The following is a 57279-nucleotide window of genomic DNA, read 5'->3' on the forward strand; positions in this document are numbered from 1 at the left end:
CGGGCCTGAAGCCTGCGGGCGGCGCCGGACGGAGCCTCAGGAGCTCCAGAGCATGTTGCTGAGCTCGGCGTCGAGATCCATGAAGTCGGTCTCACGGCCCGCGGGGACCAGCTCGTAGGTCCGGTGCAGGAACTCGGTGAGAGGCGCGAGAGGCACCTCGAACAGAGCCTGCCCGAAGGGCGAGGTGAGACTGATGTGCAGTGTCCGCTCGCCGTCGGCGCGCGCGGGCCACACCTGGACGTCTCCGTCGCCGACCCGTCGCACGATGCCGACGGTCAGCAGTTCACGGGCGAAGATCCACTCGACCGGTTCGTCGTTCCCCACATGGAAGGCCATTCTGATCGCGTAGGGATCATCGGCCGTGTAGCTGAGTCCGGCGAGCAGGGGGACGGTGGTACGGTCGGGGACCACAAGCCGAAGGCCCAGCTCGGCAGAGACGGTGGAGCTGTTCATCGTCAGCCAAACCTTTTTCGTCGTCGGTCCCCTCTGCGGGGCTTTCACTGCTCTGGCGGACTCTTCGTCCCGAGCTATGACGCGGAACAAAGAAACCTGTAGGGAAGATTCCGCCTCCGGGCCCTTCTGTAACGCACATCACAGCGCGACATTTGGGTCTCTACCTGGCTAAACATCACCAACAGGGCCATATTTGCAAGGGTTTTGCGTATCGTTTTGGTCACCGTCGACTCCCCCTGCCGGGGCGTCTCGGGCCATAGAGGTTGAGCCTGGGTCGTACGGTGCTTCTACGGATCAGGACGATGCTATGACACCGTAGCCCCCTGCTGGACGCATCCACGGACCTTTGGTTCGCGTCCGTGTCGCGCCTTCAAGATCGTCTCCTCTCCCGCGTCGCTTCGCCAGTGCTCTCGGATTGCTGTATGGTTTTCCACGTCGGCACCGTCAGGCGCCGACAGGGCGGGCGATTAGCTCAGCGGGAGAGCGCTTCGTTCACACCGAAGAGGTCACTGGTTCGATCCCAGTATCGCCCACGCGAGTAAGACGCAGACATGGGCCCGGAGGTTTACCCGAACCTCCGGGCCTGCTGCTGTCCGGCCCCGGATGCAGACCCTGGAAGGGTCCCCTCCGCCGAAGGCGAGGATCACGACCCGCTCTCCGTCATGGTCGACGGCGGCTCCTCCTTCCCGGCCTGCGGGGAGCCCGTACCCGCCGGACGACATGCTCGGCATGGGAAGGCACTCCGGTTCGAAGGACGGATCGGTGCGGCTTCCGGCGCCCAGTTCGCGGTAGGTCTTCGTGAGGCGCCGTTCGACCGTGCTCGTGGTGACGTAGAGCTTCTTTGAGACCTGCTGGTCGGTGTCGCCACGCGCGGCGAGCACGGCGACCCGGTGCCCGGCCCTGCTCAGCTGGTCGACGGGGAGCCGGGCGTCGAGCCATACCGTGGTCACGGCGATCCGGCGATCCGGCGTTCCGCCGTGACCACGGGGTACGCCTGGCCGGCGAGGCACGCCAACAAAACCCGGGCGCCGTGTGTCCAAGAAGATATGGAATGGAGAAACAGGACACGACGTGGCCCGGCGACCTCCCTGGTGACGGCGGCGGTGCTGGCCGCCGTCACCGCGTGCGCCCCGCCCGCGCTCTCCGGGACGGCCGCCGCACCGGTCCCGGCGCGACCCACCGGCCCCCCGGCGGGCACGGGGACACAGCAGAGCACCGGGACGGCGGTGTTCGAGGGGGCGAGCCTGTCCACCGCGGCCGCCGGGCGCTGCCGTACCGAGGGGCTCAGGGCGGGCGTCGGCCGGGTGGACGCGGGGGCGGGGCAGCGGTACGCGCCGCTGGTGCTCACCAACACCTCGGCGAAGAGCTGCTGGGTCTACGGCTTCGTCGGCCTGGTCATGTTCGACGCCAAGGGGGACGCCCTGCGCACCAGGGTCCGCAGGGAGAACGTCCCGGCGCACCGGGTGACACTGCGCCCCGGGGCCTCGGCGCACGCCAGACTCCACTGGACCACGGTGCCGAGCGGGCGCGAGACCTCGTGCCCGTCCGCGGCACGCCTGATGATCATTCCGCCGGACGAGGTGGCGCACCTGGAGATCCCCTTCGCCGGTGTGGTCTGCGGCGACGGCAGGCTCGACGTCACCCCGATGGTCTCCGGCTCCAGGCTGTGAACGCGCCGGGAGCCGCGTTCTCCGAAAAACGATCAACAGGTGCCTAAACTGGCCGCAGTCACGAGAACGGAGTTCTGTGGTGCGGATCGGACTGTCACTCGGTGAGCCGGCGGGCCCCGGCGAACTGGTGAACCTGCGCAGGCAGATCGAGAGGGCGGCTGACGACGGCTTCTCCTCCGCCTGGCTGTCCAACATCTTCGGCCTCGACGCGCTGACCGCGCTGGCCGTCGCGGGTGGTCAGGTGCCCGGGATCGAACTGGGCACCTCCGTCGTGCCCGCCTATCCGCGCCATCCGGCGGCTCTGGCCCAGCAGGCGCTCACGGTCAACGCCGCCCTCGACGGCAGGCTCGCCCTGGGCGTCGGCCTGTCGCACAAGGTCGTCATCGAGGGCATGTACGGCTACAGCTTCGACCGGCCTGCCAGGTACATGCGGGAGTACCTCTCCGTCCTGGTGCCTCTCCTGCGCGGCGAGCAGGTGGCCTTCGAGGGCGAGACCCTCACCGCGCGGATCGGGCTGACCACCCCCGGCGCCGGGAACCTGCCCGTGCTGGTCGCCGCGCTGGCCCCACGCATGCTCAAGCTGGCGGGAGAGCTGGCCGACGGAACCGTGCTGTGGATGACCGGCCCCAAGACCGTGACCGAGCACATCGCGCCCGCCGTGACCGAGGCCGCGCGGGCGGCGGGACGGCCCGCGCCCAGGATCGTGTGCGTCCTGCCGGTCTGTGTCACCGACGACGCCGAGGCCGCGAGGGCGAAGGCCGCCGAGCTGTTCGCGCTCTACGGTGAGCTGCCGTCCTACCGGGCGGTCCTCGACCGGGAGGGGGCCGCGGGCCCGGCGGACGTCGCGATCATCGGGGACGAGGAGAGCGTCTCCGCCAGGATCGGCGAGCTCGCCAAGGCCGGGGTCACCGACTTCGCCGCCGCGGTGTTCGCCGAGGGCCGCAGGACACGGGAGTTCCTCAAGACCCTCCTGTGACGCCCGCCGTCATGACCGCCCTCCTGTCAGAGGCCGAACGCGGTCAGCGTCACCCACGCGGTGCCGAGCCCGGTCAGCGCCCCGACGGCGACCTGGGGCGGGGTGTGGTGGCCCAGCCGTACCCTGGCCCAGCAGACGACGGCCACGACCAGCGCCCCTGCGGCCAGTGTCGGTACGGCGGGCAGCACCCTGGAGAGCACGACGACGCTCCCCGCGGACACGGCGGCGTGGAAGGAGATCTTCCACCTGAGCGTGACCGGGACCGTCACCGCGAGGGCGGCCAGCATCGCGGTCACCGTGGAGACCAGCAGCGTGGGCGCCCGCAGCAGGACCAGCAGCACCAGCGCGGCCAGCACCGCGCAGACGGCGACCAGCAGCGGCTTCGTCCGGCTCGCGCGGTCGACCAGATGGTGGGAGTCGAGCCGCCCCGAGCGGACCCCGGCCGCGATCACCCCGGCGGGGACCCCGCCGCACAGCGCCGAGGTCCCCAGGCCCCACAGGACGCCCGGCCAGCCGTCGGCCAGCAGCCCGACGACCGGGGGCAGCGCGATGACCAGCACCTGCGGGGCGAAGACGCCGGTGACCAGCCGGGCCGCCGCCGTCCCCGGCTCATCGCGTGCCATCTCCCGACCGTCCATGCCGTCCTCCCCGCCTGTGCCAGGTCCGCCGGGATAACCTTGGCAGGCGGGCGGCCCCGGGGTGACATCCCGCAGGCCGCCGGAGCGCGGTGGGCGTGTGAGGTCAGTCGTTGGCGTGCAGGGCGCTGTTGAGCTCGATGCCCGTGCCGGAGCGCGGCACGACCTCGACGGCCCCGGAGGTGGAGTTACGGCGGAACAGCAGGCCCGGCGAGCCGGAGAGCTCGGCGGCCTTGGCGACCTTCCCGTCGGGCAGGACGACCTTCGTCCCGGCCGTGACGTACAGGCCCGCCTCGACGACGCAGTCGTCGCCCAGCGAGATGCCCACGCCGCTGTTGGCGCCGAGCAGGCAGCGGCTCCCGATGGAGATGACCTGCTTGCCGCCGCCGGACAGGGTGCCCATGATCGAGGCGCCGCCGCCGACGTCGGAGCCGTCGCCGACCACCACGCCCGCCGAGATGCGGCCCTCGACCATGGACGTGCCGAGCGTGCCCGCGTTGAAGTTGACGAACCCCTCGTGCATCACGGTCGTGCCCGCGGCCAGGTGGGCGCCGAGGCGGACCCGGTCGGCGTCGGCGATCCGCACTCCGGAGGGCATCACGTAGTCGGCCATCCGGGGGAACTTGTCCACGCCGTGGACGGTCACCGGGCCACGCGCGCGCAGGCGCAGCCGTACGGCCTCGAAGCCCTCGACGGGGCACGGGCCGTGGCTGGTCCACACCACGTTGGCGAGCAGGCCGAAGATGCCGTCCAGGTTCTGCCCGTGCGGCTGGACGAGCCGGGCGGAGAGCAGGTGGAGACGGAGGTAGACGTCGTGGGTGTCGGCGGGGGCCTCCGACAGCTTGGTGATCCCGGTGAAGACCGCGACCACCTCGACTCCCCTGGCATCGTCCGGTCCGAGAAGCGCGGTGACCTCGGGGCCGAGGGCCTCGGCGGCCTCCTGGGCGGTCAGCCGCCTGGTGCCCGGCGAGGCGGGGTCACCCAGGCGCGGGTCGGGGAACCAGGTGTCGAGCACGGTGCCGTCTGAGGCGATGGTGGCGATGCCGACGCCGTGGGCGCCGGAGGTCTGAGCTGCTGCGTTCACGCCGACCAAGCCTAGTCAAAGCGGGTGCAACGGCCGTACGGCGAGGGTGTGGCCGGCGTGTGCGCAAGCCTCTCCGTCAATAGCCTGGCCGCCATGTTGCCCATGTTGCACGGCATCGACGTGTCGAACTGGCAGGGGGCGGTCGACTGGGGCGGGCACGCCGACAACGGCGTGTCCTTCGCCTTCGCCAAGGCCACCGAGGGGAGCACCTTCACCGACCGGTGGTTCGAGCGCAACTGGACCGGCATGCGGGAGAACTGGATCGTCTGTGGCGCCTATCACTTCGCCAGGCCCGCGGGCGACCCGGAGGACCAGGCGCGCCGCTTCCTCGGGACGGTCGAACGGGCGGGCGGGCTGCGCCACGGAGACCTGGTCGCCCTCGACCTGGAGACCGGTGACCGGCTGCCGCCCAGGAAGGTGGCCCGTTTCGCGCGCGCCTGGTGCGAGGCCGTCGCCGCCCGCGCGAGGGTCAGGCCGGTGATCTACACCTTTCTGGCCTTCGCCGACGCGGGCAACTGCGCCGGGCTTGAGGACCACCCGCTGTGGATCGCCGCCCCCGACCATCCGACGGGCAGGCCGGAGATCCCGCAGCCGTGGCACAGATGGACGATCCACCAGTACTGTCACGAACCGCTGGACCGCAACGTCTTCCGGGGGACCAGGGCGCAGCTCACCTCGCTGGGCTACCGGCCCCGGCGGCGCGCTGGAAAAAGGCGTGGCGGACACCGGTAGCATCGGATCCATAGTCGGGTTTCCCGAGAACCAGCGTCACGCATACCGAGGAGCAACCGTGTCGGCCGTGTCAGAACTGCGCATCACCCTCGCCGGAGCCGAGCGTGTGGTGGCGGGTGGCACGACGTACGGCGACGCCCTCGGGGCGGACGGCCGCTCGGTGGTCGCCGCCAGGGTGAACGGCGAGCTGAGGGACCTCGCGGCCGTGGTGTCCGAGGGCGACCAGGTCGAGCCCGTCGAGGCGGCCAGCGCCGACGGCCGGGCCATCGTGCGCCACTCGACCGCCCACGTCATGGCCCAGGCGGTGCAGGAGATCTTCCCCGAGGCCAGGCTCGGCATCGGCCCGCCGGTCGAGAACGGCTTCTACTACGACTTCGACGTCAAGGACCCCTTCACCCCCGACGACCTCAAGCGCATCGAGAAGCGCATGCGGGAGATCGTCAAGCAGGGGCAGCTCTTCTCCCGCAGGAGGGTCTCCGACGAGGAGGCGCGCGCGGAGCTGGCGGCCGAGCCGTACAAGCTGGAGCTGATCGGGCTCAAGGGCGGCGGTGACGCCGAGGAGAGCGTCGAGGTGGGCGGCGCCGAGCTGACCATCTACGACAACCTCGACCCCAAGTCCGGCGAGCTGTGCTGGAAGGACCTGTGCCGGGGCCCGCACGTGCCCAGCACCCGTTCCATCCCGGCGTTCAAGCTGATGCGCACCGGCGGCGCCTACTGGCGGGGCAGCGAGAAGAACCCGCAGCTGCAGCGCATCTACGGCACCGCGTGGGAGTCCAGGGAGCGGCAGGACGAGTACCTCCACATGCTGGAGGAGGCCGAGAAGCGCGACCACCGCAAGCTGGGCGCCGAACTCGACCTGTTCTCCTTCCCCGAGGAGCTCGGCTCGGGACTGCCGGTCTTCCACCCCAAGGGCGGCGTGATCCGCAGGGTGCTCGAGGACTACTCGCGGCGCAGGCACGAGGAGGCGGACTACTCCTTCGTCAACACCCCGCACATCACCAAGGGCCATCTCTACGAGATCTCCGGTCACCTCGACTGGTACGCCGACGGCATGTTCCCGCCCATGGAGCTTGAGGGGGCCAGTTACTACCTCAAGCCGATGAACTGCCCGATGCACAACCTGATCTTCAGGTCGCGCGGGCGTTCCTACCGTGAGCTGCCGCTGCGGCTGTTCGAGTTCGGCACCGTCTACCGCTACGAGAAGTCGGGCGTGGTCCACGGCCTGACCCGGGTGCGCGGCCTGACCCAGGACGACGCCCACATCTACTGCACCCGCGACCAGATGCGCGACGAGCTGAAGTCGCTGCTGAGGTTCGTCCTCGACCTGCTGCGTGACTACGGCCTCGACGACTTCTACCTTGAGCTGTCCACCAAGGACCCGGAGAAGTTCGTCGGCTCGGACGAGGACTGGGAGGAGGCGACCGCGACACTGCGCGAGGTCGCCGAGTCGGAGAACCTCGACCTCGTCCTCGACCCCGGCGGGGCCGCCTTCTACGGGCCGAAGATCTCCGTGCAGGCGCGCGACGCCATCGGGCGCAGCTGGCAGATGTCGACCATCCAGCTCGACTTCAACCTGCCGAAGCTCTTCGAGCTGGAGTACCAGTCGTCGGACGGCACGCGCCAGCAGCCCATCATGATCCACCGGGCGCTGTTCGGCTCGATCGAGCGCTTCTTCGGCGTCCTGGTCGAGCACTACGCGGGCGCCTTCCCTCCCTGGCTCGCCCCCGTGCAGGTCGTCGGCATCCCGATCGGCGACGCCCACGTCCCCTACCTTCAGGACCTGGCCAAGAAGGCCCGCGAGCGGGGCGTCAGGATCGAGGTCGACGCCTCCGGCGACCGCATGCAGAAGAAGATCCGCAACGCGCAGAAGGCCAAGGTGCCGTTCATGCTCCTGGCCGGTGACGAGGACATCGCCAACGACGCGGTCTCCTTCAGGTTCCGCAACGGCGAGCAGAAGAACGGCGTCCCCGTCGCCCAGGCGATCGACGAGATCGTCGACGCGATCGAGCGGCGCGTCCAGGTCTGATCCCCGCCTCCGGCGCGGCCCGTGCCTCCGACGCGGAGCACGGGCCGCTCACCGGGTCAGACGTCCTCGGCGGAACGGCCGGTGACGGGCTCGCCGGGCAGGCGGACGTCCTCGACGCCCACGTTGACCTCGACGACCCGCATGCCCAGCATCCGGCTGACCGTGCGGGCCACGTTGTTCTTGACCTCGTTGGCCACGTCCATCACGACGTGGCCGTACTCCGCGACGATCGAGACGTCGATAGCGACCGTGCGGTCCTGGACGTGGGCGCTCACACCCCGCCCGCTCCTCCTGGCTCCGGGGGCCACCCGCTCGCCGATCGCCTCAAGCACGCCGGAGGGGTCCTCGCCGAGCCCCACGACACCGGCGACCTCCAGGGTCGCGAGGGCGGCCACCTTCTCGACCACCTCGTCGGCCACCCTGATGCGGCCCTTCACCACCGCGGCGGCCCCGGCGGTTCCCGGGTTCTCGGAGACCGCGGGAGCGGTGGCGAGGGAAGCCGAGAGGTTCAGCGGGAACGGGCGGGCGGCCGGAGCCTCAGCGGGAGAGTCGGTCTCCTCGGTGATCTCTTCGACGGAGACGTCGGTCATGGGTACTCCTCGGCTTTCGGTGGTCATGCTCGCGAGGATTCTGCCGGAAAATAGGCCGCTTTGTCCGCATATACAGGCGGCACCGGCTGGGGACGCCCGAAACCGGTGGGCCTATGCTGCAATGCATGCAGGAGAGCGAGCCGATCGAGCAGGCGGGGGCTGGGGTCCCTGACAACTTCCAGCGACTGTGGACTCCGCACCGGATGGCCTACATCAAGGGGGAGAACAAGCCGGCGGGCTCCGGCCCCGGCGACGGCTGTCCCTTCTGCGAGATCCCCGAACTGAGCGACGAGGACGGCCTGATCGTCGCCAGGGGAACCGCGGTCTTCGCCCTGCTCAACCTCTACCCGTACAACTCCGGCCACCTGATGGTCTGCCCCTACCGACACGTGGCCGACTACGCCGACCTCGACGAGGTGGAAACCGCCGAGCTGGCCGACTTCACCAAACGGGCGCTCACCGCCCTGCGCAAGGCCAGCGGCGCGCAGGGCTTCAACGTGGGCATGAACCTCGGCGACGTCGCCGGAGCGGGCATCGCCGCCCACCTGCACCAGCACGTGGTGCCCCGCTGGGGCGGGGACACCAACTTCATGCCGGTCGTCGGTCACACCAAGGTGCTGCCTCAGCTGCTGCGTGACACCAGGGAACTGCTCGCGGGCTCTTGGCCCGCCTCCGCGTAGGACCCGCTCTCGCCGAGGGCCCTGACCCCGACCGAGAGCACCAGCGGTACGGCCAGCGCCAGGGCCATGGACAGCACGGCGGCGCCGGAGTCGTTGACCAGGGTGCCGACGACCCCGCTGACCAGGGTGCCGATCAGACCGGCGCGCAGCGTGGGGGAGTACTCGAAGGCCGCAGGCAGCACCCCCGCGCTGGCCGCGTCCGGCCGCAGCAGCGCGTAGACCAGGAAGGCGAACGCGGCGATCACGATCGGCATCAGGTTCGGGTTGAGCAGCGTGCCCAGCATCGCGCCGAGCTTGCGGCTGACCACCTCGAAGGCCTCGCCGGTGAAGATCTGGCCGACGAAACGGCCCAGGTGGGTCTGGGAGCCGGGCGGGCGCAGGTGGTCGAGATAGGCGATGGTCATCACGATGACACCGCCCGCCACGCAGAACGCGCCCAGCTTGACGATCGAGACCCGCCTGCCCGCGATCAGCAGCGCCGTCACGGCGATGCCGGGCACGAAGGCGATCACCCCGCCGAAGTCACTGCCGATCCCGGGGAAGCCGCCCAGGATCATCGCGACTCCTCCCAGCGTCGCCACGATCCCGACCGCCGCGTTCTTACGCCCCACGCTCACCAGCCGGTGGGCGATCGAGGTCACCACCAGCAGAACCGAGGTGGCGAACAGCGCGAACGGGATGTTGCCCAGACCCGAGTAACGGGCGCCGACCACGGCGGTGTAGCCCATGACGCTGTTGAACTGCAGGTTCGTCCCGGTCACCAGGTCACCGGCGATGACCGCCGCGGTGACGCCCGTGACGAACACCAGCGGCCCGAGCGGGGAACGGCGCCACGGGCCCGCCAGCGCGGTCACGGCCAGCAGCAGGGTGATCACGACGATCCCGCCGACCACGGCGGCCAGCGGCGTCCCCGTGTGCTCCCAGGCGAGAAGGTTGACCAGGTAGGTCGAGACCGGCAGGCACGCCAGCGTGACCGCGGCCACCCTGACCCCGCCGAGCCCGCGCCTGCGGCGCATCAGCAGGAAGGCGACGACGTAGAACAGCACCTGCAGCGCGGCCACCGAGGTGAAGAAGATCCCGCCCATGTCCCTGATCGCCTGGCCGGCCCCGTCGTCGTCGACCAGTTCGGCCTTGGCCCCCTCGACCCCGCCCGTACGGCTCGCCGCCACCCGCCAGGGCACCCCGATCACCGAGGGCGGTACGGCCACGCCCGTGACCCCGAGCATCGTGGCCGTGATGTCGGGCACGATGGAGACGTCCTCACGGTGGGTCGAGGGCGCCCCGAGGAAACGGCCCGAGGCGTCCTGAGCGCGCATCATGGCCACCCGCAGGTGCGGGACGCCCCCGTGGTCTCCCAGACCCGCCAGCAGCACGACGGCGTCCTGCGGGAGGGCGTTCAGCGCCGCCCCCGTCTTGGCGTCCGCCAGCCGCAGGGCCTGCGCCCGCCGCTCCGGGGTGAGGGCGTCCTCGGCCTCGGGCAGCCGCCCGCCGGTCACGTAGGGCCGGATCAGGTCGTCGACGTCGACCGCGGCCACCCGGCACGCGTCGAACGCGCCGGGGGTCAGCCGTTCCGGGGAGGCGGCGTAGCGGTCGACCCGCCCCGACCGGTCGGCCAGGGCGAGGGCCGCCCCGGGCCCCACCGCGAGCGTGCAGCCGCCCGCTGCGTGCACGGCGTCGCCGAGCGTGCCGGTGCCACGCTGCCCCGCGACCCGGTACAGGTAGTCGTAGCCGGGGATGACGGCGCCCTGTCCCTCGGGGGTGGGCTCGGGCGGCAGGCCGCAGCCGTACCCGACGGCGGACCTGATCCCGGCGGAGACCGTGAGCCAGCCGTCGTAGGGGCAGGTCACGCGGCCGACCGTGCGGACCGAGAGCGACCCGGTCGCGCTCCGGCCCGCCAGGGCCCACAGGTTCGGCGTGCCCTCGGGGGTCAGGTCGCTCCACAGCAGACCGGGGATCCCGATCAGCACCACCCGCGCGGGACCGTCCGCATGGGCCGTGACCCGGACCGCCGGTTGCGCCGCCGCGTGCGCGGCCCCAGGCCACAGCACTCCCAGGACCAGCGCGAACACGGCAAGCGTTCGCCTCACCGGAGACCTCCCTGACTCAGCCGAGTGTCGGCACCGTACGGGAAGGTAGGGGAAGAGCCCGTCCGAGGTCTACCGGAAGGAGAGAATCACCGGTATCAACCGGGTCAAGGTAGGACGATCTTGGCAGTTGGGCTCTCGTTCTGCAGGCGGTCGAGCGCGGTGACGAGGTAGGTCCCGCTCCCGCGCGCGGTGAAACTCTGCCGCGCCTGGTCCGAGGCGGGCACCACGGCGAGAAGGTTGCGGGCGTCCGCGGTCGCGCACGCCCCGGCCTCACCGGAGGCGACCCGGTAGACGGCGTAGGAGCGGGCGTCGGGGGAGGGGTTCCAGCTGATCGTGCCGTCCTGGACCCTCAGGTCCGCGGGCGTGGCCGGGGCCCTGCCGCCGAGACCCTTGATCAGGGGCAGCAGCGCGGGGCGGGTGTAGTACTTGGCGACGACCCGGTCGAGCGCGCCGAGCGGGTTGGTCAGGAGCTGCTTGGCGCTGAAGTAGACGTCGCCGTTGACCTCCTTGTACTTGCGGTTCACCGCCAGGTGGGAGGCCAGCTCACCCGCCTTGGTCCAGGCCGGGGTGTCGGTCGCCCCGACCCGGTAGAGGCCCTGCCCGATGTACAGGTCGACGTCGGTGCCCTTGACCTGGGCGGCCCACCACGGCACCAGCACGTCGTAGTCGGCCGCCTTGAAGCCGCGCGGCCAGTACAGCTGCGGGATGACGTAGTCGACCGTGCCCTTCTTGATCCAGTGGCGGGCGTCGGCGTAGATGGAGTCGTAGGCGGACATGCCGCCGGTGGCCGAGCCCGTCGGGTCCTGCGCCTTGTTGCGCCAGATCCCGAAGGGGCTCACGCCGAACTTGAGGTACGGCTTCACCTGGTGAACCGCCGTGTCGACCTGGGAGATCAGCGCGTTGACGTTGGCACGCCGCCAGTCGGCCCGCTTGGCGCCCTTGCCGTACTTCCTGAAGGCCGCGTCGTCGCCGAACGGCGCGCCCGCGCCGGGATAGGGGTAGAAGTAGTCGTCGAAGTGGACGCCGTCCACGTCGTAGCGCTGGGCCACGTCCTTGACGACCGCGGTGACGTGGTCGCGGACCGCGGGCAGGCCGGGGTTGTAGTAGATCTTGCCCTCGTGCTTGACGATCCACTCCGGGTGCTCACGGGCGGGGTGGCCCGCGGGAAGCCCCTCCGCGCCCCCCTCGAACGCGGCACGGTAGGGGTTGAACCAGGCGTGGAACTCAAGCCCGCGCCGGTGGGCCTCGGCGATCAGGAACGGCAGCGGGTCCCAGCCGGGGTCCTTGCCCGCCGTGCCGGTCAGATACTCCGACCAGGGCTCAAGAGACGACTTGTACAGCGCGTCCGAGGCCGGGCGGACCTGGAAGAACACCGCGTTGAAGCGGCGTTTGACCGCCTGGTCGAGGATCTTGACGTACTCGGCGCGCTGCCTGGCGGGCGAGAGCCCGGTGCGGGAGGGCCAGTCGATGTTCTTCACCGTCGCGATCCAGATGCCGCGCATCTCCCGCTTGGGGTATCTCGCGTCCGTCTCGCAGGCGGCCGTCACGCTGTCCGCCGCCGGTGTGCCCGAAGCCGGTTCGGTCCCGGTCTGTGTGGCGGACTCGGCGGCCTTGGTGGTCTTGGAGGCCTTGGAGTGCTTGGCCGGCTTCGCCGGAGGGGCGTCCGGGCCGAAGGTGTAGGCCGCGCCGGTCGTGAGGACAGCGAGGGCGGTTGCGGCGAGCAAAGGACGTCCGGTTCGCATGGTTCATCAGTCTGTCATCGGGACCGGGGTACTTTGGCCCTGAAAAAAGAAATCATTCCGTGACGCTACTGTTATGTAGTCAATCCTTGGGAGGCGTGGGCGGCGGCGCCCACGCCTCCCTCGGATCAGCTCGCGACCTTGTCCGCCAGGTGGGCGGGCAGCGGCTCGTAGCGCAGGAAGACACGGTGGAACGTCCCCGTGCCGTGCGACATGGACCGCAGGTCGATCGCGTAACGGGTGATCTCAAGCTCGGGCACCTCGGCGCGGACGAGCGTGCGGCCGGTGCCGACCGGCTCGGTGCCCAGGACGCGTCCCCTGCGGGAGGACAGGTCCGACATCACCGAGCCGACGTGGTCGTCGGGAACCAGCACGGTGACCTCGTCGACCGGTTCGAGCAGCAGCGTGGGAACCTTGGCGGCGGCCTCCTTCAGCGCCAGCGCCCCGGCGATCTGGAAGGCCATGTCCGAGGAGTCGACCGAGTGGGCCTTGCCGTCGTACAGCGTCACCCGCACGTCGACCAGCGGGTAGCCGGCCAGCACGCCGCGTTGCATCTGGGTGCGCACCCCCTTCTCGACGGAGGGGATGAACTGACGCGGGACCACACCGCCGACGATCTTGTCGACGAACTCGAAGCCCCCGCCGGAGGGCAGCGGCTCGATCTCCAGATGGCAGATGGCGTACTGGCCGTGCCCGCCGGTCTGCTTGACGTTGCGGCCCAGCGCCTGGCAGCTGCCGCCGAAGGTCTCCCTGAGCGGCACCCGCAGCCCGATCTTCTCGACCTCGACGCCGTGGCGCCTGCTCAGCCGGTCGAGCAGGACGTCCGCGTGGGCCTCGCCCATGCACCACAGCACCAGCTGCCTGGTCTCCGGGTTGTTCTCCAGCCTGAGCGTGGGGTCCTCGGCGACCAGGCGCTGCAGGGCCTGCCCGAGCTTGTCGTCGTCGGCCTTCGACTTCGCCTGGATCGCCACGGGCAGCAGCGGGTCGGGCATGCTCCAGGCGGTCATCAGCAGTGGCCGCTCCTTGTCGGACAGGGTGTCGCCGGTCTCGGCGCGCGACAGCTTCGCCACCGCGGCGATGTCGCCCGCCACACATGCGGCGACCGTGCGCTGGGTCTTGCCCAGGGGGCAGGAGAGCGCGCCGATGCGTTCGTCCACGTCGTGGTCCTCGTGCCCCCGCTCGGCCAGCCCGTGGCCGGAGACGTGCACGGTCATGTCGGGGCGCAGCGTGCCGGAGAACACCCTGACCAGGCTGATGCGGCCGACATAGGGGTCGCTGGTGGTCTTGACGACCTCGGCGACGAGAGGTCCCTCCGGATCACAGGTGACATCGGTGACCGGTTTGCCGTCGATCGTGGTGATCTCGGGCAGCGGGTGCTCAAGCGGGGAGGGGAAGCCCTGGGTGACGAGTTCGAGGATCTCGAAGGCGCCGACCCCCGCCCCGGTGGCGAGCACCGGATAGAAGCCCCCGCGGGCCACCGCCTTCTCCAGGTCGCCGATGAGGGTCTCGGTGCCGATCTCCTCACCCGAGAGGTAACGGTCCATCAGGGACTCGTCCTCGCTCTCCTGGATGATCCCCTCGATCAGGGAGGCGCGGTAGAAGTCGATCCTGTCCCGCTGTGAGGCGTCGGGGACGCCCTCGGTGCGCCTGCCGCCGGTGTAGTCGTGGAAGGTCTGGGTCAGCAGCCCGACCAGGCCCCTCAGCTCGCCACCCTCGGCGACCGGAAGGTACAGCGGTGCCACGCCGTCGCCGAAGGCGTCCTGGCAGGCGGTCAGCACCTCGTCGAACTCGGCCCGCTGGTGGTCGAGCTTCGTGATCACCACGGCGCGGGGCATCCCGACGGCCGCGCACTCCTCCCAGAGGATCCGGGTGAGGCCGTCGATCCCCTCGGAGGCGGAGACGACGAAGAGCGCCGCGTCCGCCGCGCGCAGCCCGGCCCGTAGGTCACCCACGAAGTCGGCGTAACCGGGGGTGTCCAGCAGGTTGACCTTGACGCCGTTGTGGACCAGCGGGGCCAGGGTCAGGTTGACCGAGCGCTGCTGGCGCACCTCGACCTCGTCGAAGTCGCTGACCGTGCCGCCGTCCTCGACCCGGCCCGCGCGCTGCACGGTCCGCGTCGCGGCCAGCAGCGTCTCCACGAGGGTCGTCTTGCCCGAGCCGGAATGGCCGACCAGTACGACATTGCGAATCATGTCCGGCCGGTCGGCCGCGGGCGCCCTACCCGCGGCTCCCGCTGTCCCGCCGGTTGCCTTCTCTGCCACGTCGCCTCCTGCGTCGTTGCCGAAGGAGCGCGGCCGCGTGCGGCCACACCCCGGGGTCCGCCGCCGCGTCCGTACACCGCAAGGACGCGGTGTGTTCACCAAATACCCGTGTGGCGAATATCACAAGAGGGCCGAGGTGATCCGGTCGCGGAGCGTTGGATGCGCGCTCACAGGTTGTGTGGCCTACGATCGGAGCGCGATGCTGAAACTTCTGCGCCCCGCCGTGACCCGAATCCTGACCCCCCTGGGCAGGGCGCTCGCCCGCCGGGGGATCAGCCCCAACATGGTCACCGCGGTCGGCACAATCGGCACCGTGGCCGCGGCTCTCTTCTTCTATCCCCGTGGGCAGTTGTTCCCCGGCAGTGTCGTGATCACTATTTTCGTGCTGGCCGATCTGCTCGACGGGGTCATGGCCAGGATGTCGGGCCCGGGAAGCCTCTGGGGCGCCTTCCTCGACTCCACCCTCGACCGGGTCGGCGACGCCGGGATCTTCTCGGGGCTGGTGATCTGGCTCATGCTGGACGGACAGCGGACGCTGGCGATGGTCGCCCTGTTCTGCCTGGTCGCCGGGGCCGTGGTGTCCTACGTCAAGGCCAGGGCCGAGGGATTGGGCATGACGTGCGACGTCGGTCTCGTCGAACGGCCGGAACGGCTGGTCGTCGGCCTGGTCGCCGCAGGGATCGGCGGGCTCGGCGTGCCGTACGTGCTGTCTGGGGGGCTCTGGCTGCTGGCCGTGGGAAGCGCGGTCACGGTCGTCCAGCGTCTCCTGCACGTCTACCGCCAGGCCTCCTCCTCGGCGTCACGCCCCCTCCGCTGATCGGAAAAAGCGATGACAGGCAAGCCATCTCCCCAGGATCGTCTCGTCGCCGCGGGGTTCGGCGCGGGCTGGGCGATCGTCCCCCACCTGCCGGAACGCCTCACGGCCTGGGCGTTCAGGACGGCCGCCGACCGGTTGTGGAGGCGTCGCGGCGCCTCCGTCCTCCGTCTTGAGGCCAACCTCGCCCGGGTCAAGGGCACGTCGAAGGACGACCCGGCGATCCGCGAGCTGAGCCGTGCGGGCATGCGCTCCTACCTCCGCTACTTCCACGAGGTCTTCCGCCTGCCCTCCATGCCGAAGGCGGAGATCCTCTCCCGCATGCACGCCGTCGGTGTCCAGCGGGTCCACGACAACCTCGCCGCGGGCCGGGGGGTCGTCATGGCGCTGCCGCACATGGGCAACTGGGACATGGCGGGCGCCTGGTTCCGCGCGACGGGGCACCCGTTCACCACCGTCGCCGAACGGCTGCGGCCGGAGTCGCTGTTCCTGCGCTACACCGCCTTCAGGCAGGGGCTGGGGATGGAGGTGCTGCCGCTCACCGGCGGGGACGGGCACACCTTCGGCACCCTGTCGCAGCGGCTGAGGGCGGGGGGCGCGGTCGCGCTGCCCGCGGAGCGGGACCTCACGGCCAAGGGGATCGAGGTCGGCTTCTTCGGCTCGGCCACGCGCATGCCCGCCGGGCCCGCCCTGCTGGCCGTGCACACGGGGGCGGCGCTGGTCCCGACGACCCTGTGGTTCGAGGGAGACGACTGGGGCCTGCAGTTCCACGACGAGATCGCCGTCCCGCAGGAGGGCACCCGCGCGGAGAAGGTCGCCATCCTCACCCAGGCCCTGGCCGACGTCTTCGCCAAGGGCATCGCGGAGCACCCGCAGGACTGGCACATGCTCCAGCGGCTCTGGCTGGAGGATCTGGAGCCCCGCACATGAACGCCTTCGCGGAACACGGCCGGTACGGCGCGCGAGGGGTGGGCCGGAGGTGAGGATCGGCATCGTCTGTCCCTACACCTGGGACGTGCCCGGCGGGGTGCAGGCGCACGTCCGCGACCTGGCCGAGGCCCTCATCGAGGAGGGCCACCAGGTCTCGGTCATCGCCCCGGCCTCGGAGAACGCCCCCCTGCCCGCCTACGTGACCTCGGTCGGCAGGGCGGTCCCCGTGCCCTTCAACGGCTCGGTCGCGAGACTGTCGTTCGGCTTCCTGTCGGCCAACCGGGTGCGGCGCTGGGTGCGTGAGGGCCGCTTCGACGTGCTGCACGTGCACGAGCCCGCCGTACCCTCCGTCGGGCTGCTGGCCTGCTGGGTGGCCAAGGGGCCGATCGTGGCCACCTTCCACACCTCGCACGAGCGCTACCGCTCGCTGTCGGTCACGACGCCGGTGCTCATGAGCGCGCTGGAGAAGATCAGCGGCCGGATCGCGGTCTCCGACGCCGCCAGGAAGACCCTGGTCGAGTTCGTCGGCGGCGACGCGGTGCTCATCCCCAACGGGGTCGCGGTCGGCCGCTACACGCACGCCGAGCCGTTGCCCGGCTGGGACGAGGGCGAGGTGATCGGCTTCCTCGGGCGGATGGACGAGCCGCGCAAGGGGCTGCCCGTGCTGCTGGACGCCTTCGCCGAGCTCGCCCCGCACCGCCCGGGACTGCGCCTGCTCGTCGCCGGTCCGGGAGACGAACAGGAGGCCCTGGCGAGGGTTCCCGCCGCCTTCCGCGACCGTGTCGTCCTGCTCGGCATGGTCAGCGAGGAGGACAAGGTGCGCGCCTACCACTCGGTGGACGTGTTCTGCGCGCCGAACCTGGGAGGGGAGAGCTTCGGCATCGTGCTGACCGAGGCGATGTCCGCAGGCGCCGCCATCCTGGCCAGCGACATCCCGGCCTTCCGCAGGGTGCTCGACGACGGCAGGGCGGGGGCGCTGTTCGAGACCGGGGACGCCGCCTCGCTCGCCCGTGAGGCCGCGGCGCTGCTCGACGACCCCGGGCGCAGGGCCGAACTGTCCGCCGAGGCGAGCCGGGCCGTGTGGAAGTACGACTGGTCGACGGTCGCCCGCGACGTCCTGCGGGTCTACGAGACCGTCGCCAGCACCGCGGGAGTCGAGGAGGACGACAACCGGTGACGACCACCCTGATCCTGGTGGTGGGCGCGATCGTGCTGCTCACCGCCGTCTACGTCTCCTGGCGGGCCGGGCGTCTCGACCGCCTGCACATCCGCCTTGAGCTGGCCAGGGAGTCGCTGGACGCCGCCCTGGTACGGCGGGCCGCCGTGGCGCTCGAACTGGCCGCCTCCCGGCTGCTCGACCCGGCCACCAGCCTGGTGCTGGCCACCGCGGCGCACGAGGCCCGTACGGCGGGGCCCGAGGAACGCGAGCACGCAGAGAGCGACCTGTCACGCGCGTTGCGGGCGGTGGTGGACCAGGAGCGCTTCCGTGAGCGCCTGGCCGACGCCCCGGAGGGGGGCGAGCTGCTCGACGAACTCGGCGCCGCGGTGGCCAAGGTGATCTACTCCCGCCGCTTCTACAACAACGCGGTCGGCGTGACGCGCACCGCCCAGCGCCGATGGCTGGCCAGGACCCTCAGGCTGGCCGGACACACCGAATATCCCTCCTTCTTCGAGATCGACGACACCCCTCCGAAGGCGCTCGCCATCGAATAGGACACGCGGAACTCGGATATCCGGCAAGTCGGGCACAGGTAAGCTCTTGGGCGTTTCATGGCCGATTTGAGGAGATGAACCGTGCGGGTGCCCCGGATGATCGCCGTCGCGCTGGCGGGAGTGGCTGTTCTCGGGCCGGTGGCGGCCTGTTCCTCGAACGAGCCCGCAGCCGGAGGCAGTCCGCAGGCCGCCGACCCCTCCCCGTCGGAGACGCCCACCCCCGAGCCCCCGCCGACCCACCCCTTCACCGGGCTTCCCGGCGCCGCGCGCAGGCCCGTGCTCGCCGCGAAGATCGAGAACACCTCGGCGGGCAAGCCCCAGCTCGGGCTCAGGAGCGCCGACATCGTCTACGTGGAGCAGGTCGAGGCGGGGCTGACCCGCCTGATGGCCGTCTTCTCCTCGAAGCTGCCGCCCAAGATCGGCCCGGTCCGCAGCGCCAGAATCTCCGACCTGCACATCCTGCCGCAGTTCGGCAAGCCCGCCCTGGCCTACTCGGGCGTGCAGACCAAGATGATCCCCAAGGTCCAGGCCGCGTCCCTGGTCGACGTCTCCGACAGCAGGGCCCCCGGCGCCTACTTCCGCCAGCCGGGCCGCTACGCGCCCTACAACCTGTTCGCGAACACCAAGCAGCTGCTGGCCAAGGCGCCGGGGGCCTCCAAGGCCAAGGACATCGGCTTCACCTTCGGCGACGCCCCCGAGGGAGGCGTGGCCAAGAAGTCGTTCACGGTCCGGTACCCGGCGGCGCGCTTCACCTTCGCCTGGTCGCAGGAGGCGGGCAGGTGGCTGGTCTGGCAGGACGGCAAGAAGGACATGGCCGCCGAGGGCGGCCAGCTCGGCGCCCCCACGATCGTCGTGCAGTACGCCAAGACCGAGCGTTCGGAGTTCCACGACCTGAACCAGAGCTACACGCCCCTGGTGCACAGCGTCGGCAAGGGCAGGGCGGTCGTGCTCAGGGACGGCCAGGCGTTCAAGGCCACCTGGTCGCGCAAGACGGAGGAGGACGGCACGGTCTTCACCACCGAGGCGGGTGAGCCGATGAACTTCGCCCCGGGCCAGGTGTGGATCGTGCTGGCGGCGCCCAAGCCTGTCATTCCCTGAGAACCATGACGGTCCTTACCATCATGTCCAAGAAGATCGCATAAGCGCGACAAGATGGTGTGTAAGGGCACATGCCACTCAGCGCCTACGATAGAGAACGCCGGAAACCCGCCCAGGGAGGCGGACCGTGATCCGCAACCCGCTCGTCGTGAGGTAGAGACCGTGTCCAGCAGCACGCCCGAAGTCACCGAGACCGCCGTCACCGGAACCGCCCGGGTGAAGCGCGGCATGGCAGAGATGCTCAAGGGCGGCGTCATCATGGACGTCGTCACCCCTGAGCAAGCCAAGATCGCCGAGGACGCCGGTGCCGTCGCGGTCATGGCCCTTGAGCGGGTCCCCGCCGACATCCGCGCCCAGGGCGGCGTCTCGCGGATGAGCGACCCCGACATGATCGACGGCATCATCTCCGCCGTCTCCATCCCGGTCATGGCCAAGGCCCGCATCGGCCACTTCGTCGAGGCGCAGGTGCTCCAGTCGCTCGGCGTCGACTACATCGACGAGTCGGAGGTGCTGACCCCGGCCGACTACGCCAACCACATCGACAAGTGGCGCTTCACGGTGCCCTTCGTCTGTGGCGCCACCAACCTGGGCGAGGCGCTGCGCCGCATCACCGAGGGCGCGGCGATGATCCGCTCCAAGGGTGAGGCGGGCACCGGCGACGTCTCGAACGCCACCATGCACATGCGCAAGATCCGCGGTGAGATCAGGCGGCTGTCCTCGCTGGCCGAGGACGAGCTGTACGTCGCCGCCAAGGAGCTGCAGGCGCCGTACGAGCTGGTGGTCGAGGTCGCCAAGGCGGGCAAGCTGCCCGTCGTGCTCTTCACCGCGGGCGGTATCGCCACCCCGGCGGACGCCGCGATGATGATGCAGCTCGGCGCGGAGGGCGTGTTCGTCGGCTCCGGCATCTTCAAGTCGGGCAACCCGGCCCAGCGCGCCGCGGCGATCGTCAAGGCCACCACCTTCTACGACGACCCGGACGTCGTCGCCAAGGTCTCCCGTGGCCTGGGCGAGGCGATGGTCGGCATCAACGTCGACGACATCCCGGTCCCGCACCGCCTGGCGGAGCGCGGCTGGTAGCCGATCAGGACCGGACCGGTTCCACCGGCTGGAGCACCGCCTGGCGGAGCACGGCCGGTGGGGGCGGACCACGAGAAGGCGGCGTCTTTGCGGGACGCCGCCTTTTCCATGACCCGGAACGTTAACTCGAAGGTCACGATCGTCGGTAAGGCTGGCGGGCGACCACGTCCGACGACCTTCGAGGGGCCCCCATGTCCCGGCTCAGCCGACGTTCCTTCCTCGTCACCGGCGTCGCCGGCCTCGCGGCGGCGCACGTCCCCGCCCCCGCCGCCGCCGCGGCCGTTCCCGCCGCCCGCAGGCCGCGCGCCGACCCCTTCACCCTCGGCGTCGCCTCCGGCGATCCGAGCCCGGACGGGTTCGTGATCTGGACCAGGCTCGCCCCCCTGCCGCTGGCCGAGGACGGCCTCGGCGGCATGCCCGACCTGCCCTTCCCCGTCCGGTGGCAGGTCTACGGCGACGACGCCGGGCACAGGACGGTCAGGCAGGGCACGGTGATCACCGACAGCCGGTGGGGACACTCGGTCCACGTCGAGCTGGACGGCCTTGAGCCGGGCCGGGAGTACTGGTACCGCTTCAGGACCGGGCCGTACCTGTCGCCGATGGGACGGGCCAGGACCGCCCCGCACCCCCTGTCGCTCGGCACGGGCCTGACGATGGCCTTCGTCTCGTGCGCCCAGTACGAGCACGGCCACTTCACCGCCTACCGGCGCCTGGCCGAGGAGGAACCCGACCTCGTCCTGCACCTGGGCGACTACCAGTACGAGTACGCCCGCGACACCTACACCATCCCCGGCGGCAACGTCCGCGACCACGAGGGGCCGGAGACCGAGACGCTGGCGAACTACCGGCAGCGGCACGCGCAGTACAAGACCGATCCCGACCTGCGGGCGGCGCACGCGGCGGCGCCCTGGCTGGTCGTCTGGGACGACCACGAACTGGACAACAACTGGGCCGACGAGGTGCCGGAGAAACCGGAGATCCCGCAACCGGGTTTCCTCACCCGGCGCGCCGCGGCCTTCCGCGCCTACTACGAGAACATGCCGCTGCGGAGTACCTCCATCCCCAGGGGGATCGACATGCAGATCTACCGGCGTGTCCGGTGGGGCGCCCTGGCCACCTTCCACATGCTCGACACCCGGCAGTACCGCGACGACCAGGGCTGCGGAGACGGTTACCGTGACTGCCCGGCCGCGACCGACCCGGCGCGCTCGATCACGGGGGAGACCCAGGAACGCTGGCTGCTCGACGGCTTCCGCCGCTCGCGGGCACGGTGGGACGTCATCGGCCAGCAGGTCTTCTTCGCCCAGCGTGACAGCGACGCGGGGCCCGCCAAGGTGACCAGTCAGGACGCCTGGGACGGCTACGTCGCCTCGCGGCGGCGGATCACCCAGGGGTGGGTGGACGCGGGGGTGCGCAACCCGGTCGTGCTCACCGGTGACGTGCACGCGCACTGGGCGGCCGACCTCAAGCTCGACTACGACGACCCGACCACCCCCACGGTGGGCTCTGAGCTGGTCACGACCTCCATCACCACCGGGGGCGACGGCGCGGACTCCGACCCCGCGACGCAGCCGTTCCTCAGGATCAACCCGCACCTGCGCTTCTACAACAACCAGCGCGGTTACGTGCTCACCCGGATCGAGCCCGACCTGCTGACCGCCGACTTCACGGTGCTCCCGCAGGTACGGCAGGCCGGCGCGCAGGCTCACGTGAAGGCGACCTTCGTGGTCGAGGACCGGGTGCCGGGCGTGCGGCAGACCTACCTGCGCCCGGCCGCGCCTGCGGCGAGCCGGATGCCCACGGAACCGGAGACCGATCTCATCCAGAAGGTCGTCGACCTGGAGACCAGGCGCCCCTGAACCCCCAACGGGACGACGCATGTCCGGCGTCGTCCCGTTTTTCCGGAATAATAGTTAGACAGGCTAAGTTAGACTGACTAACTATGATGACGGATGAACTCGCGGAGAACCTCTCCAAGGAGCTGCGCCACCTGGTGCTGTTGCTGCGCCGCGCGGCGGCCGGGCAGCCGATCACCAGCCAGCAGTACGCCGTGCTCGGCTCGCTCCAGGACGGCCCGCGCCGGATGACCGAGCTGGCCGAGGAACACGGCGTCCAGCTGCCGACCATGACCGTGCAGATCAACCGCCTTGAGGAGCCGGGACTGGTCGCGCGGGGCGCCGACCCCGCCGACGCCAGGGTCCGCACCGTCGAGCTCACCGACGAGGGCCGCGCCCGCCTGGTGGCCGTACGGCGCGCCAGGATCGCCTACCTGAGCGACCGGCTCGGCGCCCTCACCCAGGCCGAACGCGAGGCCGTCGCCGCGGCGCTTCCCGCCCTGGCCAAACTGGGCCGCCCCTGACGGCCCCTCCACCCGTCCCCCTTCTCCCAAGGAGCGCCTTCCATGTCCTCACAGAGCGGCGGCGCAATCCTGCGTCAGCCGATGTCCGTCTGGGCCACCGCGTTCGCCGCGGTCGTCGCCTTCATGGGCATCGGCCTGGTCGATCCGATCCTGCCCTCCATCGCCAAGGGCCTGAACGCGGGCCCGAGCCAGGTCTCCCTGCTGTTCACCAGCTACTTCCTGGTCACCGCGGTGGCCATGCTCGTCACCGGCTGGGTCTCCAGCAGGATCGGCGGCAAGCGCACCCTGCTGTTCGGCCTGGCCCTGGTGGTCGTCTTCGCCGCCCTGTCCGGGACCTCGGGCAGCGTCGGCGAACTCGTCGGGTTCCGCGCCGGGTGGGGCCTGGGCAACTCCCTGTTCGTCGCCACCGCCCTCGCGGTGATCGTCGGCGCCGCCAGCGGAGGCGCGGAGGCGGCCATCGTCCTGTACGAGGCGGCCCTGGGCCTGGGCATCTCCATGGGGCCGCTGGTCGGCGCCGCCCTCGGCGACTGGAACTGGCGCGCCCCCTTCTTCGGCACCGCGACCCTCATGGCCGTCGGATTCGTCCTCGTCCTGACCCTGCTGAGGGCCACGCCGGAACCGGCCGCGCGCACCCGCCTGTCCGACCCGCTGCGCGCCCTGGCCCACGGCGGCCTGTCGACGACGGCGTTCACCGCGTTCTTCTACAACTTCGCCTTCTTCACCGTCCTGGCCTTCACCCCCTTCATCCTCGGCATGTCGCCGTACGGCATCGGCGCGGTCTTCTTCGGGTGGGGCGTCTGCGTCGCGCTGGCCTCGGTCTTCGGCGCCCCCGCCCTGCAGCGCAGGATCGGCTCGGTCAACGTGCTCCACCTCTCGCTGGGGGCGCTCGCCCTGCTGCAGGTGGGCATCGCCCTGTCACAGCAGGCGGGAAGTCACCCGGGCGTCGTCGTCTTCGTCATCCTGTCCGGCCTGCCGATCGGCCTGAACAACACCGTGTTCACCGAGGCGGCCATGGAGGTCTCCGACGCGCCGAGGCCCGTCGCCTCCGCCGGATACAACTTCGTGCGCTGGATGGGCGGCGCGCTCGCGCCCTACGTCGTCACCAAGCTGGGCGAGGAGGTCGGGCCCGCGGTGCCGTACGTCCTGGGCGCGGCCTGCTGCCTGGCGGGCATGGCCGTCCTGTACGGCAGGCGCCACCACATGAGGAGCCTGGATCGGATCGACGTCGACCACACCTTCCAGGATGCCTCTGCCCCGGCCTGACCCGGTTTGGGGCGACGCGCACAGTGGCCATACGCTGAAGGGGCGTTCCGAGCCCTTGGAGAGGACCACTGTGAGCATCGCCCCGACCGTCGGAGTGTTCGCCCTGCAGGGAGACGTGCGCGAGCACACGCGCGCACTGGAGGCGGCGGGTGCCAGGGCCGTCGCCGTACGGCGCCCCGGTGAACTGGAGGCGGTCGACGGCCTGGTCATCCCCGGCGGGGAGTCGACCACGATGTGGAAACTCGCCGAGACCTTCGAACTCCTCGAACCGCTCAGGATGAGGATCAAGGGCGGCATGCCCGCCTACGGCTCGTGCGCGGGCATGATCATGCTGGCCGACCGGATCGAGGGCGGCATCGAGGGCCAGCAGACCATCGGCGGCATCGACATGGTGGTCCGCCGCAACGCCTTCGGCCGTCAGGTCGACTCCTTCGAGGCGGACCTCGACTTCGCGGGCCGGGGCTCGATACGGGCGATCTTCATTCGCGCCCCGTGGGTGGAATCTGTCGGTTCCGATGTCGAAGTGCTGGCTCGGGCCGAAGCTGGGGATAGGATCGTCGCGGTCCGCCAAGGACCGCTGCTCGCCACGTCCTTCCACCCGGAACTTACCGGGGATGTCGGTGTGCATTCATATTTTGTTGACATGGTGAGGGAGCTCTAGCCGATGTCCGGCCACTCCAAATGGGCGACGACGAAGCACAAGAAGGCCGCGCTTGACTCCAAGCGGGGCAAGCTGTTCGCCAAGCTCATCAAGAACATCGAGGTCGCGGCCCGAACCGGCGGCCCCGACCCGGACGGCAACCCGACGCTGTACGACGCCATCACCAAGGCGCGCAAGAGCTCGGTCCCGATCGACAACATCGAGCGCGCGCGCAAGCGTGGCGGCGGCCTTGAGGCGGGCGGCGCCGACTGGCAGACCATCATGTACGAGGGCTACGCCCCCGGCGGGGTCGCGGTGCTGATCGAGTGCCTCACCGACAACCGCAACCGTGCAGCCTCCGAGGTCCGCGTCGCCCTGACCCGTAACGGCGGCTCGCTGGCCGACCCGGGCTCGGTGTCCTACATGTTCAACCGCAAGGGCGTCGTGCTGGTGCCCAAGGGCTCGCTGAGCGAGGACGACGTGCTGACCGCGGTCCTCGACGCCGGCGCCGAGGAGGTCAACGACCTCGGCGACCAGTTCGAGGTCGTCTCCGAGGCCACCGACCTCGTCCCGGTCCGCAAGGCCCTGCAGGAGTCCGGCATCGACTACGACTCCGCCGAGTCCAGCTTCGTGCCGACGATGAACGTCCCGCTCGACGAGGACGGCGCCCGCAAGGTCTTCAGGCTGATCGACGCTCTTGAGGACAGCGACGACGTCCAGAACGTCTGGGCCAACTTCGACGTCTCCGACGACGTCCTGGAGAAGCTCGACGCCTGAACGGCCGTCGTGCCGGGCGGGACGACCGATTCGCCCCGCCCGGACCGCGCCGCCTAGGTTGGGTGGCTGTGAAGCTACGTGAACTGACCGCGGACGATCTCGACGCGGTGACGGACAATCGCAGGCGGGCCTTCGGACCGGTGTCGGAGGCGGTCCAGCGGCAGTGGGTCGGGATGGTGACCCCCGCACTCGAAGCGGGGAGATATCTCGGTCTCTTCGACGGCGCCCGCCTGGTCGCGACGAGCCGGATCAACGACTTCACCCAGTACTGGCACGGCAGGCCGATCTCCCTCGGCGGCGTCGCCTCGGTGACCGTCGCCCCGGAGGACAGGGGCGGGGGAGCCGGCCGGACCATCATGCTGGCCACCCTTGAGCGCTGCGCCCGCCTCGGTCACCCGGTCTCCGCCCTCTACCCGGCCACCACCCACATCTACCGATCGCTGGGCTGGGAGCACGCCGGAGCCATGCACCGCGCCGTGCTGCCCGCCGAGGCGCTGCGGACCATCAGGCGGACCGAGCAGGTCCAGGTCCGCAGGGCCGGGCCGGAGGACGCAGAGCGGGTCGTCTCGGTCCTGCGGGGAGTCCACCTGGCCACCCGCGCCTGCGGCCCCGTCTGCTGGGACGCCGACGTCTGGCGGGCGCGCCTGGCGACGGGGGACGACTTCGTCTATCTCGCACACGACGGCCTCGTCGTCTACCGCTGGCGCGACCAGGACCTGGAGGTTCCCGTCCTGGTCGCGGGCTCGGAGGCGACCGCGCGGACGCTGTGGTCCCTGGTCGGTTCCTCGGCCTCGATCGCCAGGTCCGTCCACGCGGTCGTGGCCCCCGACGACCCCGTCTTCTGGCTGATCGGGAACCGTCCGACGGACGAGGTGGGCCAGACCCGCTGGATGTTCCGCGTCGTCGACCTGGCCGCGGCGATCCGTGAGCGGGGTTTCCCGCCCGGCGTCACCCTCGACACCGTGATCCAGGTCGAGGACCCCCAGCGGCCGGAGAACTCCGGACCCTGGCACCTGTCCGTCTCCGGAGGGCGGGCGACGGCCGAGCCCGCGGGCACCCTCCCCTCGGCTCTGCCCGTCTTCACGGCCGGGGCGTTCTCCGCCCTGTTCTGCGGGGTTCCGGCCGCGACCCTGCGCAGGACCGGCGGACTGACCGGTTCCGCGGACGGCGACGCCGCCCTGGACGGGGCCTTCCACGCCAGGCCGTACATGCTGGACCACTTCTGAGGGGTGCCTGCCCGGGAACCGTGCGTCGTGTGCGCGCAGGCGGTAGAGTCTGGCACCGAACAGGTGTTCGGCGAGTGGAGGCGTGCCGGTGCGGTTGCCCGAACTGCGGGTGATGGGGGTCGATCCCGGGCTGACCCGGTGCGGGCTCGGCGCGGTCGAGGGACGGCCGGGGGCGCCGCTGACCCTGGTCAAGGTCGGGGTCGTGCGCACCCCCGCGGAAGACGAGACCGGCGCGAGGCTCGTGGCGATCGAGGCGGGCATCGAGAGCTGGCTCGACGAGATCAAGCCGGACGCGGTCGCCGTGGAGCGGGTCTTCGCCCAGCACAACCTCAGGACGGTGATGGGCACCGCGCAGGCCTCCGCGGTGGCGATCCTGTGCGCCTCCCGCCGGGGGCTGCCGGTGGCGTTGCACACGCCCTCCGAGGTCAAGGCCGCGATCACCGGCAGCGGCACCGCCGACAAACGACAGGTCGGCACGATGGTGACCAGGCTCCTGCGCCTGGACGAGATGCCCAAGCCCGCCGACGCCGCCGACGCCCTCGCCCTCGCGATCTGTCACGTGTGGCGGGGCGGGGCGCGCAACAGGCTCGCGGAGGCGGTCGCGAAGGCCGCCGCTCCCGGCACGAGCGCCGCCGCCTACTTCCGCGGCGGGGGCAGGGCCGGATATTCGAAGGGAAGCACGAAGTGATCGCCTCGGTGCGGGGACGGGTGGCCGCGATCGCGCCGGAGGGGGCGGTGGTCGAGGTCGGCGGGATCGGCGTGCTCGTCCACTGCACACCCGGCACACTGGCGGCGCTGCGGGTGGGGGAGGAGGCCAGACTGGCCACCTCGCTCGTGGTCAGGGAGGACTCCCTGACACTGTTCGGCTTCGGCACCGACGACGAGCGTCTGGTCTTCGAGCTGCTGCAGACGGCCAACGGGGTCGGTCCCAAGGTCGCCCTTGCCATGCTCGCCGTGCACACGCCGAACGCCCTGCGGATCGCGGTGGCGAGCGCCGACGTCAAGGCGCTGACCAGGGTGCCCGGAGTCGGCCCCAAGGGCGCTCAGCGGATCATCGTCGACCTCAAGGACAAGCTCGGCACGCCGGAGGAGGCGGTCAACGCCGCGCTCGACGGCACCGCCGCAGTCCCGCCCTGGCGCGACCAGGTGCACTCGGGCCTGGTCGGTCTCGGCTACTCGGTCAGGGACGCCGACGAGGCGGTCGCCACGGTGGCCGTCCAGGCCGACGCCGAGATCGCGCAGGGCAGGGTTCCCCAGGTCGCCGTGCTGCTCAAGGCCGCGCTTCGCGTGCTGAGCGTCCGGTGAGACAGGGCACAGGAAAGGCGGAGACGACGTGAGCGCGGAACGGGATCTGGTCTCACCCGAGATGGAGGGTGACGAGCGCCTGATCGAGGCCGCGCTGCGCCCCAAACGTCTTGAGGAGTTCATCGGCCAGGCGCGGGTGCGCGAGCAGCTCTCCCTGGTGCTGCACAGCGCGTTGCGGCGCAACCGCCCCCCCGACCACGTGCTGATGAGCGGCGCGCCCGGTCTGGGCAAGACGACCCTCTCGATGATCATCGCGGCCGAGCTCTCCGCGCCGCTCAGGCTCACCTCCGGGCCCGCCCTCGAACGGGCGGGTGACCTCGCGGCGATCCTGTCCACCCTCTCCGAGGGAGAGGTCCTCTTCATCGACGAGATCCACCGGATGGCCCGTCCCGCCGAGGAGATGCTCTACCTCGCGATGGAGGACTTCCGCGTCGACATCGTGGTCGGCAAGGGGCCGGGCGCGACCGCCATCCCGCTGGAGGTGGCGCCCTTCACCCTGGTCGGGGCGACCACCAGGGCGGGCCTGCTGCCCGCGCCGCTGCGTGACAGGTTCGGCTTCGTCGCGCACATGGACTTCTACGAGGCCGCCGAACTCGAACAGGTGTTGCACCGTTCGGCACGGCTGCTCGGCCTGCGTCTCCCGGGCGACGCGGCACACGAGATCGCCGGGCGCTCCCGGGGCACGCCCCGCATCGCCAACCGGCTGCTGCGCCGGGTGCGCGACTTCGCCGAGGTCCGGGCGGACGGGGTGATCAGCAGGGACGTCGCCGCCGCGGCGCTGAACCTCTACGAGGTGGACGCCGAGGGACTCGACCGTCTCGACCGCGCCGTCCTGGGCGCCCTGCTCGGCAAGTTCGGTGGCGGTCCCGTCGGTCTGTCAACACTGGCGGTCGCGGTGGGGGAGGAACCGGAGACCGTCGAGGTGGTCGCGGAGCCGTTCCTGGTACGGCAGGGCCTGCTGGCCCGCACCCCTCGCGGACGCGTCGCGACCGCGGCGGCCTGGGTCCACCTGGGGTTGACGCCCCCTCCCGGAGCCTTCGGCGCGGTGCCGATGCCCGGCCAGGGGCCTGACCTGCATGATCTTGGGGATGACCCCGCGGCTTCCTGACGTTGAGTTACGGTGAGAAAACGCACGGGGTTGATCACAAAAAGGTGACAACCGTATCAAAATGGGAACTTCCCCGCGCGCCAGAACGTGACCTCGTTGCCGCGCTCCTAACAGCTCGCCTAAACTCCGTGGCTTGGCTGGCTGTGTAGGCTGACGTGCTGAGCGCGGCGTGGCCTCACATGACGTCCGGCTCCGGCCGGTCATCCTTAACCGAAGGAGCGGCCCAATGGGCGGCAATTACTCCAGCCTTATCATGATCGCGCTGATGGTCGTGGTGTTCTACTTCCTGCTGATCAGGCCGCAGCGTAAGCGGCAGCAGGAGCAGGCGCAGATGCAGAACTCCCTCACCCCGGGGACCCGCATCATGACCACTACCGGGCTTTTCGCGACGGTGGTAGCGATCGACGCCGAAGATGTGATCCTGGAGATCGCCCCCGGCGTCGAGACCCGTTGGGTCAAGGCCGCGATCGGGCGTGTGGTGGGCCCGGTCGACGACACGCAGGGCGACGCCGAGAACACCGACACCGTGGATGACAATGTGGTGGAAACCGCGCAGTCGCCCGGTGACGACCAGGACTCGACGACCAAGAAGTGATAAGTAGGCTCGCCAACATTCCCTATAGCCGAAAGAACTGACGACCAGTGGCCCGACCGACCAGCGGCCAGAGCAGACCGGGGCGCGTGCTCCTACTGCTACTGGCGATTATTCTCGCCATGGGTGGGGTGATGCTCCTGAACAGGGCTTACACCCCCGAATATGGCCTCGACCTCGCCGGTGGCACGACAGTGACACTGCAGCCCGTCACCCCGAACGGCACGGCTCCCACAGAGGAAAGCCTGGATCTCGCCGTCGGCATCATCCGAAACAGGGTGAACGGCAGCGGTATCTCCGACGCCGAGGTCGCCAAATCCGGTGACAACATCGTCATCTCCGTCCCCGGAGTTGGCCAGGAGGAAGTCGTCAAGCTGGTCGGCACCACCGCGGAACTGCGTTTCCGTCAGGTGATGGCGGTCGCGGCAGGGGCACCCCAGCCGCCGGGGCAGATGCCCACCCAGGCGCCGACGCCGTCATCCTCCCCCTCCTCGACGGCTCCCGGCAAGAAGGGCGACAAGTCCCCCGCCCCGTCCGCCTCCCCCGCGGCCGAGCAGGGCACGAAGACGCCGGAGCCGACCGCGACGGCCGCCGCGAACCCGAGCGCCTCGCCCGCGGGCCGCGCCCTGTCGGCGGCGCTCCTCAACCCCAGCCCGGAGGCGACCCCGACCGCCACCGGCAAGCAGGAGAGCAAGCAGGACACCGGCAAGAAGGGCGACAAGGCGGAGGCCTCCCCCTCGGCCAAGCCCGGCCAGAGCGGCTCCCCCTCGCCCCAGCCCTCCTCGCCCGCGGACAACCCGCTGGCCGACGTGGACACCACCGGCATCGACCCGGCGGTGCTCAAGCAGTTCGAGGCCCTCGACTGCTCCAAGAACAAGGGCCAGGGCGCCCAGGACGACCCCAACAAGCAGTACGCCGGCTGCAGCCAGGACGGCAGCGCCAAGTACGTCCTCGACAAGGCGGCCGTCACCGGAAGCGCGATCGCCAGCGCCAACGCGGGCGTCGACCAGACCACCGGTGAGTGGCTCGTCCAGCTCTCCTTCAAGGGGCAGGGCCCCGACCAGTGGTCCAAGGTGACCACCACCGCGTTCAACTCCCAGCCGCCGCGCAACCAGGTCGCCATGGTCCTGGACGGTGTGATCATCTCCGCGCCGGTCATCCAGGAGCCCATCACCGGCGGCCGGGCGCAGATCTCCGGCAACTTCACCCAGGTGACGGCCAACGAGCTGGCCGGCCAGCTGAAGTTCGGCGCGCTGCCGCTGAAGTTCGAGAAGAGCTCGATCGACGAGGTCTCCTCGACCCTGGGCGCCGACCAGCTGCGCGGTGGCATGATCGCCGGTGGCATCGGCCTGGCCCTGGTGGTCGTCTACTCCATGCTGTACTACCGCGGCCTTGGCGTCGTCTCGGTACTGAGCCTGCTGGCCGCCTCGATCCTCACCTACCAGGCGGTCGTGATCCTCGGTGCCTTCGCGGGCTTCCGCCTGTCGCTGCCGCACATCATCGGCCTCATCGTCTCGATCGGTATCACCGCCGACTCCTTCATCGTCTACTTCGAACGAATACGAGATGAGATGAAGGAGGGCCGCCGGTCGCTGCGCACGGCCGTCGAGGTCGCCTGGACCCGCGCCCGCCGGACGATCCTGATCGCCGACGCGGTCATGTTCATCGCCGCCGTCGTGCTGTACTTCCTGGCCGTCGGCGGTGTGGCCGGGTTCGCCTTCGCGATGGGCCTGACCACGCTCATCGACATCGTCGTGGTCTTCCTGTTCACCAAGCCGTTCGTCACGCTGCTGGCCAGGCTGAAGTTCTTCGCCAAGGGACACAAGCTTTCCGGTCTCGACGCCGAGCGCATGAGCAGCACGACGGTCGCCGGTACCAAGACCGTTCCGCAGGAGGCATGATGTCCGGCATCGCGAGTCGGTTGTACCGCGGCGAGATCGACGTCGACTTCGTCGGACGCAGGAAGCTCTGGTACGGCCTGTCCGCCGTGCTGCTGCTGGTGTCCATCGCGGGCCTGCTCTTCAACGGAGGCCTCAACCTGGGCGTCGAGTTCAGGGGCGGTTCGGTCTTCTCCTTCAAGGCGCCCAGCGCCCACATCGAAGAGGTCCGCGACACCTTCAACGGCGCGGGCGCCCACCAGGTCATCGTCCAGACGACCAACAACGGCTGGCGGGTCACCACCGACAGCATGCCCCCCGAGCGGGTGACCACGGTCCAGAAGGCGGTCGCCCAGAAGTACGGCATACAGCAGAACGAGGTCACCCTCCAGGTGATCGGCGCCTCGTGGGGCGGTCAGGTGGCCGACAAGGCGGTCACCGGTCTGATCGTCTTCATGCTGGCGATCATCCTGTACCTCACGGTGGCCTTCGAGTGGAAGATGGCGCTGTCGGCGGTCGTGGCGCTCTTCCACGACCTGGTGATCACCGCGGGCGTCTACGCGTGGACCCAGTTCGAGGTCACCCCGGCGACCCTGCTGGGCTTCCTGACGATCCTCGGATACTCCCTGTACGACGCGGTCGTCGTGTTCGACATGATCAAGGAGGTCACAGCCAAGCTCGGCACGACCTCCAAGATGACCTACACGCAGGCGGCGAACAACGCGCTGAACCACACCCTGATCCGGTCGCTGAACACCACCCTGGTGGCGATCCTGCCGGTGGCCGCGATCCTGTTCATCGGCACCACGCTGTTCGGCGCGGGCACGCTGAGGGACCTCTCGCTCGCCCTGTTCGTCGGCATGATCGTCGGTACCTACTCGTCCCTGTGCGTGGCCACGCCGATGCTGGTCACACTGAAGGAGCGCGAGCCGCGTTACCAGGCGATCGCCCGCAGGCTCTCCTCACAGGGCGGCGGGGCCAAGGGCGGCCAGACGGTCAAGGGAGCCAAGCAGCCGGTCCCCGCGGGGGCCGCCAACGGCTCGGCGCCCGAGGGCGACAAGCGCAAGAAGAAGTAGCCGGAAGTCAGCAAGGCCTCCGTCCCCGCCGAGGGGACGGAGGCTTTTCCTTGAGGGAGCGACGATGAGTGACCTGAGCAGGCTGATCCTGGACCACGTCCGGGACATCCGCGACTACCCCCAGCCCGGCGTCCTCTTCAAGGACATCACCCCGTTGCTCGCCGATCCTGAGGCCCTGGCCGCCGTGATCGACGGTTTCGCCGGGCTCCACCAGGTCGACAAGGTCGTCGGGATCGAGGCCAGAGGCTTCATCCTGGCCGCTCCCGCGGCCTATCGGGCGGGCGCGGGCTTCGTTCCGGTGCGCAAGAAAGGCAAACTGCCCGCGGAAACCCTTGAGGCGTCCTACGATCTGGAGTACGGCTCCGCCACCATCGAGGTCCATCGAGACGCCTTCACCCCAGGGGAACGCGTCCTGATCATCGACGACGTGCTCGCCACCGGCGGTACGGCGCGTGCGGCGGTGGAGCTGGTCCGCAGGGCGGGCGCCGACGTCGTCGCCATCGCCGTGCTCATGGAGCTGGCCTTCCTCAAAGGACGGGAACGGCTGGACGGCGTCGAGGTGCATTCCCTGGTGATTGTCTGATCCCACCCCGCCGGGGAAGGCATCCTGGCCAGTCTGGATACACTGGGGGGATCTGGACTCGAACGTGAGGAGTCTGAGTGCCCCGTGATGTGGTCGTCCCCGACGTGACCGCCGACGGTGGCGGTCCCGAGACGGCCGTCCCGGCAGGCGATGCCGGTTCCGCCATGTCCGGAGCCACCGAGGACAGGCCTGCGGTAAGGCGTAGGCTCGCGCGTTTTGGGGGGCAATGGGGTGGCGCCATGAACCCGGTGCTTGAGCCGCTCTTCCGGACGGTCCGCGCGACGCATCCGAAGGCGGATCTGCGGCTCATCGAGCGCGCCTACGACGTGGCCGCCTACCACCACCGTGATCAGAAGCGTAAGAGCGGTGATCCCTACATCACCCACCCGCTCGCGGTCGCGACGATCCTGGCCGAGCTGGGCACCGACGACGAGACGCTGTGCGCCGCGCTGCTGCACGACACCGTCGAGGACACCGCCTACGGCCTCGACGAGCTGCGCAAGGACTTCGGCGACAACATCGCCCTGCTGGTCGACGGCGTCACCAAGCTCGACAAGGTCAAGTACGGCGACGCCGCCCAGGCCGAGACCGTCCGCAAGATGGTCGTGGCGATGTCCCGCGACATCCGGGTGCTGGTGATCAAGCTCGCCGACCGGCTGCACAACATGCGCACCATGCGCTACCTGCCCGAGCACAAGCGGCAGCAGAAGTCCCGGGAGACACTGGAGATCTTCGCGCCGCTCGCCCACCGCCTCGGCATGAACACCATCAAGTGGGAGCTTGAGGACCTCGCGTTCGCCATGCTCTACCCCAAGCGCTACGACGAGATCGCCCGCATGGTCTCCGAGCGTGCCCCGCGCAGGGACCTGTTCCTGCAGGAGGTCATCGAGAAGGTCTCCGGAGACCTGCGCGAGGCCAAGATCCGCGCGGTGGTCAAGGGGCGCCCGAAGCACTACTACTCGGTCTACCAGAAGATGATCGCCAGGGATGTCGCCTTCGACGACATCTACGACCTGGTCGGCATCCGGGTGCTGGTCGACACGGTCCGCGACTGCTACGCCGCCCTGGGAACGATTCACGCGCGATGGAACCCGGTGCCCGGCCGGTTCAAGGACTACATCGCGATGCCCAAGTTCAACATGTACCAGTCGCTGCACACCACGGTCATCGGCCCCGAGGGCAAGCCCGTCGAGCTGCAGATCCGCACCCACGGCATGCACCACAGGGCCGAGTACGGCGTGGCGGCGCACTGGAAGTACAAGGAGGACATGACCACCTCGGGCCCGCCCGGGGCGAAGCTCAAGCCGGCCAGCGACATGGCCTGGCTCAGGCAGCTCCTCGACTGGCAGAAGGAGACCGCCGACCCGGGCGAGTTCCTTGAGTCGCTGAGGTTCGACCTGTCGGTCTCCGAGGTCTACGTCTTCACCCCCCGCGGTCAGGTGATCGCGCTTCCCGAGGGCGGGACCCCGGTCGACTTCGCCTACGCCGTGCACACCGAGGTCGGCCACCGCTGCATCGGGGCCCGGGTCAACGGCCGTCTCGTGCCGCTGGAGTCGCGGCTCGGCAACGGCGACACCGTGGAGATCTTCACCTCCAAGTCGCCGGACGCCGGTCCCTCCCGTGACTGGCTCAAGTTCGTCAAGTCGGGCCGGGCCCGCAACAAGATCCGGCAGTGGTTCTCCAAGGAGCGCCGCGAGACCGCGATCGAGGCGGGCAAGGAGGCCATCGGCAGGGCGATGCGCAAGCAGGGCCTGCCGCTGCAGCGCCTGATGTCCGGAGAGTCCCTCCTGGTGCTCGCCAGGGACCTGCACTACGCGGACGTCTCGGCGCTCTACGCGGCCGTCGGAGAGGGCCACGTGGCCGCCCAGGCGGTCGTGCAGAAGCTCGTGCACTCCCTCGGAGGGGTCGAGGGCGCCGAGGAGGACATCGCCGAGGTCTCGGTGCCGACGAAGCTGCGCGGCCGTCCCCGCGGCCGGGGCGGCGCGGGCGTGGTCGTCGCGGGCGACTCCGACGTCTGGGTACGGCTGTCGCGCTGCTGCACCCCGGTCCCCGGAGACGAGATCATCGGCTTCGTCACCCGCGGCCACGGCGTCTCGGTGCACCGCACCAACTGCCCCAACGTGCAGCAGCTGAGGTCAGAGCCCGACCGCCTGGTCGAGGTCTCCTGGTCGGCCGCGGAGGACTCGGTGTTCCTCGTGGCGCTCCAGGTCGAGGCGCTCGACCGGCCGCGCCTGCTGTCCGACGTCACCCGGACCCTGTCCGACCAGCACGTCAACATCCTGTCGGCGTCGGTGACGACCTCGAAGGACCGGGTGGCGATCAGCAGGTTCACCTTCGAGATGGGCGACCCCAAGCACCTGGGGCACGTGCTGAAGGCCGTACGCAACATCCAGGGCGTCTACGACGTCTACCGGGTGAGCGGCGCCTCCTAGGCCCTCTCAGGCCCGCCCCGGGCCATACAGCGAAACGGGGGACGCTCCGGAAAGGAGCGTCCCCCGTTTTGGCGCCGGAGGGTCAGGAGAACTCGGCGAGCGTGCGCTCGGCCTCCTCAAGCCAGGAACGGCGGGCGGTCAGGGCCTCCTCGGCGTCCTTGGCCTCCTTGTCCCTGCCGGCCGCCTGGGCCTTGGCCAGACGGCCCTCAAGCTGCCCGATCGACTTGCGCAGCTGGTCGACCGTGTTCTGCGCGCGGGCGCGGGCCTCGGGGTTGGACCGCTTCCACTCGGCCTCCTCGGCCTTGCGGACCGCCTCGTCGATCTTGCGCAGACCGCCCTCAAGCCGGTCACGCTGCTCGCGCGGGACCGGGCCGGCCTCCTCCCAGCGCTCCAGGAGGCCACGCAGGGCGTTCCTGGCGACGCGGGCGTCGGAGACCGGAAGGATCTTCTCGGCCTCGGCCAGCAGCTGCTCCTTGACCTCGGCGTTGGCCGCCAGCGAGGCGTCACGCTCGGCGAAGACCGCCGAACGGGCCTGGAAGAACTGGTCCTGGGCGCCCTTGAAACGGCCCCACAGCTCGTCCTCGACCTCACGCGAGGCCCGGCCGGCCGCCTTCCACTGCTGCATCAGCTCGCGGTAGGCGGAGGCCGTCGCGCCCCAGTCGGTCGAGGAGGCCAGCGCCTCCGCCTCGACGACGATGCGTTCCTTGGCCGAACGCACGCCCTCGCGCTGCTCGTCGAGCCCGGCGAAGTAGGCCTTGCGCCGCTTGGCGAAGGCCGTACGGGCCGCGGACAGGCGCTTCCACAGCGCCGCCTCGGTCACCCGGTCGATGCGCTCGGCGGCCTTCCACTCCTCGACGAGCTGGCGCAGCCGCTCCCCACCGGTCTTCCAGTGGGTGGTGTCGTCGGCGATGCGCTCGGCCTCGGCGACGATGCGTTCCTTGACGCCCCTGGCCTCGGCGCGAGCCACGTCGCGGGCGGCCTTGACCTCCTCGCGGCGCTGGGAGACCAGCTCCGTGAGGCTGTTGAGGCGGCCCAGCAGCCCGTCGAGATCGCCGACCGCGTGCGCGTCGACGATCGCCTCGCGGAGCTTGACGATCGTCGCCTCCGCCTGGGCGGGCGGCAGATCCGTGCCGCGGACCCGCTGCTCAAGCAGCGTGACCTGCCCGGCCAGCTCGTCGAACTTGCGGTGGAAGTAGGCCAGAGCCTCTTCCGGTTCGCCGGCCTGCCAGGACCCGACGGCCCGTTCTCCCTCAGCCGTACGCACGTAGACGGTGCCGTCGTCGTCTACCCGGCCCCACGGGTCGGTGCTCACCGTGTCCTCCCGCAACTTTCATCAGCCTTTCGAGGCTATCCGCCTCTTGGATGTATTACGTCAGCTCTTGTCGGACATTGTCACGTCTTTGATTTCCACGGTTTCCTTCGGGGCGCCGGTGCCGTCCGGGCCCGGGGTGATGACACCCGCCTTGTTCACCTTGTCGAGGATGTCCAGGCCCTTGGTGACCGTGCCGAACGGGGTGTAGTCCGGAGACAGCTGGGCGTCGCCGTAGACGATGAAGAACTGGCTGCCGTTGGTGTCCGGGCCGCTGTTGGCCATGGCCACGACACCGCGGGTGTACTTCGCGCCTTCGAGGTTCTCGTTGACGAAACGGTACCCCGGGCCGCCCTGGCCGTCGGTCGGGTTCTTGCCGTCGGCCTTGGCCAGCGGGTCGCCGCACTGGAGCACGGGGAACTGCTCGGAACCGAGACGGTGGCACTTGGAGCCGTTGAAGTACTTCTTCCCGGCCAGGAACGCGAAGGAGTTGACCGTGCAGGGGGTCTTCTCCGCCGAGACCGCGATGACGATGTCGCCCAGGTTGGTCTTCAGGGTCATCGTCTTCGGCGTGGTGTCCACCTTCGCCGGAGGCAGGCCGACGTTCTTGGCCGGTCCGCCCTCGGTCTCGGCGACGTAACCACAGGTGCCCGCCGCGGGGTCGAAGGCCGCCGGCTTGGCGCCGGTGCCCGTCTCAGCCGGGCTCGCGGGCGCGGACGGGGTGCCCGAGGCGGCGGTCGCCGGGGACGTTCCACCACCTCCGAGCAGGGACATCGCGGCGATCACACCGCCGACGAGCACCACGACGGTCACACTCGTGCCGATGATCGCATTGCGCTTCATACGCGACTCACGTTCGGCGCGCCGCTGCATCTGCCGTTCGTAGTGCTCGCGGGCCAGTTGCTTCTGGCGGTCCTTGCCGCTCACCACTTCGCCCTCCCGAGTGCCGGAGTATCACTTATTGAGGTGGGCGAATCGTATCGGCCAATGGGTAATGGTTCGCAGCCCGCCGACCCGCACCGGTACCCTTCGGTTACATTCCCATCCGTTTTCTTGACGAGATCAGCTGAGGCAGATGCTCATCGCCGGCTTTCCCGCAGGGTCGTTTCAGACCAACTGTTACGCCGTGGCTCCCGCCGCGGGCGAGGAGTGCGTCGTCGTCGACCCCGGTCAGAACGCCGTGGGCGACCTGGACGACCTGCTGCGCGAGCATCGCCTGAAGCCGGTCGCCGTGCTGCTCACCCACGGCCACCTCGATCACATGTGGTCGGTCGCCCCGGTCTGCGGAGCGCGTGACATCCCCGCGTGGATCCACCCCGAGGACCGGGAGCTGCTGTCCGACCCGATCAAGGGGATGTCCCTGGCCTTCGGGCAGCAGCTGTTCGGCGGGCTGACCTTCTCCGAGCCCGACGACGTGCGCGAGATGGCGGACGGAGAGGTGCTGAGCCTGGCCGGGATGGAGCTGACGGTCGACCACGTCCCCGGCCATACCAGGGGGTCGGTGGCTTTCAGGCTGCCCGGGAGCGGGGAGATCCCCGAGGTGATGTTCTCGGGAGACCTGCTGTTCGCCGGCTCCATAGGCCGCACAGACCTTCCCGGCGGGGACTATCCGACCATCCTGCGCAGCCTGGCGGCCAAGTGCCTGCCGCTGTCCGATGAGACGGTGGTGCTGCCGGGACACGGACCACAGACCACGATCGGCCACGAGCGCGCGACCAATCCGTACTTGGCGGAGGCGGCGCCGTACGCCGGTCCCACCAGGGGACTTTAGAAGATGACTCTGCAGGCGCCCAAGGGCACCTTCGACCTGCTCCCGCCGCGCTCCGAGCGCGCGCTGGCCGTCCGGGAGGCGCTGACCGCCCCCGCCAGGCGGGCGGGGTACGGCTACATCGAGACGCCGGTCTTCGAGGACACCGCGCTGTTCGTGCGCGGCGTCGGCGAGTCGACCGACATCGTCTCCAAGGAGATGTACACCTTCACCGACAAGGGCGGGCGTTCGATCACGCTGCGCCCCGAGGGCACCGCGTCGGTCGTGCGGGCGGTCCTCCAGCACGGCCTGCACAACGGCAGGCTTCCGGTGAAGCTCTGGTACTCCGGCAGCCAGTTCCGCTACGAACGCGCCCAGAAGGGCCGCTACCGCCACTTCTGGCAGGTGGGGGCCGAGGCACTGGGGGCGGAGGACCCGGCCCTCGACGCCGAGCTGATCCTGCTGGCCGCGGAGGGCTACGCCGGGCTCGGCCTCACCGGGGTCAGGCTGCTGCTCAACACGCTGGGCGACCGCGTCTGCAGGCCCGCCTACCGCGCCGCGCTGCAGGACTTCCTGCGCGGTCTCGACCTCGACGAGGCGACCAGGGCCAGGATCGAGATCAACCCGCTGCGGGTGCTCGACGACAAACGCCCCGAGGTGCAGGCCCAGCTCGCGGGCGCCCCGCTGGTCGTCGACCACCTGTGCGAGGAGTGCAAGGCCTACCACGAGGAGGTCCGCACGCTGCTGACCGCCTCCGGGGTCGCCTACACCGACGATCCCCGGCTGGTGCGCGGGCTTGACTACTACACGCGCACCACGTTCGAGTTCGTCCACGGCGGGCTTGGCTCGCAGTCCGCGGTCGGCGGCGGGGGGCGTTACGACGGACTGAGCGAGATGCTCGGCGGCCCGGCGCTGCCCAGCGTCGGCTGGGCGCTCGGCGTCGACAGGACGCTGCTGGCCATGGAGGCCGAGGGGCTGCTCGACGACGAGGCGGACGGCCCGCACGTCCAGGTGTACGGTGTGCCGCTGGGCGAGGAGGCACGCCGCCGGATGTTCCTGCTCATCACCGAGCTGCGCCGGGCGGGCCTCGACGCCGACATGTCGTTCGGAGGCAAGGGCGTCAAGGCCGCCATGAAGGGTGCCGACCGGTCGGGCGCGGGCTATGCCGTCATCCTCGGCGAGCGGGACATCGCCGCCGGGACCGCCCAGGTCAAGGACCTGGTCAGCGGCGACCAGAGCGCCGTACCGCTCGCCGAGATCGTCACGACCCTGAAGGAGAGACTGGAGAAATGATCCGCACGCACGAAGCGGGATCACTGCGCAAGGAGCACGCCGGGCAGCAGGTGACGCTGGCCGGTTGGGTGGCGCGCCGCCGTGACCACGGCGGCGTGGTCTTCATCGACCTGCGCGACGCCTCAGGCTCCTGTCAGGTGGTCTTCCGCGAGGAGGACGACGCGCACGGCCTGCGCGCCGAGTACTGCGTCAAGGTCGTCGGGCAGGTGCGGGTCCGCCCCGAGGGCAACGAGAACCCCGAGCTGCCGACCGGCGCGATCGAGGTCGTGGCCTCCGAGGTCGAGGTGCTCAGCGAGGCCGCGCCGCTGCCCTTCCCGATCGAGGGCGGCACCGGGGTCTCCGAGGAGGCCCGCCTGAAGTACCGCTACCTCGACATCCGCCGCCAGCAGGTCGCCCAGGCCATGCGGGCGCGCTCCAAGGCCACCTACCTGGCCCACGAGGTGATGAACGAGCACGGGTTCGTCTACATCGAGACCCCCACGCTCACCCGGTCGACCCCCGAGGGCGCCCGTGACTTCCTGGTGCCGGTCCGTCTCCAGCCGGGCAACTGGTACGCCCTGCCGCAGTCGCCCCAGCTGTTCAAGCAGCTGCTCATGGTCGGCGGCATGGAGCGCTACTACCAGCTCGCCCGCTGCTTCCGCGACGAGGACCTGCGCGCCGACCGGCAGCCGGAGTTCACCCAGATCGACGTTGAGATGTCCTTCGTCGACCAGGACGACGTCATCGCGCTGGGCGAGGCGCTGATCGGCCGCGTCTGGAAGGAGACGATCGGCTACGAGCTGCCGACGCCGCTGCCCCGGATGACCTACGCCGACGCCATGTCCCGCTTCGGCTCGGACAAGCCCGACCTGCGCTTCGGCCAGGAACTCGTCGAGATGACGGAGTTCTTCGCCGAGACGACCTTCCGGGTCTTCCAGGCGCCCTACGTCGGCGCCGTGGTGATGCCGGGCGGTGCCTCGCAGACCCGTAAGGAGCTCGACGGCTGGCAGGAGTGGGCCAAGTCGCGCGGCGCCAAGGGCCTGGCCTACGTCCTCGTCGGCGAGGACGGCACGCTCGGCGGCCCGGTGGCCAAGAACCTGTCGGAGACCGAGACCGCGGGCCTGGCCGCGAAGGCGGGCGCCGCGCCCGGTGACGCGATCTTCTTCGCCGCCGGTACGGCCGCCGCCTCCCGCGACCTGCTCGGCGCGGCCCGGCTGGAGATCGGCCGCCGCTGCGGCCTGATCGACGAGTCGGCGTGGAGCTTCCTGTGGGTCGTCGACGCGCCCATGTTCGAGGAGGACGGAGAGGGCGGCTGGACCGCGGTCCACCACCCCTTCACCGGTCCGAAGCCCGAGTGGGCCGACAACTTCCAGGACCACCCGGGCGAGGCCCTCGCCTACGCCTACGACATGGTCTGCAACGGCATGGAGATCGGCGGCGGCTCGATCCGTATCCACCGCGCCGAGATGCAGCAGCGCGTCTTCGACGTGCTCGGCATCTCCAAGGAGGAGGCGGAGAGCAAGTTCGGCTTCCTGCTCGAGGCGTTCAAGTACGGCCCGCCGCCGCACGGCGGCATCGCCTACGGCTGGGACCGGGTCTGCATGCTGCTCTCCGGCGGCGACTCGATCCGTGACGTCATCGCCTTCCCGAAGACGGCCTCCGGCTTCGACCCGCTGACGGGCGCGCCGACCCCGATCACGGTCGAGCAGCGCAAGGAGGCGGGCGTCGACGCCAAGCCCAAGGCGGACGCCTGAGACGGTCCTGAGGGCCGGTGGGGCACGGCTCCGGGGGTCAACGCCCCGGGGCCGTGCTCGTACGGCTGCGGGCCGTACGGGCACGGCGGGTCAGAAGCGGACGGGCAGCGTGCGCAGGCCGCGGATGAGTGACCCGCTGAGGTTCCACCGGATCTCGGCGGGATCGCAGTCCAGCTCGATGCCCGGCAGGCGTTCCAGCAGCGTCCCGAAGGCGATCGACGCCTCGAGCCTGGCCAGCGGCGCGCCCAGGCAGAAGTGGATGCCGTGGCCGAAGGCCACATGCCGGTTGTCCGCGCGGGTGATGTCCAGGACGTCGGGGCAGGGGAAGACCTCGGGGTCGCGGTTGACCGCGCCGAGCAGGATGTGGACCACGCTGCCCTTCGGGATGTGGACTCCCGCGAGTTCGAGATCCTCTGTGGCGAAGCGGAACGTGGCACGCTCGACCGGTCCGTCGTGCCGGAGGAACTCCTCGACCGCCGACGGCAGCAGTTCCGGCCGCTCCCGTAACAGCTTCAGCTGCTCGGGGGCGGTCAGCAGGGCCAGCATGCCGTTGCCGATCAGGTTGACCGTGGTCTCGTGCCCGGCGATGAGCAGCAGCGTCAGGCCCGCCAGGAGCTCCTGGTCGTCGAGCAGTTCGTCGTCGTCGCGGGCCAGGACCAGCGCGCTGACCAGGTCGTCACGCGGGGCGGCCCGCCGTTCGGCGATGATCGCGGTGAAGTAGTCGCCGACGGCGAGGTTCACCTCGCCGCGGTGCCTGGCCTGTTCCTCGTTGAGCGCGGGGCCGACGAGGGTGCCGGACCAGTCGCGGAAGGCGTCCTGGTCCTCGACGGGCACGCCGAGCAGTTCGCAGATCACCGTGATCGGCAGGGGGAAGGCGAAGTCGTCGAGCAGGTCCGCCCCGCCCCTGGGGAGCATCGCGTCGACCAGGTCGTCGGCGATCTTCTGGACGCGGGGGCGCAGGGCCTCGATCCTGCGGGGGGTGAAGGCCTTGGAGACCAGGCGGCGCAGCCGGGTGTGGTCGGGAGGGTCGCTGTCGAGCATGTTACCGGCCAGGATCCGGTTGTCGGCGTGGAAACGCGCGCGGAACGGCTCGGGCACCCAGGAGACGCTCTTGGCCAGGCGGGGGTCGTTGAGGGCGGGACGGCCGTGCTCGTAGTCGAGCACCAGGAAGGCGCCCATGCCGGGAGGGAAGTCGACCGGATGGACGGGGCCCTTCCCCCTGAGCGCGGCGCAGGCGGCGTGCGGATCGGGGCTCAGTATGAACTCGAAAGGTAACTTCTCCGGCATCGGCGCCCCCCGGGGAGATGGATCGGATCCTGTTCCCCTCCAGTCTGGCCCGGGAGGTCGCGGCTCGCCCGCCGTGTGCGAGATGGTGGCCGTGATGACCGGTATGTCGGTGCGAGCGAGCCTGCGACGAAAGGACCTCACCCCCGTCGAGGCCCTCCGAGGTGGCCCTAGGTGAGCTGAACGTCCTTGATGATCACCGGGATCTTGGGGGCGTTCGAGCCACCGTCGCCGGTGATGTCGTTGGGGTTCTCGATCCAGCCGCCCTTGTAGACCTTGTCGAGGATGTCCATGCCCTGCGTGACCGTGCCGAGGGGCGTGTAGTCGGGCTGCAGCTGGGCGGTCTCGTCCGACAGGGAGATCCAGAACTGGCTGCCGTTCTGGTTCGCCGCCTCGGCCGCCTGGGCCAGCGCGACCGTTCCCCTGGTGTAGGGCAGCCCGCCGAGGTTCTCGTCGTTGAAGACGTAACCCGAGCTGCCCTGGCCGTCGGTGGGGTTCTTGCCGTCGGCCTTGGCCTGCGGGTCGCCGCACTGCAGCAGGCCGAGCCCGGAGTTCTCCGGCGTGGCCAGGCGGTGGCACCTGGTGTTGTCGAAGAAGTTCTTCTTCGCCAGGAAGGCGAAGGAGTTGACCGCGCAGGGGGCCCGGTCCGTCTGGAGCTCGATCACGATGTCACCGAGGTTGGTGGTGATCTTCATGTTCTTCAGCTTCAGGTTGGGCTTGGCCGGGGGCATGCCCACGTACTTGGCCGGGCTGCCGCTGGTGTCCTTGCGGTAGGAGCAGGTCAGCTTGGCCAGCTCCGCCGAGGGGGTCGGCGACGGCTGCAGGGCGGGGGCCTGACTTGGGTCGGCCGCCGCGCTCTTCTCCGAGGAGACGGGGCGCTTGGGGTCGTTGCCGCCGAGGAGGTTCGTCGCGGCGAACAGGCCTCCGGCCACGACGACGACCGCGACGCCGGCTCCGATGAAGGTGTTCCGCCTCGACTTTGCGGTCGACTGCTGGGCGGTCTGCTGGGCCCGCTGGGCCTGCCGCTCCTTGTGCTCCCGCGCCAGCTGGCTCTGGCGGTCTTCGCCGCTCACCGCTTCGTCCTCCAGAATTGCTGTTCCATGACTATTGACTGGGCGAAAGCGTACCCGCCTCGGCGTGTGATGGATGTAAGTGACAGAATCCGTCAGATGGGGTAGGAGAGGAAGACGCGGGTGAAGTGCCGCGTTCCAGGTAGCGTTCACGGTGGGATCCCACCTGCACAGACGCCGCCGATGACCGGAGCCCCCCTATGTTCGACGAGATTCTGGGCCTGCCCGCCCACCCGCTGATCGTCCACGCCGCCGTGGTCCTGACGCCCCTGCTGGTGGTGCTGGCCGCCGTCTACGCCCTGGCCGCACGCACGCGCGCGGTGCTGACCTGGGCGGTCGTCGGGCTCGCGGTCATCTCGCCCGTGACGGTCTTCGCGGCCAGGCAGAGCGGTGAGGAGCTCAAAAGGGGACGTTTCTCCTCGGCGAGCGGGGAGCTCGGGCAGCGCGTCGCCGAGCACGAGAGCTTCGCGACCCCGTTGCTGCTGGCCGTACTGGCGCTCGGAGTGGTCTCACTCGGTCTCGTCCGGCTCACGCGTCCCGGGCGTTCGGAGAGCGCGCCCAAGGGGGTCGGGACGGCGCTGCGCGCGCTGACGGTGGTCCTGGCCGTGGTGGCCGGCTACTACGTGGTGAGGGCGGGCCACAGCGGCGCCGTCGCGGTCTGGGGAGGTTTCTGAGGGATCGGGAGCCCGCCCCCTGACGGTACTGTCTGAGCGTGGACAGCCTGTTCGACTCGGCGGCGGAGGAGGCCCACCGCGGCCATGAGCCACTGGCGGTGCGGATGCGCCCCCGTGGCCTGGACGAGGTGATCGGCCAGCGTCACCTGCTCGGGCCTGGCACGCCGCTGCGCAGGCTCGTCGAGGGCGAGGCCCCGATGTCGCTGTTCCTGTGGGGGCCGCCGGGCACGGGCAAGACCACCCTCGCCTACGTGGTCGCGGGGGTGACCAAGCGCCGCTTCGTCGAGGTCTCCGCGGTCTCCGCCGGGGTCAAGGAGGTCCGCGCCGCCATCGAGCAGGCCCGCCGCGAGCTGGGCATGTCGGGGCGGCAGACCGTGCTGTTCGTCGACGAGGTGCACCGCTTCAACAAGGCCCAGCAGGACGCCCTGCTGCCCGCCGTCGAGAACCGCTGGGTCACCTTCATCGGCGCGACCACGGAGAACCCGTTCTTCTCCGTCATCTCGCCGCTGCTGTCCCGTTCGCTGCTGCTGACCCTGGAGTCGCTGTCGGAGGAGGACATCCGCGGCGTACTCGAACGCGCCGCCGCCGACCCGCGCGGCCTGGACGGTCGGGTACGGCTGGCGCCCGAGGCGGTCGAGCACCTGGTACGGCTGGCCGGGGGAGACGCCCGCAGGTCCCTCACCTATCTGGAGGCGGCCGCGCTGATCGCCGAGGACGAGATCACCGTCGAGGTGGTCGAGCGCGCGGTCGACAAGGCGGCCGTGCGCTACGACCGCCAGGGCGACCAGCACTACGACGTGGTCAGCGCCTTCATCAAGAGCATGCGGGGCTCCGACGCCGACGCCGCGCTGCACTATCTGGCCAGGATGGTCGAGGCGGGGGAGGACCCCAGGTTCATCGCCCGAAGGATCGTCATCTTCGCCTCGGAGGACGTCGGCATGGCCGATCCCACCTGCCTGCAGGTGGCGGTGGCCGCGGCGCAGGCGGTCGAGTTCATCGGCCTGCCCGAGGGCCGCCTGAACCTGGCCCAGGCGGTCGTCCACTGCGCGCTCGCCCCCAAGTCCAACGCGGTGATCACCGCGATCGACGCCGCCGCCCAGGACGTACGGCGGGGCGACATCGGCCAGGTCCCCGCCCACCTGCGCGACGCGCACTACCCCGGGGCACGGGGGCTCGGCCACGGTGAGGGCTACCGCTACCCGCACGACTTCGAGCACGGCCTGGTCCGCCAGGACTACGCCCCCGCCGAGCTTAGGGACCGCCGCTACTACCGGCCGACCCGGCACGGAGCCGAGGCCGCCTTCGCCGACCGCTGGAGCAGGATCCGCGCCTTCCTGCGCGGCGGCCAGTAGCCCCTCAGGAGGGAGGCGCGCCGTCCTGCCGTCGGGCGCGAGGTCCGCGGCGGGGGAAGCGCACGGTCAGCAGCCTGGCGCGGGGGGCGACCCGGCGGGCCAGCGTGAACAGGGCGTCGGTGCGGGAGCGGTCGGCGTCAAGGTGGGTGAAGAGGTTGACGCCCAGGTAGAAGGTGATCGCGGCGTAGGCGAGGTCGCGGGGCGGCATGAGCCTGGCCAGGGGTGAGCCGCCGATGACCCGCTCCAGCGTCTGCTCGACGAAGTCGATCCACGGGTCGGAGCGTTTGACGATCTCCGCCCTGAGCTCGGGCCTGGCGATGCTCGCGCCGACGAGCTCGGAGAAGAGCGTGATGTGCCCCGCCTCCAGGTCGGCCCGGTAGATCGCGGTGGCGATCTCGGCCAGCTCCTCCAGCGTGCGGGCCCGCTCGACGGCTCTGCGGTAGTCGGTCATCCGCTGCTCGGAGGCGCGGTCGAGTGCGGCGAGCAGCAGCGGATCGACCCCGCCGAAGTGGTAGAAGACCAGCGCCGAGTTGACCCCGGCGGCCTTGGCGATGGTACGGGCGCTGGCCCCGGCGTATCCCTCGGTCCGCACGGTCTCGGCGGCGGCCTCGATCAGCCGCTCCCGGGTCTCCGCGCCCGCCTGCTTGTTCACTTCACCGCTCCCTTGCCAAGACGATCTCTTCGATCATACGGTTTAACCGACTGATTAAACCGACCGATGAAGAGGGTGGCCCCATGGATGACCCGTCCGGAAGATCACCGGACTCGGAACCGCTCCCCGAGGACCGGACCGAGCGCAGGGCACGCTGGAACCTCGCCGGTCTGCTCCTGGCCCTGTTCGTCGCGCTCCTGCTCTACCGGGTGCTGCACGCGGGCCACCTGGAGGAGACGACGCTCTTCTACGTCGGCCTCCCCGCCGTCATCGCCATCACGGTCGTGCTGACGAGCAAACCGAGGTCCGCGACCGGCGCGATCCTGGCGACGATCACCGTGGCCCTCGCCTTCGCGGGACCGTTGCTCGGCGAGGGGATCGTCTGCCTGCTGTTCGCGGCCCCGCTCTTCTACCTCGTCGGCCTGCTGATCGGGGCCGTCATCGACTACTTCGACCGGCGGGGACCCCACGCACTCGCCGCCCCGCTGGTGCTGCTCACGCTCGTCGCCGTGGGCGCGGAGGTGGCCGGACCGGCCCGTGACAACGCGGTCACCGCGGTGCGGGCGGCCCCGGGGACCGGGACGGAACAGGCACTGGCCGCCGTCCCCCGCTTCGGCCCGTTCGAGTCGGCGTTCCTGAAGATCGGCTTCCCCAGGCCGCTGGCGGCAACCGGCACCGGCCTCGAAGTCGGCGCCCTGCGGGAGATCACCTTCAACCCGCGCCGCTCCCTCGGCATCGGCGCCCTTCCCGAACCGCGTTCGATGACCCTCAGGGTGAAGGAACGCGGCCCGGGGCGGGTGACCTTCTCCGTGGTCCGCGACACCACGCTGACCCGCTGGCTCGACCTCCGCGAGGCGGAGTTCACCTGGGGGAACGGGAGGCTCGCGGTGACCCTGCGCTACCGCCGTACCTTCGACCCCGGCTGGTACTTCGGCCCCCTGCAGCGCTACGCCGTCGGCCAGGCCGCCGACTACCTGGCCGGGACCTTCGCCCGATGACGGGCGACCCCGTGCTGGTGCGCGGTCTGGCCCTCGCGGTACCGGTCGCCGCGGTGCTCGCGGCCACCTGGAGAGGCCGGGTCCGCCGGGGGCTCGGAGAACGGGACGCGGCCGCGGCGATCCTGGCCACGCTGTGGAACCTGGAGGCGCTCATCGCGGTGAACCTCCTCGCCCAGGACCTCGGCTGGTGGCGCTTCACCGCGGTAGGGGCCCTCTACCGGGGCGTTCCGATCGACCTGCTGCTGGGCTGGGCACTGCTCTGGGGCGCGGTGCCCGGCCTGGTGGCACGCCGGGCGCCGATCCCGCTGGTCGCCGCGTCCCTCGGCTGGCTGGACCTGGCGGTGATGCCCCTGGCCGAGCCCGTCGTCGTGCTCGGTGAGCACTGGCTCGCCGGGGAGGCGGTCGCGATGGCCGTCGCCCTGCTCCCCGGTTTGCTGGTGGCCTCCTGGACGGCCGGAGGCCGCCGCCTGCCCCTCAGGGCCGCCGCCCAGATCGTCCTCGCGGCCGCCGGGGGCATGGCGCTGCCCATCGTGCTGACCGGGGCGTGGCGGCAGCCCACGTGGGTGCTCGGCCTCATGGCGCAGGCGCTGGCCGTGCCCTCGCTGCTCGGGCTGGCCGCCGTACGGGAGTTCGCGCTCGCCGGCCGGGGGACGCCGCTGCCGTACGACCCGCCGGAACGGCTGGTGGTCACCGGGCCCTACGCCTACGTCCGTAACCCGATGCAGGCCGCGATGACGGGCGGCTACCTGCTGCTCGCCCTGCTCGACCCGGTGTTCCTGGCCGCGGCGCTGGTCGCCTTCGCCTACGGGGCGGGGCTGGCGGCCTGGCACGAGGGGGAGGGGCTCACCGCGCGCTTCGGCGGGGAGTGGGCCGCCTACCGGCGCGCCGTACGGGCGTGGGTGCCCAGGTGGCGGCCCGTCGCCTTCCCCGGGGCCGTCGCGTCCGTGTACGTGGCCACCACCTGCGGGATCTGCTCGCAGGTCGGCGGATGGATCGTCGCGCGCCGTCCCGCCGGGCTGCGCGTGCTCGCCGCGGAGGACCACCCCGCGGGGCTGCGCCGGATCACCTACGAGTCGGCGGACGGGCGCGGTGCCCAGGGGGTGGCGGCGATCGCCCACGTGCTGACCCACATCCACCTCGGCTGGGCCCTGGCGGGCTGGACGCTCATGATCCCGGGGGTCGGCCGGTTCGCCCAGCTCTGCATGGACGCCTTCGGGGGCGCGCCCAGGACCCTGGCCGTACGGAACGGGCCGTCGCCGGCGGGGAAGCCGGGCGGGTACGGCCGACCGCCTGGGCGTCGTGTCACGGTATGCCGGGGAAGCGGTTCGGGACGCGGTAAGGTCTTGCCTGTTCCAGCCGGGTCAACTAAGGAGATCGGCGCATGCTTACCGCAGGAGAGGTCGCCGGACTGATCGTCGCGATGGCCTGGGCGATCCTGGTCTGCTTCCTGGCCGTGGCGCTGGTCAAGCTGGCCCGGCTGCTGACCGAGACCACCAAGATGGTCTCCGAGCTGGGCGAACGTGTGGTCCCGCTGCTGGAGGACGTCACGGTCACCGTCAGCGAGACCAACCGCCAGCTGGTCGCCGTCGAGGCCATCGCCAAGGACGTCAAGCAGGTCAGCGGGCACGCCGCCAAGATCAGCGACGTCACCCAGACCCTGGTGACCGGGCCGTTGATCAAGCTCGCCGCGCTGACCCACGGCGTCAGGCGCGCCCTGTCGGCCCGCAGGAACGGCAGGCCCGGCTCCCGGGTCCTCGAAGGGCGGCGGCGATGATCCGCAGGCTCTTCTACATCTCCCTGGGCGCGTTCGGCGCCGTGTGGGCGATGCGTAAGCTGCAGTCACTGCATCCGAACCACCTGGCGCGCCGTGCGGTGCGCGGCGCCTCGGGGGTCCTGGACCAGGCCCGGGACTTCGCGGCCGAGGCGCTGGACGGCGCGGCGCAGCGGGAAACCGAGTTGCGCTCCCGATTCGGCCTCGACAGTGTTGAGAACACCTACACCTACCACGTAAAGGATGGCCGCTGACATGGAGTCGGCAGAGATCGCCCGCCGCTTCCTGCGCTTCTTCGAGGAGCGTGGGCACACCGCCGTGCCCTCGGCCAGCCTCATCGCCGAGGACCCGACGCTGCTTCTCGTCCCCGCGGGCATGGTGCCGTTCAAGCCCTACTTCCTGGGCCAGCAGAAGCCGCCCTACCCCCGGGCGGCCAGCGTCCAGAAGTGCGTGCGCACCCCCGACATCGACGAGGTCGGCAAGACCACCAGGCACGCCACCTTCTTCCAGATGCTCGGCAACTTCTCCTTCGGCGACTACTTCAAGGAGCGGGCGATCCCGCTGGCCTGGGAGCTGCTGACCAAGCCCGAGTCCGAGGGCGGCTTCGGCTTCCCCGAGGAGCGGCTCTGGGTCACCGTCTACCACGACGACGACGAGTCCTACGACATCTGGCACCACAAGGTCGGCATCCCCGCGGAGCGCATCCAGCGCCGCGGCCTGGCCGACAACTACTGGCACATGGGCGTGCCCGGCCCCGGCGGCCCCTGCACCGAGATCTACTACGACCGCGGTCCCGAGTACGGCAGGGACGGCGGCCCGATCGCCGACGAGAACCGTTACCTGGAGGTCTGGAACAACGTCTTCATGCAGTTCCAGCTCGGTACGGTGCGCAGCAAGACCGACTTCGACATCGTGGGCGAACTGCCCGCCAAGAGCGTCGACACCGGCATGGGCCTGGAGCGGATGGCCGCGATCCTGCAGGGCGTCGACAACATCTACGAGATCGACACCACCTACAAGATCCTCGACAGGGCCGCGGAGCTGACCGGGACCCGCTACGGCCGTGACGAGCGCGCCGACGTCTCGCTGCGCGTGGTCGCCGACCACGTCCGCACCGGCGTGATGCTCGTCGCCGACGGCGTGCTGCCCTCCAACGAGGGCCGGGGCTACGTGCTGCGGCGGATCCTGCGCCGTGCGATCCGCAACCTGCGCCTGCTGGGCGCGGGCGAGCAGCGCTACATGCACGACCTGACCGCGGTGACCATCGACGTGATGGGCGATCTCTATCCCGACCTCAAGGCCGACGCCCCGCAGATCCACGGCGTCATCGACGCGGAGGAGGCCTCCTTCCTCGGCACCCTGCGCACCGGCACCGCGATCTTCGACGCGGCCGTCGAGGAGACCAAGCGCAAGGGACGGGGCACCCTCGGCGGTGACCAGGCCTTCCAGCTGCACGACACCTACGGCTTCCCGATCGACCTGACCCTGGAGATGGCCTCCGAGCAGGGCCTCAAGGTCGACGAGGAGGGCTTCCGCAGGCTGATGAAGGAGCAGCGCGACCGCGCCAAGGCCGACGCCGCCGCCAAGAAGACCGGAAACGCCGACATCTCGGTTTTCGGCCAGATCCTGGAGAAGACCGGCAGGGTCGAGTTCCTCGGCTACGACAACGTGACCGCCGAGTCCGCGGTCATCGGCCTGCTCGTCGACGGGCTCCCGGTCCCCGCCGCGGGCGCGGGCACCACCGTCGAGGTCGTGCTCAGCCGTACCCCCTTCTACGCCGAGGGCGGCGGCCAGCTCGCCGACCAGGGGATCATCCGCACCGACGGGGCCGAGGTCGAGATCGTCGACGTGCAGTCCCCGGTCTCGGGCGTGATCGTGCACCGGGGCAAGGTCAGGACCGGTGAGGTCCGGGTCGGAGACCAGGCCCAGGCCGAGATCGACGTCGAGCGGCGCCGCGCCATCTCCCGCAGCCACACCGCCACGCACCTGGTGCACAGGGGCTTCCGCAACGCGCTCGGCGAGACGGCCGCGCAGGCGGGTTCGGAGAACTCGCCCGGCCGTTTCCGCTTCGACTTCACCGCGGCGGGCGCCGTGCCGCCCAGTGTGCTCCGTGACGTCGAGGACGAGGTCAACGCCATCCTGATCAACGACCTGAAGGTCAACGCCTTCCACACCTCCCAGGCGGAGGCGAGGGCGATGGGCGCGCTGGCCCTGTTCGGCGAGAAGTACGGCGAGACCGTCCGCATCGTTGAGGTCGGCGACTACTCCCGTGAGCTCTGCGGCGGCACCCACGTCGCGAGCTCGGGCCAGCTCGGCCTGGTCAAGGTGCTCGGCGAGGCCTCGATCGGCGCCGGAGTGCGACGGGTCGAGGCCCTGGTCGGCCTGGACGCCTTCCGCTTCCTGGCCCGTGAGAGCGTGCTCGTCGCCCAGCTCTCCGAGCAGCTCAAGGCCCGCAGGGAGGAGCTGCCCGAGCGGATCGAGGGCATCGTCACCCGGCTGCGCACCGCGGAGAAGGAGCTGGACAGGCTCCGTTCCGCCCAGGTCCTCGCGCTCGCGGGCGAGATGGCCGCCGGAGCACGTGATCTGGGCGGAGTGTCCGTGGTGACACACCGCGCGCCTGATGGCACCTCTGCGGATGATCTGCGTAAACTCGCCCTTGACGTGCGCGGACGGTTCCCAGGGGATCGCGCGGCGGTCGTCGTCGTCGCGGCGGTTCCCGCCGACCGGCCGGTCGTCGTGGCCACGGTCAACGACGCGGGCCGTGAGCGCGGCCTCAAGGCGGGCAGACTCGTCGGCGTCGCGGCCAAGGCCCTCGGCGGTGGCGGCGGCGGCAAGGACGACGTCGCCCAGGGCGGCGGGACCCGGCCCGAGGCGATCGGCGACGCGCTGGGCGCCGTCGAACAGGCGATCGCCCAGACACTCGCCTGAGCGGCCGAAGCCGGTGAGCCGCGCGCGGCTCTGAGGCGGAGGCGGAGAACATGATGAGAAGTGGCATCCGGCTGGGTGTCGACGTCGGCTCGGTCCGCATCGGCGTGGCCCGCAGCGATCCGTCCGGATTGCTGGCCACGCCGGTGGAGACCGTACGGCGAGGCAGAGGCGACCTCGACCGGCTCGCGGAGATCGCGGCCGAGTACGAGGCGGTGGAGATCGTCGTCGGCCTGCCGACCTCGCTCTCCGGCCGTGAGGGGCAGGCGGCGGGGGTGGCCCGCGAGTTCGCGGGCAGGATCGCCTCGCGGCTGGCGCCCGTCCCCGTCAGGCTGTTCGACGAACGGCTCACCACGGTCACCGCGCAGCAGGGGCTGCGCGCCAGTGGCGTCAGGGCCAGAGAGCAGCGCGGCGTGGTCGACCAGGCGGCGGCGGTCGTGCTGCTCCAGGCTGCCCTGGACAACGAACGGGCGACCGGCAGGCCGCCGGGCGTGGCGGCCGGTCCACCGGCAGGGCCGTCCTCCGGGTCGCCGAGAGGTTCTTCGTCCGGGCCGCCGGGCGCCCGGCGGCCCGGTGAGGAGAGGCCGAGCGGCGGGACCGGACGGTGAGCGGGCGGCGGCTGGCATGGCTGCTGGCCTGTGGCGCGGGCGCCGCGCTGCTCGGAGCCGGGGGCTATGTCCTGGCCAGGCCCTACCTCACCCCCGCCGACTTCGAGGGGCCCGGCACGGGAGCGGTCACCGTGCGGATCGCGCAGGGCGCGAGCGCGGGGGAGATCGCCGCGACGCTGGCCGAGGCGGGGGTCGTGGCGAGCGCGGGCTCGTTCGTCGCGGTGGCCGAGGAACGCGGGAAGGCGGGCAGCCTGTTCCCCGGGCACTACCGGATGCGCAAAGGCATGTCGGCCACCTCGGCACTCGACCTGCTGACCGAGCCCCGCTCCCGGATGGTGCGGCGTGTCGTCGTCCCCGAGGGGCTGCGTCTGCCGGAGCTGCTCGACCGGCTCGCGGAGGGCACGGGGATGCGCAGGGCCGACCTCGCCGGGGCGGCGAGGAACCTCCGGGCGCTGGGCCTGCCCGGCTACGCCAGGGGCCCCGAGGGCTTCCTGTTCCCGGCGACCTACGAGGTGGAGCCGGACACGACCCCGGCCGAGCTGCTCGGGGCCATGGTGGAACGTTTCAAGGACGCCGCCGCCGACCTGAACCTGGAACGGCGGGCCGCCAGGAGGGACCTGACCCCGCTTGAGGCCGTCACGGTGGCCAGCATCGTCCAGGCGGAAGGTGGGAGATACTCGGACTATCCGAAGATCGCTAGAGTGATCTACAACCGGATCAAGGCCGGTTCCCCCCTCCAGCTCGACACCACGGTGCTCTACGCGCAAAGGCGCAGAAGCCTCATGGTCTCGGAGAAGGACACCACGGTGCGCTCGCCGTACAACACCTATCTGAGGCCCGGCCTGCCGCCGGGCCCCGTCGCCAGTCCCGGGGAGAAGGCGCTGAGAGCGGCGCTTCGGCCTGGCCGGGGAAGGTGGTTCTGGTTCGTCACCACGGATCCGGCGCATAGAATCACGAAATTCACTGACAAAGAGAGTGAGTTTGTGAGATACCGGGAACAGCTGAACAGATACCTCGGGACGCACTGATGTCCGGCGGAACACCCCCCGTTCCGCCGCGCGCGGCGATCCACTCCGGCGGTCCGAACGAGGGCCAACGGCGGTCCGAGGTGTCCGGTCCGGGGCTCCTCCTCGGTTTGGCGGACCCGCTTGACGCCACGCCGTCCCTGCCGGGAGATTGGCCAGCGCATCTATGAACGGGCTCGATATGGACTTTCTGGTCGGCGCCGAGGACGACGACGGGTCACGGCGTGGCTCTCGCCAGTCTCCAGGACGGCGTGGCCGCCGCAGAAGGCGTCGCCGCAACAGGGGCGGCTTCCTCGCCCCGATGCTCGCGGTCATCGTCCTGATCGGCGGTCTCGGCGCGGCGGGCTTCTACGGTTACACCTGGCTGCGTGAGATGACGACTCCCCAGGACTACGCCGGTGAGGGCAGTGGCGAGGTCGTCATCGAGATCAAGGACGGTCAGACCGCCTCCGACGTCGCCCAGACCCTGGAGAAGCAGGACGTCGTCAAGAGCGCCAGGACGTTCACCGGGGCCGTCGCCGACGCGGGCAAGAGCGCCTCCCTGCAACCGGGTGAGTACCGCATGCGCAAGCGGATGTCCTCGGCGGCGGCCGTCAAGCTGCTCGATCCGTCTCTGCGGCTGCTGGAGCGGGTGACGCTGAAGGAGGGCCTGCGCCTGTCCGACACCCTGGCGACGCTCGCCAAGGAGACCGGCAAGCCGCTCAAGGAGTTCCAGCAGGCCGCGAAGAACGTCAAGGCGCTCGGCCTGCCCGGCTACGCCAAGGGACGCCTGGAGGGCTACGCCTTTCCCGCCACCTACGACATCACCCCCAAGATGACCGCGGCGGACATCCTCACCGCGATGGTCGACCGTTTCAACCAGACGGCCGACAAGGACGGGCTCGTCTCGGCGGCCAAGAGCCTCGGGCACACCCCGCACGAGATCATGACGATCGCCAGCATCGTCCAGGCCGAGTCGGGCAGCGTCGAGGACATGTCCAAGGTGGCCCGGGTCATCTACAACCGCCTGGACGGCAACCGCAAGCTGGAGATGGACAGCACGGTGATGTACGGGCTGAACAAGTACGGCATCTCCGCCACCAACGCCGACCTGGAGAGCAAGTCGCCCTACAACACCTACAAGCGGCTCGGCCTGCCGCCCGGCCCCATCGCCAACCCGGGTGACCACGCCATCCAGGCGGCGCTCGACCCGGCCAAGGGCGACTGGATCTGGTTCGTCACCACAGACCCCAAGCGCGGCATCACCAAGTTCGCCTCGACGGAGGCTGAGTTCTTCCAGTTGAAGGCGGAGTTCGAGAAGAACAGGAACGGCGGATGACGCGGGCGGCGGTCCTGGGCTCGCCCATCGCCCACTCGCTCTCGCCCCACCTGCACCGGGCCGCCTACGAGGCCCTCGGCCTGTACGACTGGCAGTACGAGGCCTTCGAATGCGACGAGGCGGGGCTGCCCGCCCTGCTCGACGGGCTCGGCCCCGGCTGGGCGGGCCTGTCGCTGACGATGCCGCTCAAGCGCGCCGTGCTCCCGCTGCTCGACACGGTCTCCGACCTGGCGGTCGAGGTCGGCGGGGCGAACACCGTGATCCTCTCCGAGGGCGGTCGCCACGGGGAGAACACCGACGTGTACGGCATCGTCCAGGCGCTCACCGAGGCCGGGGTCAAGCCGCCGCACGGCGCCACGGTCCTCGGCGGCGGGGCGACGGCCGCCTCGACACTGGCCGCCCTGCGCGAGCTGGGCCTCTCGCGGGCCAATCTGGTGGTCCGCGACCCGGCCAGGGCGGGCGAGACGGCACAGGTGGCCGAACGGCTCGGCACCGCCCTGTCGGTGCGCACCTTCGACGAGTTGGAGAGCGTCCTGGACGTCGACCTGGTCGTCTCCACCCTGCCCTCCGGCGCCGCGGACGGTTTCGCCGGCCTGCTGGCCGGGGTGCCCGCGCTCTTCGACGTGGTCTACGCGCCGTGGCCGACCCGGCTGGCCTCGGCCGTCGAGGCCGCGGGCGGCACCGTGGTCGGTGGCTTCCCGATGCTGCTGCACCAGGCGGTCCGGCAGGTCGAGATGATGACCGGCCGGACCGACGTCCCGGTCGAGGCGATGCGCGCGGCGGGCAAGGCCGAGATCGTCAGGCGAGCGGCTCCGGGGAGCTGACGGTCCCCGAGCCGTACGGCCGGAAGCCCCTCCTGGCCACGACGAAGGCGGTGACGCCCACCAGGACCTGGACGAGTCCGGGAAGCCACTCGTCGTGCGACATCCCGGACCACGGCACGCCGCGGTAGAGCACCAGGAACAGCGGCACCAGGAGGACGACGGCCCGGCGTCCCGCCGGGGTGCGGCTGGCCGCTCCACAGGCCATGCAGACCATCGTCGTCATGGCCAGGGAACCGAGGAAGTACTCGGGGGCGAGGAAGTGCTCCAGAGCCGAGGCGACGTTCATCGTCAGGATCGCCGCGGCGGTCCAGCGCAGCAGCGAACGGCGGCCGACCAGCGTCGCCCCCGCCGTCGGGCTGGGGGCGAACGTCAGCAGGAGCGCGACAGCGAGGTCGGGCAGTGCGTAGAACGCCCTCTCGAAGGGGGTGAACGGGTCGATGCCCATGCTGAGCACAGCCGGGATCGTCGTGCTGGCGGCCGTCAAGACCCAGGCCGCCGCCGCGGCCGCCCAGCGCGGGCCGCGCAGCGCGAGCCAGACGATCAGCAGGCGCGGCAGCGCGTAGACGGCGGGCGTCAGGGCGTAGAGGAGAGGCTGGGTGCCGTCGACGGTCAACAGTATGGTGCCCCAGGTGCTCATCTCCAGGACCAGCAGGTGGAGCGGGGCGACGATCGCGGCGATGTTCAGCGCGTCACGCCAGGATCCGCCGCTGCCCGGGCCGAAGGCGTGCCGCAGGCGGATCAGCACCCCGCCCTTGACCAGGTCGAGCACGTCACGCGGGTCGGGGAACCGCCACCCTTGCCCGGCCTGCGCCAGCATCACCCCGAGCATCTCCTCCCCGTGCCTGGCCCTGTGCTCGGCCGGGTAGAGGGCCAGCAGCCTGCGGTAACGCTCC

52 protein-coding genes, 1 tRNA gene and 1 pseudogene (1 of these 54 only partly in view) are annotated in these 57279 nt (G+C 70.6%); 40 read left to right on the forward strand and 14 right to left on the reverse strand.

The window, feature by feature from the left end; translation table 11 throughout:
* Positions 1–36: 36 nt before the first annotated feature.
* On the reverse strand, positions 37–453 hold the full coding sequence (locus ABT340_RS16890) for an SsgA family sporulation/cell division regulator (protein ID WP_089210725.1): 417 nt from the start codon (positions 451–453) through the stop codon (positions 37–39).
* Between the two features lie 461 nt (positions 454–914).
* On the opposite strand from ABT340_RS16890, the gene ABT340_RS16895 reads away from it, so the two are divergent.
* Positions 915–986: transfer RNA gene (locus ABT340_RS16895), tRNA-Val, on the forward strand.
* Here the strand turns inward: ABT340_RS16895 and ABT340_RS16900 are convergent.
* Complete coding sequence (locus tag ABT340_RS16900) at positions 960–1403, reverse strand: helix-turn-helix domain-containing protein (RefSeq protein WP_352011656.1); 444 nt, start codon at positions 1401–1403, stop codon at positions 960–962. The two genes, ABT340_RS16895 and ABT340_RS16900, sit on opposite strands and share 27 nt — an antisense overlap.
* A gap of 96 nt (positions 1404–1499) precedes the next feature.
* On the opposite strand from ABT340_RS16900, the gene ABT340_RS16905 reads away from it, so the two are divergent.
* Both ABT340_RS16905 and ABT340_RS16910 read left to right on the forward strand, forming a co-directional pair.
* Complete coding sequence (locus ABT340_RS16905; protein ID WP_352011657.1) at positions 1500–2123, forward strand: DUF4232 domain-containing protein; 624 nt, start codon at positions 1500–1502, stop codon at positions 2121–2123.
* Positions 2124–2202: 79 nt separating this feature from the next.
* Complete coding sequence (locus tag ABT340_RS16910; RefSeq protein ID WP_352011658.1) at positions 2203–3099, forward strand: TIGR03564 family F420-dependent LLM class oxidoreductase; 897 nt, start codon at positions 2203–2205, stop codon at positions 3097–3099.
* A gap of 26 nt (positions 3100–3125) precedes the next feature.
* On the opposite strand, the gene ABT340_RS16915 is transcribed toward ABT340_RS16910, so the two are convergent.
* Positions 3126–3722, reverse strand: a complete 597-nt coding sequence (locus ABT340_RS16915; protein ID WP_352011659.1) for a hypothetical protein — start codon at positions 3720–3722, stop codon at positions 3126–3128.
* 118 nt (positions 3723–3840) lie between these two features.
* Positions 3841–4818 (reverse strand): 2,3,4,5-tetrahydropyridine-2,6-dicarboxylate N-succinyltransferase, encoded by a 978-nt coding sequence (gene dapD / locus ABT340_RS16920; protein WP_352011660.1) that lies wholly within the window; start codon positions 4816–4818, stop codon positions 3841–3843.
* 93 nt (positions 4819–4911) lie between these two features.
* Here dapD and ABT340_RS16925 point away from each other — a divergent pair, with 93 nt between their 5' ends.
* Together ABT340_RS16925 and thrS are read left to right on the forward strand one after the other, a co-directional pair.
* Complete coding sequence (locus tag ABT340_RS16925; RefSeq protein WP_352011661.1) at positions 4912–5550, forward strand: glycoside hydrolase family 25 protein; 639 nt, start codon at positions 4912–4914, stop codon at positions 5548–5550.
* Between the two features lie 58 nt (positions 5551–5608).
* Entirely contained in the window at positions 5609–7576 is a 1968-nt protein-coding gene (thrS, locus tag ABT340_RS16930; RefSeq protein WP_352011662.1) for a threonine--tRNA ligase, read from the forward strand.
* Positions 7577–7632: 56 nt separating this feature from the next.
* Here thrS and ABT340_RS16935 read toward each other — a convergent pair whose 3' ends face one another.
* Positions 7633–8166 (reverse strand): Asp23/Gls24 family envelope stress response protein, encoded by a 534-nt coding sequence (locus tag ABT340_RS16935; RefSeq protein WP_352011663.1) that lies wholly within the window; start codon positions 8164–8166, stop codon positions 7633–7635.
* Between the two features lie 125 nt (positions 8167–8291).
* Between ABT340_RS16935 and ABT340_RS16940 the strand changes: the two genes are divergently transcribed.
* Positions 8292–8846 carry an HIT family protein gene (locus tag ABT340_RS16940; protein WP_352011664.1) on the forward strand — a complete coding sequence of 185 codons (555 nt, stop codon included), beginning with the start codon at positions 8292–8294 and terminating at the stop codon, positions 8844–8846.
* Here the strand turns inward: ABT340_RS16940 and ABT340_RS16945 are convergent.
* The 3 genes from ABT340_RS16945 to ABT340_RS16955 all read right to left on the reverse strand — a co-directional run bounded on the left by ABT340_RS16945 (position 8789) and on the right by ABT340_RS16955 (position 14933).
* The gene (locus tag ABT340_RS16945; RefSeq protein ID WP_352011665.1) at positions 8789–10933 is read right to left on the reverse strand and encodes a hypothetical protein; all 2145 of its coding nucleotides are present in this window, start codon (positions 10931–10933) and stop codon (positions 8789–8791) included. The genes ABT340_RS16940 and ABT340_RS16945 overlap by 58 nt on opposite strands.
* Before the next feature lie 104 nt (positions 10934–11037).
* On the reverse strand, positions 11038–12675 hold the full coding sequence (locus ABT340_RS16950; RefSeq protein ID WP_352011666.1) for a glycoside hydrolase family 10-like protein: 1638 nt from the start codon (positions 12673–12675) through the stop codon (positions 11038–11040).
* Positions 12676–12800: 125 nt separating this feature from the next.
* Complete coding sequence (locus ABT340_RS16955) at positions 12801–14933, reverse strand: elongation factor G-like protein EF-G2 (protein ID WP_352011667.1); 2133 nt, start codon at positions 14931–14933, stop codon at positions 12801–12803.
* Between the two features lie 199 nt (positions 14934–15132).
* On the opposite strand from ABT340_RS16955, the gene pgsA reads away from it, so the two are divergent.
* From pgsA to ABT340_RS17055, 20 genes are all read left to right on the forward strand, one after another.
* A complete protein-coding gene (gene pgsA / locus ABT340_RS16960; RefSeq protein ID WP_352011668.1) occupies positions 15133–15750 on the forward strand; it encodes a phosphatidylinositol phosphate synthase in 618 nt (205 codons plus the stop codon).
* Positions 15751–15762: 12 nt separating this feature from the next.
* Complete coding sequence (locus ABT340_RS16965) at positions 15763–16677, forward strand: phosphatidylinositol mannoside acyltransferase (RefSeq protein ID WP_352011669.1); 915 nt, start codon at positions 15763–15765, stop codon at positions 16675–16677.
* A 49-nt stretch (positions 16678–16726) separates the two neighbouring features.
* Positions 16727–17854 carry a glycosyltransferase family 4 protein gene (locus tag ABT340_RS16970; RefSeq protein ID WP_352011670.1) on the forward strand — a complete coding sequence of 376 codons (1128 nt, stop codon included), beginning with the start codon at positions 16727–16729 and terminating at the stop codon, positions 17852–17854.
* Positions 17851–18390 (forward strand): LemA family protein, encoded by a 540-nt coding sequence (locus tag ABT340_RS16975; protein WP_352011671.1) that lies wholly within the window; start codon positions 17851–17853, stop codon positions 18388–18390. The genes ABT340_RS16970 and ABT340_RS16975 overlap by 4 nt, the downstream gene beginning before the upstream one ends.
* An 81-nt stretch (positions 18391–18471) precedes the next feature.
* A complete protein-coding gene (locus ABT340_RS16980; protein ID WP_352011672.1) occupies positions 18472–19488 on the forward strand; it encodes a DUF3048 domain-containing protein in 1017 nt (338 codons plus the stop codon).
* Between the two features lie 162 nt (positions 19489–19650).
* Positions 19651–20565 carry a pyridoxal 5'-phosphate synthase lyase subunit PdxS gene (gene pdxS, locus ABT340_RS16985; RefSeq protein WP_352011673.1) on the forward strand — a complete coding sequence of 305 codons (915 nt, stop codon included), beginning with the start codon at positions 19651–19653 and terminating at the stop codon, positions 20563–20565.
* A gap of 191 nt (positions 20566–20756) precedes the next feature.
* Positions 20757–22424, forward strand: a complete 1668-nt coding sequence (locus ABT340_RS16990) for an alkaline phosphatase D family protein (RefSeq protein ID WP_352011674.1) — start codon at positions 20757–20759, stop codon at positions 22422–22424.
* A gap of 83 nt (positions 22425–22507) precedes the next feature.
* A complete protein-coding gene (locus ABT340_RS16995; protein WP_352011675.1) occupies positions 22508–22924 on the forward strand; it encodes a MarR family winged helix-turn-helix transcriptional regulator in 417 nt (138 codons plus the stop codon).
* Between the two features lie 42 nt (positions 22925–22966).
* Positions 22967–24187: an MFS transporter gene (locus ABT340_RS17000; RefSeq protein ID WP_352011676.1), complete on the forward strand. Its 1221-nt coding sequence runs from the start codon at positions 22967–22969 to the stop codon at positions 24185–24187.
* A gap of 70 nt (positions 24188–24257) precedes the next feature.
* A complete protein-coding gene (pdxT, locus tag ABT340_RS17005) occupies positions 24258–24848 on the forward strand; it encodes a pyridoxal 5'-phosphate synthase glutaminase subunit PdxT (RefSeq protein ID WP_352011677.1) in 591 nt (196 codons plus the stop codon).
* A 3-nt stretch (positions 24849–24851) separates the two neighbouring features.
* Positions 24852–25604, forward strand: coding sequence for a YebC/PmpR family DNA-binding transcriptional regulator (locus ABT340_RS17010; RefSeq protein ID WP_352011678.1), 753 nt, complete (start codon positions 24852–24854; stop codon positions 25602–25604).
* 68 nt (positions 25605–25672) lie between these two features.
* Complete coding sequence (locus tag ABT340_RS17015; protein ID WP_352011679.1) at positions 25673–26830, forward strand: GNAT family N-acetyltransferase; 1158 nt, start codon at positions 25673–25675, stop codon at positions 26828–26830.
* A 103-nt stretch (positions 26831–26933) separates the two neighbouring features.
* Positions 26934–27518 carry a crossover junction endodeoxyribonuclease RuvC gene (ruvC, locus tag ABT340_RS17020; protein ID WP_352011732.1) on the forward strand — a complete coding sequence of 195 codons (585 nt, stop codon included), beginning with the start codon at positions 26934–26936 and terminating at the stop codon, positions 27516–27518.
* Positions 27515–28135 carry a Holliday junction branch migration protein RuvA gene (gene ruvA / locus ABT340_RS17025; RefSeq protein ID WP_352011680.1) on the forward strand — a complete coding sequence of 207 codons (621 nt, stop codon included), beginning with the start codon at positions 27515–27517 and terminating at the stop codon, positions 28133–28135. The genes ruvC and ruvA overlap by 4 nt, the downstream gene beginning before the upstream one ends.
* A gap of 61 nt (positions 28136–28196) precedes the next feature.
* On the forward strand, positions 28197–29243 hold the full coding sequence (gene ruvB / locus ABT340_RS17030; RefSeq protein ID WP_352011733.1) for a Holliday junction branch migration DNA helicase RuvB: 1047 nt from the start codon (positions 28197–28199) through the stop codon (positions 29241–29243).
* A gap of 226 nt (positions 29244–29469) precedes the next feature.
* Entirely contained in the window at positions 29470–29838 is a 369-nt protein-coding gene (gene yajC, locus ABT340_RS17035) for a preprotein translocase subunit YajC (protein ID WP_352011681.1), read from the forward strand.
* 119 nt (positions 29839–29957) lie between these two features.
* Positions 29958–31736: a protein translocase subunit SecD gene (gene secD, locus ABT340_RS17040; protein ID WP_352011682.1), complete on the forward strand. Its 1779-nt coding sequence runs from the start codon at positions 29958–29960 to the stop codon at positions 31734–31736.
* Positions 31736–32788, forward strand: a complete 1053-nt coding sequence (gene secF, locus ABT340_RS17045; RefSeq protein ID WP_352011683.1) for a protein translocase subunit SecF — start codon at positions 31736–31738, stop codon at positions 32786–32788. Before secD ends, secF begins: the two co-directional genes overlap by 1 nt.
* Before the next feature lie 64 nt (positions 32789–32852).
* Complete coding sequence (locus ABT340_RS17050; RefSeq protein WP_352011684.1) at positions 32853–33371, forward strand: adenine phosphoribosyltransferase; 519 nt, start codon at positions 32853–32855, stop codon at positions 33369–33371.
* A 239-nt stretch (positions 33372–33610) separates the two neighbouring features.
* Positions 33611–35803, forward strand: coding sequence for a RelA/SpoT family protein (locus tag ABT340_RS17055; protein ID WP_352011685.1), 2193 nt, complete (start codon positions 33611–33613; stop codon positions 35801–35803).
* Positions 35804–35885: 82 nt separating this feature from the next.
* Here ABT340_RS17055 and ABT340_RS17060 read toward each other — a convergent pair whose 3' ends face one another.
* Complete coding sequence (locus ABT340_RS17060; protein ID WP_352011686.1) at positions 35886–37115, reverse strand: DUF349 domain-containing protein; 1230 nt, start codon at positions 37113–37115, stop codon at positions 35886–35888.
* A gap of 60 nt (positions 37116–37175) precedes the next feature.
* A complete protein-coding gene (locus ABT340_RS17065; RefSeq protein WP_352011687.1) occupies positions 37176–38039 on the reverse strand; it encodes a peptidylprolyl isomerase in 864 nt (287 codons plus the stop codon).
* Positions 38040–38187: 148 nt separating this feature from the next.
* On the opposite strand from ABT340_RS17065, the gene ABT340_RS17070 reads away from it, so the two are divergent.
* From ABT340_RS17070 to aspS, 3 genes are read left to right on the forward strand one after another with little or no spacing between them, the layout of a single operon-like run.
* Positions 38188–38883 (forward strand): MBL fold metallo-hydrolase, encoded by a 696-nt coding sequence (locus ABT340_RS17070; RefSeq protein ID WP_352011688.1) that lies wholly within the window; start codon positions 38188–38190, stop codon positions 38881–38883.
* A gap of 3 nt (positions 38884–38886) precedes the next feature.
* Positions 38887–40152, forward strand: coding sequence for a histidine--tRNA ligase (gene hisS / locus ABT340_RS17075; RefSeq protein WP_352011689.1), 1266 nt, complete (start codon positions 38887–38889; stop codon positions 40150–40152).
* Positions 40149–41885, forward strand: a complete 1737-nt coding sequence (gene aspS, locus ABT340_RS17080) for an aspartate--tRNA ligase (RefSeq protein WP_352011690.1) — start codon at positions 40149–40151, stop codon at positions 41883–41885. Before hisS ends, aspS begins: the two co-directional genes overlap by 4 nt.
* Positions 41886–41975: 90 nt before the next feature.
* On the opposite strand, the gene ABT340_RS17085 is transcribed toward aspS, so the two are convergent.
* Together ABT340_RS17085 and ABT340_RS17090 are read right to left on the reverse strand one after the other, a co-directional pair.
* Complete coding sequence (locus ABT340_RS17085) at positions 41976–43172, reverse strand: cytochrome P450 family protein (RefSeq protein ID WP_352011691.1); 1197 nt, start codon at positions 43170–43172, stop codon at positions 41976–41978.
* Between the two features lie 167 nt (positions 43173–43339).
* On the reverse strand, positions 43340–44242 hold the full coding sequence (locus tag ABT340_RS17090; protein WP_352011692.1) for a peptidylprolyl isomerase: 903 nt from the start codon (positions 44240–44242) through the stop codon (positions 43340–43342).
* Between the two features lie 197 nt (positions 44243–44439).
* On the opposite strand from ABT340_RS17090, the gene ABT340_RS17095 reads away from it, so the two are divergent.
* Both ABT340_RS17095 and ABT340_RS17100 read left to right on the forward strand, forming a co-directional pair.
* Complete coding sequence (locus ABT340_RS17095; protein WP_352011693.1) at positions 44440–44913, forward strand: hypothetical protein; 474 nt, start codon at positions 44440–44442, stop codon at positions 44911–44913.
* 38 nt (positions 44914–44951) lie between these two features.
* Complete coding sequence (locus ABT340_RS17100) at positions 44952–46265, forward strand: replication-associated recombination protein A (RefSeq protein ID WP_352011694.1); 1314 nt, start codon at positions 44952–44954, stop codon at positions 46263–46265.
* Between the two features lie 4 nt (positions 46266–46269).
* Here the strand turns inward: ABT340_RS17100 and ABT340_RS17105 are convergent, their stop codons facing one another.
* A complete protein-coding gene (locus ABT340_RS17105; RefSeq protein WP_352011695.1) occupies positions 46270–46917 on the reverse strand; it encodes a TetR/AcrR family transcriptional regulator in 648 nt (215 codons plus the stop codon).
* Between the two features lie 83 nt (positions 46918–47000).
* Between ABT340_RS17105 and ABT340_RS17110 the strand changes: the two genes are divergently transcribed.
* The 9 genes and pseudogenes from ABT340_RS17110 to ABT340_RS17150 all read left to right on the forward strand — a co-directional run bounded on the left by ABT340_RS17110 (position 47001) and on the right by ABT340_RS17150 (position 56386).
* On the forward strand, positions 47001–47915 hold the full coding sequence (locus ABT340_RS17110; protein ID WP_352011696.1) for a hypothetical protein: 915 nt from the start codon (positions 47001–47003) through the stop codon (positions 47913–47915).
* Positions 47912–49327, forward strand: coding sequence for an isoprenylcysteine carboxylmethyltransferase family protein (locus ABT340_RS17115; RefSeq protein WP_352011697.1), 1416 nt, complete (start codon positions 47912–47914; stop codon positions 49325–49327). Before ABT340_RS17110 ends, ABT340_RS17115 begins: the two co-directional genes overlap by 4 nt.
* Entirely contained in the window at positions 49297–49689 is a 393-nt protein-coding gene (locus ABT340_RS17120; protein ID WP_352011698.1) for a DUF948 domain-containing protein, read from the forward strand. The genes ABT340_RS17115 and ABT340_RS17120 overlap by 31 nt, the downstream gene beginning before the upstream one ends.
* On the forward strand, positions 49686–49940 hold the full coding sequence (locus tag ABT340_RS17125) for a hypothetical protein (protein ID WP_352011699.1): 255 nt from the start codon (positions 49686–49688) through the stop codon (positions 49938–49940). Before ABT340_RS17120 ends, ABT340_RS17125 begins: the two co-directional genes overlap by 4 nt.
* 1 nt (position 49941) lies before the next feature.
* Positions 49942–52614, forward strand: a complete 2673-nt coding sequence (alaS, locus tag ABT340_RS17130) for an alanine--tRNA ligase (RefSeq protein WP_352011700.1) — start codon at positions 49942–49944, stop codon at positions 52612–52614.
* Between the two features lie 53 nt (positions 52615–52667).
* A pseudogene (ruvX, locus tag ABT340_RS17135) lies at positions 52668–53132 on the forward strand (Holliday junction resolvase RuvX); the annotation flags it as partial.
* An 83-nt stretch (positions 53133–53215) separates the two neighbouring features.
* A complete protein-coding gene (gene mltG / locus ABT340_RS17140; RefSeq protein WP_352011701.1) occupies positions 53216–54247 on the forward strand; it encodes an endolytic transglycosylase MltG in 1032 nt (343 codons plus the stop codon).
* Positions 54248–54425: 178 nt separating this feature from the next.
* Positions 54426–55562 carry an endolytic transglycosylase MltG gene (mltG, locus tag ABT340_RS17145; protein ID WP_352011702.1) on the forward strand — a complete coding sequence of 379 codons (1137 nt, stop codon included), beginning with the start codon at positions 54426–54428 and terminating at the stop codon, positions 55560–55562.
* Positions 55559–56386 carry a shikimate dehydrogenase gene (locus ABT340_RS17150; RefSeq protein ID WP_352011703.1) on the forward strand — a complete coding sequence of 276 codons (828 nt, stop codon included), beginning with the start codon at positions 55559–55561 and terminating at the stop codon, positions 56384–56386. Before mltG (ABT340_RS17145) ends, ABT340_RS17150 begins: the two co-directional genes overlap by 4 nt.
* Here the strand turns inward: ABT340_RS17150 and ABT340_RS17155 are convergent.
* Positions 56361–57279: the 3' portion of a hypothetical protein gene (locus ABT340_RS17155; RefSeq protein WP_352011704.1), read on the reverse strand. Its footprint extends 14 nt past the window's final position; the window shows 919 of its 933 coding nt (coding positions 15–933); its start codon lies beyond the right edge, outside the window — the gene reads right to left on this strand; it ends in the stop codon at positions 56361–56363. The two genes, ABT340_RS17150 and ABT340_RS17155, sit on opposite strands and share 26 nt — an antisense overlap.

The organism is Streptosporangium sp. NPDC000239 (assembly GCF_040300765.1).
Classification (GTDB): Bacteria; Actinomycetota; Actinomycetes; order Streptosporangiales; family Streptosporangiaceae; genus Streptosporangium.

Coding starts and splice junctions, on each gene's coding strand:
- ABT340_RS16890 (WP_089210725.1), bottom strand. CDS start 453: ATGAACAGCTCCACCGTCTCTGCCGAGCTGGGCCTTCGGCTTGTGGTC.
- ABT340_RS16905 (WP_352011657.1), top strand. CDS start 1,500: ATGGAATGGAGAAACAGGACACGACGTGGCCCGGCGACCTCCCTGGTG.
- ABT340_RS16915 (WP_352011659.1), bottom strand. CDS start 3,722: ATGGCACGCGATGAGCCGGGGACGGCGGCGGCCCGGCTGGTCACCGGC.
- ABT340_RS16925 (WP_352011661.1), top strand. CDS start 4,912: ATGTTGCCCATGTTGCACGGCATCGACGTGTCGAACTGGCAGGGGGCG.
- ABT340_RS16935 (WP_352011663.1), bottom strand. CDS start 8,166: ATGACCGACGTCTCCGTCGAAGAGATCACCGAGGAGACCGACTCTCCC.
- ABT340_RS16940 (WP_352011664.1), top strand. CDS start 8,292: ATGCAGGAGAGCGAGCCGATCGAGCAGGCGGGGGCTGGGGTCCCTGAC.
- ABT340_RS16950 (WP_352011666.1), bottom strand. CDS start 12,675: ATGCGAACCGGACGTCCTTTGCTCGCCGCAACCGCCCTCGCTGTCCTC.
- pgsA (WP_352011668.1), top strand. CDS start 15,133: ATGCTGAAACTTCTGCGCCCCGCCGTGACCCGAATCCTGACCCCCCTG.
- ABT340_RS16965 (WP_352011669.1), top strand. CDS start 15,763: ATGACAGGCAAGCCATCTCCCCAGGATCGTCTCGTCGCCGCGGGGTTC.
- ABT340_RS16990 (WP_352011674.1), top strand. CDS start 20,757: ATGTCCCGGCTCAGCCGACGTTCCTTCCTCGTCACCGGCGTCGCCGGC.
- ABT340_RS16995 (WP_352011675.1), top strand. CDS start 22,508: ATGATGACGGATGAACTCGCGGAGAACCTCTCCAAGGAGCTGCGCCAC.
- ABT340_RS17000 (WP_352011676.1), top strand. CDS start 22,967: ATGTCCTCACAGAGCGGCGGCGCAATCCTGCGTCAGCCGATGTCCGTC.
- ABT340_RS17010 (WP_352011678.1), top strand. CDS start 24,852: ATGTCCGGCCACTCCAAATGGGCGACGACGAAGCACAAGAAGGCCGCG.
- ruvB (WP_352011733.1), top strand. CDS start 28,197: ATGGAGGGTGACGAGCGCCTGATCGAGGCCGCGCTGCGCCCCAAACGT.
- yajC (WP_352011681.1), top strand. CDS start 29,470: ATGGGCGGCAATTACTCCAGCCTTATCATGATCGCGCTGATGGTCGTG.
- secD (WP_352011682.1), top strand. CDS start 29,958: ATGGGTGGGGTGATGCTCCTGAACAGGGCTTACACCCCCGAATATGGC.
- secF (WP_352011683.1), top strand. CDS start 31,736: ATGTCCGGCATCGCGAGTCGGTTGTACCGCGGCGAGATCGACGTCGAC.
- ABT340_RS17050 (WP_352011684.1), top strand. CDS start 32,853: ATGAGTGACCTGAGCAGGCTGATCCTGGACCACGTCCGGGACATCCGC.
- ABT340_RS17055 (WP_352011685.1), top strand. CDS start 33,611: ATGAACCCGGTGCTTGAGCCGCTCTTCCGGACGGTCCGCGCGACGCAT.
- ABT340_RS17070 (WP_352011688.1), top strand. CDS start 38,188: ATGCTCATCGCCGGCTTTCCCGCAGGGTCGTTTCAGACCAACTGTTAC.
- hisS (WP_352011689.1), top strand. CDS start 38,887: ATGACTCTGCAGGCGCCCAAGGGCACCTTCGACCTGCTCCCGCCGCGC.
- aspS (WP_352011690.1), top strand. CDS start 40,149: ATGATCCGCACGCACGAAGCGGGATCACTGCGCAAGGAGCACGCCGGG.
- ABT340_RS17085 (WP_352011691.1), bottom strand. CDS start 43,172: ATGCCGGAGAAGTTACCTTTCGAGTTCATACTGAGCCCCGATCCGCAC.
- ABT340_RS17095 (WP_352011693.1), top strand. CDS start 44,440: ATGTTCGACGAGATTCTGGGCCTGCCCGCCCACCCGCTGATCGTCCAC.
- ABT340_RS17110 (WP_352011696.1), top strand. CDS start 47,001: ATGGATGACCCGTCCGGAAGATCACCGGACTCGGAACCGCTCCCCGAG.
- ABT340_RS17115 (WP_352011697.1), top strand. CDS start 47,912: ATGACGGGCGACCCCGTGCTGGTGCGCGGTCTGGCCCTCGCGGTACCG.
- ABT340_RS17120 (WP_352011698.1), top strand. CDS start 49,297: ATGCTTACCGCAGGAGAGGTCGCCGGACTGATCGTCGCGATGGCCTGG.
- ABT340_RS17125 (WP_352011699.1), top strand. CDS start 49,686: ATGATCCGCAGGCTCTTCTACATCTCCCTGGGCGCGTTCGGCGCCGTG.
- alaS (WP_352011700.1), top strand. CDS start 49,942: ATGGAGTCGGCAGAGATCGCCCGCCGCTTCCTGCGCTTCTTCGAGGAG.
- mltG (WP_352011702.1), top strand. CDS start 54,426: ATGGACTTTCTGGTCGGCGCCGAGGACGACGACGGGTCACGGCGTGGC.
- ABT340_RS17150 (WP_352011703.1), top strand. CDS start 55,559: ATGACGCGGGCGGCGGTCCTGGGCTCGCCCATCGCCCACTCGCTCTCG.